This window comes from Asticcacaulis sp. P2_C5 (assembly GCF_056404555.1).
Genome location: NZ_JBFUDU010000015.1, coordinates 1 through 56,043, shown reverse-complemented (window position 1 = coordinate 56,043; position 56,043 = coordinate 1). Strand labels below are relative to the sequence as shown.

At 59.8% G+C, this 56,043-nt stretch carries 58 protein-coding genes (1 of these 58 only partly in view); 21 read left to right on the top strand and 37 right to left on the bottom strand.

What is annotated here, in order from left to right:
• The 4 genes in view from AC1DXO_RS22365 to AC1DXO_RS22350 are tightly spaced (each overlapping or abutting the next) and all read left to right on the top strand, a layout consistent with a single transcriptional unit that may run on beyond the window.
• A protein-coding gene (locus AC1DXO_RS22365) for a TolC family protein (protein WP_476980413.1) crosses the window boundary here: on the top strand, positions 1 to 469 show its 3' end. The gene continues 698 nt to the left of window position 1, outside the view; 469 of the gene's 1,167 nt are visible here — the last part of the coding sequence; its start codon lies beyond the left edge, outside the window; its stop codon occupies positions 467 to 469.
• Complete coding sequence (locus tag AC1DXO_RS22360; RefSeq protein WP_476980412.1) at positions 466 to 1,959, top strand: efflux RND transporter periplasmic adaptor subunit; 1,494 nt, start codon at positions 466 to 468, stop codon at positions 1,957 to 1,959. The genes AC1DXO_RS22365 and AC1DXO_RS22360 overlap by 4 nt, the downstream gene beginning before the upstream one ends.
• Complete coding sequence (locus tag AC1DXO_RS22355; protein WP_476980411.1) at positions 1,956 to 5,108, top strand: efflux RND transporter permease subunit; 3,153 nt, start codon at positions 1,956 to 1,958, stop codon at positions 5,106 to 5,108. Before AC1DXO_RS22360 ends, AC1DXO_RS22355 begins: the two co-directional genes overlap by 4 nt.
• On the top strand, positions 5,105 to 5,503 hold the full coding sequence (locus AC1DXO_RS22350) for a copper-binding protein (RefSeq protein ID WP_476980410.1): 399 nt from the start codon (positions 5,105 to 5,107) through the stop codon (positions 5,501 to 5,503). The genes AC1DXO_RS22355 and AC1DXO_RS22350 overlap by 4 nt, the downstream gene beginning before the upstream one ends.
• A 35-nt stretch (positions 5,504 to 5,538) precedes the next feature.
• Here AC1DXO_RS22350 and AC1DXO_RS22345 read toward each other — a convergent pair whose 3' ends face one another.
• Positions 5,539 to 6,135, bottom strand: a complete 597-nt coding sequence (locus AC1DXO_RS22345; protein WP_476980409.1) for a TetR/AcrR family transcriptional regulator — start codon at positions 6,133 to 6,135, stop codon at positions 5,539 to 5,541.
• A 157-nt stretch (positions 6,136 to 6,292) separates the two neighbouring features.
• On the opposite strand from AC1DXO_RS22345, the gene AC1DXO_RS22340 reads away from it, so the two are divergent.
• The 9 genes from AC1DXO_RS22340 to AC1DXO_RS22300 all read left to right on the top strand — a co-directional run bounded on the left by AC1DXO_RS22340 (position 6,293) and on the right by AC1DXO_RS22300 (position 16,140).
• Entirely contained in the window at positions 6,293 to 7,312 is a 1,020-nt protein-coding gene (locus AC1DXO_RS22340) for an FAD-dependent oxidoreductase (protein WP_476980408.1), read from the top strand.
• Positions 7,313 to 7,410: 98 nt separating this feature from the next.
• On the top strand, positions 7,411 to 7,686 hold the full coding sequence (locus AC1DXO_RS22335) for a metal-sensitive transcriptional regulator (RefSeq protein WP_476980407.1): 276 nt from the start codon (positions 7,411 to 7,413) through the stop codon (positions 7,684 to 7,686).
• Positions 7,687 to 7,830: 144 nt separating this feature from the next.
• Entirely contained in the window at positions 7,831 to 10,164 is a 2,334-nt protein-coding gene (locus tag AC1DXO_RS22330) for a copper-transporting P-type ATPase (RefSeq protein ID WP_476980492.1), read from the top strand.
• A 117-nt stretch (positions 10,165 to 10,281) separates the two neighbouring features.
• Complete coding sequence (locus tag AC1DXO_RS22325; RefSeq protein ID WP_476980406.1) at positions 10,282 to 10,683, top strand: hypothetical protein; 402 nt, start codon at positions 10,282 to 10,284, stop codon at positions 10,681 to 10,683.
• A gap of 106 nt (positions 10,684 to 10,789) precedes the next feature.
• On the top strand, positions 10,790 to 12,889 hold the full coding sequence (locus AC1DXO_RS22320) for a copper resistance system multicopper oxidase (protein ID WP_476980405.1): 2,100 nt from the start codon (positions 10,790 to 10,792) through the stop codon (positions 12,887 to 12,889).
• Entirely contained in the window at positions 12,879 to 13,631 is a 753-nt protein-coding gene (locus AC1DXO_RS22315; RefSeq protein WP_476980404.1) for a copper resistance protein B, read from the top strand. The genes AC1DXO_RS22320 and AC1DXO_RS22315 overlap by 11 nt, the downstream gene beginning before the upstream one ends.
• Positions 13,632 to 13,665: 34 nt before the next feature.
• Positions 13,666 to 14,031 (top strand): copper homeostasis periplasmic binding protein CopC, encoded by a 366-nt coding sequence (copC, locus tag AC1DXO_RS22310; RefSeq protein WP_476980403.1) that lies wholly within the window; start codon positions 13,666 to 13,668, stop codon positions 14,029 to 14,031.
• Between the two features lie 29 nt (positions 14,032 to 14,060).
• Positions 14,061 to 14,984 carry a copper homeostasis membrane protein CopD gene (copD, locus tag AC1DXO_RS22305; RefSeq protein WP_476980402.1) on the top strand — a complete coding sequence of 308 codons (924 nt, stop codon included), beginning with the start codon at positions 14,061 to 14,063 and terminating at the stop codon, positions 14,982 to 14,984.
• A gap of 31 nt (positions 14,985 to 15,015) precedes the next feature.
• Complete coding sequence (locus AC1DXO_RS22300) at positions 15,016 to 16,140, top strand: acyltransferase family protein (RefSeq protein WP_476980401.1); 1,125 nt, start codon at positions 15,016 to 15,018, stop codon at positions 16,138 to 16,140.
• 55 nt (positions 16,141 to 16,195) lie between these two features.
• Here the strand turns inward: AC1DXO_RS22300 and AC1DXO_RS22295 are convergent, their stop codons facing one another.
• The gene (locus AC1DXO_RS22295) at positions 16,196 to 16,720 is read right to left on the bottom strand and encodes a hypothetical protein (protein ID WP_476980400.1); all 525 of its coding nucleotides are present in this window, start codon (positions 16,718 to 16,720) and stop codon (positions 16,196 to 16,198) included.
• Positions 16,721 to 16,876: 156 nt separating this feature from the next.
• On the opposite strand from AC1DXO_RS22295, the gene AC1DXO_RS22290 reads away from it, so the two are divergent.
• On the top strand, positions 16,877 to 17,530 hold the full coding sequence (locus tag AC1DXO_RS22290) for a Crp/Fnr family transcriptional regulator (protein ID WP_476980399.1): 654 nt from the start codon (positions 16,877 to 16,879) through the stop codon (positions 17,528 to 17,530).
• A gap of 50 nt (positions 17,531 to 17,580) precedes the next feature.
• Here AC1DXO_RS22290 and AC1DXO_RS22285 read toward each other — a convergent pair whose 3' ends face one another.
• The 3 genes from AC1DXO_RS22285 to AC1DXO_RS22275 are packed head-to-tail and all read right to left on the bottom strand — an operon-like array spanning position 17,581 to position 20,722.
• Positions 17,581 to 18,723 (bottom strand): cysteine desulfurase family protein, encoded by a 1,143-nt coding sequence (locus AC1DXO_RS22285; RefSeq protein WP_476980398.1) that lies wholly within the window; start codon positions 18,721 to 18,723, stop codon positions 17,581 to 17,583.
• Positions 18,720 to 19,985 carry an MFS transporter gene (locus AC1DXO_RS22280; protein ID WP_476980397.1) on the bottom strand — a complete coding sequence of 422 codons (1,266 nt, stop codon included), beginning with the start codon at positions 19,983 to 19,985 and terminating at the stop codon, positions 18,720 to 18,722. The genes AC1DXO_RS22285 and AC1DXO_RS22280 overlap by 4 nt, the downstream gene beginning before the upstream one ends.
• Positions 19,982 to 20,722: an MBL fold metallo-hydrolase gene (locus AC1DXO_RS22275; protein WP_476980396.1), complete on the bottom strand. Its 741-nt coding sequence runs from the start codon at positions 20,720 to 20,722 to the stop codon at positions 19,982 to 19,984. Before AC1DXO_RS22275 ends, AC1DXO_RS22280 begins: the two co-directional genes overlap by 4 nt.
• A 114-nt stretch (positions 20,723 to 20,836) precedes the next feature.
• On the opposite strand from AC1DXO_RS22275, the gene AC1DXO_RS22270 reads away from it, so the two are divergent.
• From AC1DXO_RS22270 to AC1DXO_RS22255, 4 genes are all read left to right on the top strand, one after another.
• Positions 20,837 to 21,514 (top strand): ArsR/SmtB family transcription factor, encoded by a 678-nt coding sequence (locus AC1DXO_RS22270; protein ID WP_476980395.1) that lies wholly within the window; start codon positions 20,837 to 20,839, stop codon positions 21,512 to 21,514.
• A 94-nt stretch (positions 21,515 to 21,608) separates the two neighbouring features.
• On the top strand, positions 21,609 to 22,052 hold the full coding sequence (locus AC1DXO_RS22265) for a methyltransferase family protein (protein WP_476980394.1): 444 nt from the start codon (positions 21,609 to 21,611) through the stop codon (positions 22,050 to 22,052).
• 113 nt (positions 22,053 to 22,165) lie between these two features.
• Complete coding sequence (locus tag AC1DXO_RS22260; protein WP_476980393.1) at positions 22,166 to 22,432, top strand: metal-sensing transcriptional repressor; 267 nt, start codon at positions 22,166 to 22,168, stop codon at positions 22,430 to 22,432.
• 9 nt (positions 22,433 to 22,441) lie between these two features.
• Entirely contained in the window at positions 22,442 to 23,614 is a 1,173-nt protein-coding gene (locus AC1DXO_RS22255; RefSeq protein ID WP_476980392.1) for a nickel/cobalt efflux transporter, read from the top strand.
• 7 nt (positions 23,615 to 23,621) lie between these two features.
• Here the strand turns inward: AC1DXO_RS22255 and AC1DXO_RS22250 are convergent, their stop codons facing one another.
• Both AC1DXO_RS22250 and AC1DXO_RS22245 read right to left on the bottom strand, forming a co-directional pair.
• A complete protein-coding gene (locus tag AC1DXO_RS22250) occupies positions 23,622 to 23,951 on the bottom strand; it encodes a YnfA family protein (RefSeq protein ID WP_476980391.1) in 330 nt (109 codons plus the stop codon).
• 32 nt (positions 23,952 to 23,983) lie between these two features.
• Positions 23,984 to 24,256 (bottom strand): hypothetical protein, encoded by a 273-nt coding sequence (locus tag AC1DXO_RS22245; protein ID WP_476980390.1) that lies wholly within the window; start codon positions 24,254 to 24,256, stop codon positions 23,984 to 23,986.
• 92 nt (positions 24,257 to 24,348) lie between these two features.
• Between AC1DXO_RS22245 and AC1DXO_RS22240 the strand changes: the two genes are divergently transcribed.
• Positions 24,349 to 24,744, top strand: a complete 396-nt coding sequence (locus tag AC1DXO_RS22240; protein WP_476980389.1) for a MerR family transcriptional regulator — start codon at positions 24,349 to 24,351, stop codon at positions 24,742 to 24,744.
• Between the two features lie 4 nt (positions 24,745 to 24,748).
• Here the strand turns inward: AC1DXO_RS22240 and AC1DXO_RS22235 are convergent, their stop codons facing one another.
• Positions 24,749 to 25,441: a ZIP family metal transporter gene (locus AC1DXO_RS22235; RefSeq protein ID WP_476980388.1), complete on the bottom strand. Its 693-nt coding sequence runs from the start codon at positions 25,439 to 25,441 to the stop codon at positions 24,749 to 24,751.
• A gap of 25 nt (positions 25,442 to 25,466) precedes the next feature.
• On the bottom strand, positions 25,467 to 28,040 hold the full coding sequence (locus AC1DXO_RS22230; RefSeq protein ID WP_476980387.1) for a heavy metal translocating P-type ATPase: 2,574 nt from the start codon (positions 28,038 to 28,040) through the stop codon (positions 25,467 to 25,469).
• Between the two features lie 76 nt (positions 28,041 to 28,116).
• Between AC1DXO_RS22230 and cadR the strand changes: the two genes are divergently transcribed.
• Positions 28,117 to 28,548 carry a Cd(II)/Pb(II)-responsive transcriptional regulator gene (cadR, locus tag AC1DXO_RS22225; RefSeq protein ID WP_476980386.1) on the top strand — a complete coding sequence of 144 codons (432 nt, stop codon included), beginning with the start codon at positions 28,117 to 28,119 and terminating at the stop codon, positions 28,546 to 28,548.
• Between the two features lie 22 nt (positions 28,549 to 28,570).
• On the opposite strand, the gene AC1DXO_RS22220 is transcribed toward cadR, so the two are convergent.
• From AC1DXO_RS22220 to AC1DXO_RS22175, 10 genes are all read right to left on the bottom strand, one after another.
• Positions 28,571 to 28,996, bottom strand: coding sequence for a hypothetical protein (locus AC1DXO_RS22220; protein ID WP_476980385.1), 426 nt, complete (start codon positions 28,994 to 28,996; stop codon positions 28,571 to 28,573).
• Positions 28,993 to 29,319, bottom strand: coding sequence for a DUF190 domain-containing protein (locus tag AC1DXO_RS22215; RefSeq protein WP_476980384.1), 327 nt, complete (start codon positions 29,317 to 29,319; stop codon positions 28,993 to 28,995). The genes AC1DXO_RS22220 and AC1DXO_RS22215 overlap by 4 nt, the downstream gene beginning before the upstream one ends.
• Before the next feature lie 62 nt (positions 29,320 to 29,381).
• On the bottom strand, positions 29,382 to 32,624 hold the full coding sequence (locus AC1DXO_RS22210) for an efflux RND transporter permease subunit (protein ID WP_476980383.1): 3,243 nt from the start codon (positions 32,622 to 32,624) through the stop codon (positions 29,382 to 29,384).
• Between the two features lie 2 nt (positions 32,625 to 32,626).
• Positions 32,627 to 33,781 carry an efflux RND transporter periplasmic adaptor subunit gene (locus tag AC1DXO_RS22205; protein WP_476980382.1) on the bottom strand — a complete coding sequence of 385 codons (1,155 nt, stop codon included), beginning with the start codon at positions 33,779 to 33,781 and terminating at the stop codon, positions 32,627 to 32,629.
• The gene (locus tag AC1DXO_RS22200; protein WP_476980381.1) at positions 33,778 to 35,052 is read right to left on the bottom strand and encodes a TolC family protein; all 1,275 of its coding nucleotides are present in this window, start codon (positions 35,050 to 35,052) and stop codon (positions 33,778 to 33,780) included. The genes AC1DXO_RS22205 and AC1DXO_RS22200 overlap by 4 nt, the downstream gene beginning before the upstream one ends.
• A gap of 65 nt (positions 35,053 to 35,117) precedes the next feature.
• Positions 35,118 to 35,528, bottom strand: a complete 411-nt coding sequence (locus AC1DXO_RS22195) for a hypothetical protein (RefSeq protein WP_476980380.1) — start codon at positions 35,526 to 35,528, stop codon at positions 35,118 to 35,120.
• A 152-nt stretch (positions 35,529 to 35,680) separates the two neighbouring features.
• A complete protein-coding gene (locus tag AC1DXO_RS22190) occupies positions 35,681 to 35,956 on the bottom strand; it encodes a helix-turn-helix domain-containing protein (protein ID WP_476980379.1) in 276 nt (91 codons plus the stop codon).
• Between the two features lie 284 nt (positions 35,957 to 36,240).
• Positions 36,241 to 36,726, bottom strand: coding sequence for a hypothetical protein (locus tag AC1DXO_RS22185; protein WP_476980378.1), 486 nt, complete (start codon positions 36,724 to 36,726; stop codon positions 36,241 to 36,243).
• A gap of 15 nt (positions 36,727 to 36,741) precedes the next feature.
• Positions 36,742 to 37,155 carry an acyl-CoA thioesterase gene (locus AC1DXO_RS22180; RefSeq protein WP_476980377.1) on the bottom strand — a complete coding sequence of 138 codons (414 nt, stop codon included), beginning with the start codon at positions 37,153 to 37,155 and terminating at the stop codon, positions 36,742 to 36,744.
• Positions 37,156 to 37,240: 85 nt separating this feature from the next.
• Complete coding sequence (locus AC1DXO_RS22175) at positions 37,241 to 37,768, bottom strand: hypothetical protein (protein WP_476980376.1); 528 nt, start codon at positions 37,766 to 37,768, stop codon at positions 37,241 to 37,243.
• Between AC1DXO_RS22175 and AC1DXO_RS22170 the strand changes: the two genes are divergently transcribed.
• Positions 37,767 to 38,066, top strand: a complete 300-nt coding sequence (locus AC1DXO_RS22170; protein WP_476980375.1) for a hypothetical protein — start codon at positions 37,767 to 37,769, stop codon at positions 38,064 to 38,066. The two genes, AC1DXO_RS22175 and AC1DXO_RS22170, sit on opposite strands and share 2 nt — an antisense overlap.
• Here the strand turns inward: AC1DXO_RS22170 and AC1DXO_RS22165 are convergent.
• The 18 genes from AC1DXO_RS22165 to AC1DXO_RS22080 form a co-directional block, all read right to left on the bottom strand.
• The gene (locus AC1DXO_RS22165) at positions 38,063 to 40,909 is read right to left on the bottom strand and encodes a conjugal transfer protein TraG N-terminal domain-containing protein (protein ID WP_476980374.1); all 2,847 of its coding nucleotides are present in this window, start codon (positions 40,907 to 40,909) and stop codon (positions 38,063 to 38,065) included. The genes AC1DXO_RS22170 and AC1DXO_RS22165 overlap by 4 nt on opposite strands.
• Before the next feature lies 1 nt (position 40,910).
• Positions 40,911 to 42,302 carry a conjugal transfer protein TraH gene (locus AC1DXO_RS22160; protein ID WP_476980373.1) on the bottom strand — a complete coding sequence of 464 codons (1,392 nt, stop codon included), beginning with the start codon at positions 42,300 to 42,302 and terminating at the stop codon, positions 40,911 to 40,913.
• Positions 42,303 to 42,311: 9 nt separating this feature from the next.
• Positions 42,312 to 43,178: a conjugal transfer protein TraF gene (locus AC1DXO_RS22155; RefSeq protein WP_476980372.1), complete on the bottom strand. Its 867-nt coding sequence runs from the start codon at positions 43,176 to 43,178 to the stop codon at positions 42,312 to 42,314.
• A gap of 50 nt (positions 43,179 to 43,228) precedes the next feature.
• Entirely contained in the window at positions 43,229 to 45,085 is a 1,857-nt protein-coding gene (gene traN / locus AC1DXO_RS22150; protein ID WP_476980371.1) for a conjugal transfer protein TraN, read from the bottom strand.
• Complete coding sequence (gene trbC / locus AC1DXO_RS22145; RefSeq protein WP_476980370.1) at positions 45,086 to 45,808, bottom strand: type-F conjugative transfer system pilin assembly protein TrbC; 723 nt, start codon at positions 45,806 to 45,808, stop codon at positions 45,086 to 45,088.
• Complete coding sequence (traU, locus tag AC1DXO_RS22140; protein WP_476980369.1) at positions 45,798 to 46,823, bottom strand: conjugal transfer pilus assembly protein TraU; 1,026 nt, start codon at positions 46,821 to 46,823, stop codon at positions 45,798 to 45,800. Before traU ends, trbC begins: the two co-directional genes overlap by 11 nt.
• Entirely contained in the window at positions 46,820 to 47,446 is a 627-nt protein-coding gene (traW, locus tag AC1DXO_RS22135; protein WP_476980368.1) for a type-F conjugative transfer system protein TraW, read from the bottom strand. Before traW ends, traU begins: the two co-directional genes overlap by 4 nt.
• Complete coding sequence (gene lepB, locus AC1DXO_RS22130; protein WP_476980367.1) at positions 47,446 to 47,967, bottom strand: signal peptidase I; 522 nt, start codon at positions 47,965 to 47,967, stop codon at positions 47,446 to 47,448. The genes traW and lepB overlap by 1 nt, the downstream gene beginning before the upstream one ends.
• The gene (locus AC1DXO_RS22125) at positions 47,942 to 48,331 is read right to left on the bottom strand and encodes a TrbI F-type domain-containing protein (protein WP_476980366.1); all 390 of its coding nucleotides are present in this window, start codon (positions 48,329 to 48,331) and stop codon (positions 47,942 to 47,944) included. The genes lepB and AC1DXO_RS22125 overlap by 26 nt, the downstream gene beginning before the upstream one ends.
• 67 nt (positions 48,332 to 48,398) lie before the next feature.
• Entirely contained in the window at positions 48,399 to 48,698 is a 300-nt protein-coding gene (locus AC1DXO_RS22120) for a hypothetical protein (RefSeq protein ID WP_476980365.1), read from the bottom strand.
• On the bottom strand, positions 48,685 to 51,435 hold the full coding sequence (locus AC1DXO_RS22115; RefSeq protein WP_476980364.1) for a TraC family protein: 2,751 nt from the start codon (positions 51,433 to 51,435) through the stop codon (positions 48,685 to 48,687). The genes AC1DXO_RS22120 and AC1DXO_RS22115 overlap by 14 nt, the downstream gene beginning before the upstream one ends.
• Before the next feature lie 4 nt (positions 51,436 to 51,439).
• A complete protein-coding gene (locus AC1DXO_RS22110; RefSeq protein WP_476980363.1) occupies positions 51,440 to 51,922 on the bottom strand; it encodes a TraV family lipoprotein in 483 nt (160 codons plus the stop codon).
• Positions 51,919 to 52,743 carry a DsbC family protein gene (locus tag AC1DXO_RS22105; RefSeq protein ID WP_476980362.1) on the bottom strand — a complete coding sequence of 275 codons (825 nt, stop codon included), beginning with the start codon at positions 52,741 to 52,743 and terminating at the stop codon, positions 51,919 to 51,921. Before AC1DXO_RS22105 ends, AC1DXO_RS22110 begins: the two co-directional genes overlap by 4 nt.
• A complete protein-coding gene (locus tag AC1DXO_RS22100) occupies positions 52,740 to 54,041 on the bottom strand; it encodes a TraB/VirB10 family protein (RefSeq protein ID WP_476980361.1) in 1,302 nt (433 codons plus the stop codon). The genes AC1DXO_RS22105 and AC1DXO_RS22100 overlap by 4 nt, the downstream gene beginning before the upstream one ends.
• The gene (locus AC1DXO_RS22095) at positions 54,038 to 54,748 is read right to left on the bottom strand and encodes a type-F conjugative transfer system secretin TraK (RefSeq protein ID WP_476980360.1); all 711 of its coding nucleotides are present in this window, start codon (positions 54,746 to 54,748) and stop codon (positions 54,038 to 54,040) included. The genes AC1DXO_RS22100 and AC1DXO_RS22095 overlap by 4 nt, the downstream gene beginning before the upstream one ends.
• On the bottom strand, positions 54,748 to 55,344 hold the full coding sequence (locus AC1DXO_RS22090; RefSeq protein WP_476980359.1) for a TraE/TraK family type IV conjugative transfer system protein: 597 nt from the start codon (positions 55,342 to 55,344) through the stop codon (positions 54,748 to 54,750). Before AC1DXO_RS22090 ends, AC1DXO_RS22095 begins: the two co-directional genes overlap by 1 nt.
• A gap of 4 nt (positions 55,345 to 55,348) precedes the next feature.
• Positions 55,349 to 55,630, bottom strand: coding sequence for a type IV conjugative transfer system protein TraL (traL, locus tag AC1DXO_RS22085; RefSeq protein ID WP_476980358.1), 282 nt, complete (start codon positions 55,628 to 55,630; stop codon positions 55,349 to 55,351).
• A 62-nt stretch (positions 55,631 to 55,692) separates the two neighbouring features.
• The coding region (locus AC1DXO_RS22080; RefSeq protein ID WP_476980357.1) for a hypothetical protein at positions 55,693 to 56,043 on the bottom strand (351 nt) is incomplete at its 5' end.

Sequence of the window (56,043 nt, the reverse complement as noted above, 5' to 3'; positions counted from 1 at the left end):
CGTGGCCCGCGCCGAGAAAAAATCCGATTGGGGCTGGGACGTCACCTATCAACACCGCGACGGGATGTACGGTGACATGGTCTCAACGGGCGTCACTTTCAGCCTCCCACTATTTTCCAAAAGCCGCCAGGACCCGGTGATCGACGCGCGGACCCAATCGGCGACGCGGGCACGGCTCGACCAGGATGCGGCGCATCGTCAGCTTCAGGCGCAACTCGATGCCGATCTGGCCGATCACGTCATGCACCATGACCGTATGATGCGGGCGCAAATGACGCTCGTGCCTTTGGCACAAAAGAAGGCCGACCTGGAAATGGCGAGCTATGGCGCGGGAACCGCCACCTTGTCCGACGTCTTAGGCGCACAACTGGCACTCGCCGAAGCCCGTATCGATGCCTTTGCTCGGCAAGCCGACGTCGCGCGAGATGGCGTACGGCTTAATATGACCTACGGGAGTAATGACCAATGAGCAGCAATCTCACATTCTCACGTTTGCAAATTGGCGTTGCGGCGGCCGCGCTCATTCTGGTCGCAGGTGGTGCCGGTTTTGGTGTGGCACACTTAGGCAAGCCATCACCTGCCAAGTCGATGGCGTCCGACGCAAGCAAAGGCAAGGTCCTCTACTGGTACGACCCGATGGTGCCGAGCCAGCATTTCGATAAGCCCGGCAAGTCGCCCTTCATGGATATGCAGCTTGTCGCTCGCTACGCAAACGACAGCGGCGGCGATGCGCGCGGCGTCCAGATCGATCCCGCCCGGCTGCAAAGCTTAGGGATGCGATTGGCAACCGTCGAGCATGGTGATTTTGCGCAGAGTTTCACGGCCGCCGGTGCGCTCGATTTTAACGGCCGGGACGTCGCAATTGTTCAGACCCGCGCCAATGGTTTCGTCCAGAAGGTCTATGGCCGCGCGCCAGGCGATATGGTCGGCGCCGGCGCCCCGATCGCCGACATTCTCGTACCGTCATGGGGTGGTGCCCAGTCCGAATATCTCGCCGTCAAACAGACCCATGACCCGGCGCTCGAAGCGGCCGCGCGTCAACGACTGGTCCTACTGGGTATGCCATCCGGCCTGATCGATAACGTCGCGCGCACTGGCCGGATCAGCAATGTCGTTACAGTCACCACGCCGGTCGGCGGCGCTATCCAAACACTCGATGTCCGCCAGGGCATGACGGTGAGCACGGGACAGACCCTGGCCCAGGTCTCAGGCTTGTCGACCGTCTGGCTCACGGCCGCCGTTCCGGAAGTGCAAGCCGGACGCGTCAAGGTCGGGCAGCCGGTGACCGCTGACCTGACGGCCTTCCCGGGCGAGACCTTTACCGGGCGCGTTTCGGCCATCCTGCCAACGGCCCAGGCCGATAGCCGTACCCTGAGCGTCCGCGTCGAACTGACCAATTCAAGCAGAAAGCTTCGTCCCGGCATGTTCGCCAATGTTCACCTCAATGGCCAGAGTTCGCCAGCACTGTTCGTGCCCTCCGAAGCGCTCATACGGACTGGCAAACGGACCATTGTCATGCTGGCCAGCGGTAACGGCCGCTACATGCCGGCCGAAGTGCAGGTGGGGCGCGAAGATGGCGACCGCACTGAAATCGTCTCAGGCCTCAATGAAGGCGACAAAGTCGTGGCGTCCGGCCAATTCCTGATCGATTCCGAAGCCAGCCTGGCTGGCATTGATGCTCGCCCCCTCACCAGTATGTCGGCCGGATCACCGTCTTCTTCAACGCCAGCCCTCCTTCAAACGCGAGGCGTCATCGAACAACTGACGGTCAATTCCATTACCCTCAGCCATGAAGCGGTCCCGGCCATCGGATGGCCGGCCATGACGATGACGTTCAAGCTTGATCCGCCGACGCTCGCCAAGGGTCTGAAGGTCGGCGATCACGTCGCCTTCGGTTTCGTGCAGAACCCTGATGGTCCGGCAATCAAGACGGTTCAGCCGATAGCGGGGGCACAATGATCGCTGGCCTTATCCGCTGGTCTGTCCAGAATCGATTCTTCGTCATCATCGGCGCCATTGCCCTTATTGTCGCCGGCGTCTTTGCCGTCCGATCAACCCCGGTCGATGCCCTCCCCGATCTCTCGGACGTTCAGGTCATCATCCGCACGCCCTATGCCGGCCAGGCGCCGCAGATCGTCGAAAACCAGGTTACCTATCCCCTGGCCACGACCATGATGTCGGTGCCCGGCGCCAAAACGGTGCGCGGTTATTCCTTCTTCGGCGACAGCTTTGTCTATGTCCTGTTCGAGGATGGCACGGATCTTTATTGGGCGCGTTCGCGTGTTCTCGAATATCTCAACCAGGTGCAAAGCCGCATGCCGGAAGGCGCCAAGCCGTCGCTTGGCCCGGACGCCACCGGGGTGGGCTGGGTTTACGAATATGCCCTGGTCGACAAGACCGGCCAGCACGACCTGTCGCAATTGCGATCCCTGCACGACTGGTTCCTGCGCTACGAATTGAAATCCTTACCCGGCGTTGCCGAGGTCGCCAGCATCGGTGGCATGGTCAAGCAATACCAGGTCGTGCTCGACCCGGTGAAACTGGCCGGATACGGCGTTACGCATGGCCAGGTCGTCCAGGCGATTCAGGCCGCCAACTCGGAAAGTGGTGGCTCGGTTCTGGAACTGGGTGAGGCTGAATATATGGTTCGCGCCGGCGGCTACCTTAAAACCCTCGACGACTTCCGCGCCATTCCGCTGAAATCCGCTGGCGGCATCCCTGTCACATTGGGCGATGTCGCGACCATCCAGATCGGCCCGGAAATGCGCCGGGGCGTCGCGGAACTCAATGGTCAGGGCGAAGTTGCCGGCGGCGTGGTCATTCTGCGTTCTGGCAAGAACGCACGTGAGACCATAGCTGCCGTCAAGGCCAAGCTGACCGAACTGAAGAAAAGCCTCCCGCCCGGCGTCGAGATCGTCACCACCTATGACCGCTCGCAATTGATCGATCGTGCCATCGGCAATCTCACAGAAAAACTGATCGAGGAATTCCTCGTCGTCGCGGTCGTCTGCGCCCTGTTCCTCTGGCATGTGCGCTCGGCTTTGGTCGCCATTATTACCTTGCCGATCGGGGTACTCGCAGCCTTCATCGTCATGCACAGTCAGGGCGTCAACGCCAACATCATGTCGCTCGGCGGAATTGCTATCGCCATCGGCGCCATGGTCGATGCCGCCGTAGTCATGATCGAGAACGCCCATAAGAAGATCGAGCATTGGGAGCACGATCATCCGGGTGAAGTGTTGAAAGGCGATGAGCGCTGGCGCGTTATTACAGACGCGGCGGCCGAAGTCGGTCCTGCGCTCTTCTTCAGTCTTCTGATCATCACCTTCTCTTTCATCCCCATCTTCACCCTCCAGGGGCAGGAAGGTCGGCTGTTCTCGCCGCTGGCCTTCACCAAGACCTATGCCATGGCGGCGGCGGCCATCCTGTCGGTCACGCTCGTGCCGGTTCTGATGGGCTATCTTATCCGCGGGCGGATACCCAATGAGCAGGCCAATCCGGTCAACCGCTTCCTGACCGCGATTTACCGACCCATCCTAGACGCCGCCATGCGGCGCCCTAGAACCACGCTGGTTCTGGCGGCCCTGGCCTTTGCGACGACAGCCTGGCCGCTGACCCGACTCGGCGGCGAGTTCATGCCGCTGTTCGACGAAGGCGACCTGCTCTACATGCCGTCCGCCCTGCCCGGCTTATCGGCTGATAAGGCCTCGGAACTCCTTCAGCAGACCGACCGGCTTATCAAGACCGTACCGGAGGTCGACACGGTTTTCGGCAAGGCCGGCCGCGCCGAAAGCGCCACCGATCCGGCACCCATGGAAATGTTCGAGACGACCATTCGCTTCAAGCCGCGTGATCAGTGGCGGCCAGGCATGACACCCGAGAAGCTGGTGTCGGAATTGGATCGGACCGTAAAGGTGCCGGGCCTCGCCAACGTCTGGGTGCCGCCGATCCGCAACCGCATCGACATGCTGGCCACCGGCATCAAGAGCCCTATCGGCGTCAAGGTCTCGGGCAGCAATCTCGTCGAACTCGACCGGATCGCTCAAGATGTCGAGACGGTGGCCAAGACCGTTCCAGGCGTCAGTTCGGCCCTGGCTGAAAGGTTGACGGGTGGCCGCTATGTCGATGTCGATATCGACCGCACAGCGGCGGGGCGTTACGGCATGAATATCGCCGACGTCCAGTCGATCATTTCGGGTGCGGTCGGCGGCGAAAATGTCGGCGAAGTCGTCGATGGCCTGGCACGCTATCCCATCAATGTCCGTTATCCGCGCGAGGAACGGGATAGTCTGGAGGGTCTGCGCAACCTGCCCATTCTGACGCCGATGGGACAACAGATCACGCTTGGGACCGTCGCCAAAGTCGAAATCGCCGACGGGCCGCCCATGCTCAAGACCGAAAACGGTCGGCCCTCGGCCTGGGTCTATGTCGATGTACGCGATCGCGATCTGGCGTCCGTCGTCGGCGATCTGCAGAAGGCGGTGGCCAAGGACGTCAAGTTGTCGCCTGGGGTCTCCATCGCCTATTCTGGTCAGTTCGAATATCTCCAGCGTGCTGTCGAACGACTGAAACTCGTGGTGCCGGCAACCCTCGTCATCATCTTCCTGCTGCTTTACGTCACCTTCCAGCGTTTCGACGAGGCGGCATTGATCATGTTCACCCTCCCCTTCGCCCTGACCGGCGGCATCTGGACGCTCTACCTTTTGGGCTTCCACCAATCAGTCGCCACCGGCGTCGGCTTCATCGCCCTGGCCGGCGTATCAGCAGAGTTCGGCGTGGTCATGCTCATCTATCTCAAGGATGCGCTCAAGGACCGCGGCCCTGACCCATCGGCTGCGGACATTGAAACCGCCGTGATGGAAGGCGCCCTTCTCCGCGTTCGTCCTAAAGCCATGACCGTCGCCGTTATCCTGGCCGGTCTCTTGCCGATCTTGTTCGGTCACGGCGCCGGTTCAGAAGTGATGAGCAGGATCGCTGCTCCGATGATCGGCGGGATGCTGACCGCACCGCTTCTGTCCATGCTCGTCGTGCCAGCCGCCTATCTGCTGATGCGACGTCGCAAGACCAAACCCTTACCCCAACCTCTCAATCAAAGGAGTTTCCCATGAGAGCCAAACTGATCACACTATCCATCCTGGCGATGGCTGGCCTGCTTGCCGCCTGTAGCCCCAAGCCGGCAGCGACCGAATCCGCTGCCTACGCCTCCGAGGCTGCACCAACCGCGATGTCCGATATGTCGGGTATGTCCGGCATGGCCATGGATACCGACGCAGGCGCGAAAATGGGGAACGGCGTCGGCGTGATCACCGCCATCGACAAGACTGCGGGCACTCTAACGATCAAGCACGACGCCATTTCCGCCGTTGACTGGCCTGCCATGACCATGGCGTTCAAGGCCACACCGCCTGCCCTGCTCGATGGTCTTAAAGTCGGGGAAAAGATCAAGTTCGACGTAACTGTCAAAGGTTCAGACGCTGAAGTTACCGCGGTTACGCCGCAGTAGGTAGTTGGAAAGGCGGCCCCAAAGGTCGCCTTCCCTCAGCCGTCCTTAGTGAGCGCACCCTCTGTGATCATGCTCCGAAACAGCATGTCGACGTCGACAGGGTGCTGGACCGCGCCACTGTCCATCCATCCTGTCAAGACGCCCATAAAGGCGCCGACGATGAAGTGGACTTTAAGCTCACGGATCTCCGAGGCCGCCCCCATTGGCGACGCCGCCACGACCTCCGTCCGCACCAGGTCGGCGATGATCTGGCGGATACTTCCGAGGCTTATCGTCGCGCCGTCGCTGCCCAATAAAGCCCGATAGAGGGGCAAGTGGTCGCGTGCGTGCTCGAACATGGTGAGACTAAAGCCGAAGGGCCTCGCCGCTTCGTTTTGTACCCCACTAAGCGTTTCTTTCTGGCGCGCTCGTAGCGCAGTCCGAATATGCTCCAGCCCTTTACGCTTCAAGTCATCCTTGCTGGTATAATGGCTATAGAAGGTTGACCGGCCGACATTGGCTTCCTCGCAAATGTCCTGGATCGTTGTCGCGTCATACCCCTTCCGCATGATCAAGGCGATGAAGGCGTGCTGCAACAAACCGCGCGTCCGCGAGATGCGGCGGTCCATGGGTGCGTGCAGCTTGTTGGTCATTTTTCCAGGTCCCCTTCCGCCATATGCCCATTACTGATCATCTCAGCCGAAATGTTCAGCAAAAGGTTTTTGAACACGATGTCCGATATCCTACAGTCAGTCCTGTGTACTGCCGGCTAGTCGTTCCGCCAAGGGCAACGTTGAAATGGAGGCGTTGATGGATCACGAGCGTATGCGTCGCCTGCATGGCAACGCGATTATGAAACGCGCCGCCTTCGATATTGCGCTCATGGCCAAGGCCGAAATCGCTGATGGCACCATAGCCTTCACCTTCGAGAAGCCACCGGGTTTCCGATTCAAGGCCGGTCAGCATGTGCGCATGACGTTGATAGATCCGCCCGAGACCGACGCTGAAGGTAACGTCCGCTTTTATTCCTTGGCCTGCTCTCCGCAGGACCCTGACCTGGTGTTCGCCATGCGTATGCGCGACACGGCCTTCAAGCGCGTACTCGCAAACATGCTGATTGGCGAAAAGGTCAAGATCGAGATATTGCTCAACGTACCGCCGGGTGCTTTTGCCTTACATGAAGACACGAAACGGCCTGCCATTATGCTCGCTGGCGGCATTGGCATTGTTCCTGCCTATTCCATGATCAAGGATGCGACGGAACGGCAGTTGGGGCATATGATCACCCTGTTCTATGCCAACCGCCGCCGCGAGGACGCCGCTTACCTGAGTGAACTCCAGACCTTGGCGGCGACAAATCCGAACTTCATCCTTGTCGCCACTATGACCCGGCCGGAAGCCTCAAGCCAGTCCTGGCAGGGCGAGACAGGCCGGATCGACCGAGCCATGCTGGAGCGGCATTTGAAGAGAGACCAAAAATCGATCTTTTACATCGCCGGCTTGCCTGACATGGTCGCCAGCACGAAGGCCTCTCTCAAAGCCATGAATGTCGGTCGGCCCAGCATCAAAGCCGAGGAGTTTTCAGGGTTCAATGGAAAAGGATCACACGGCATGCGCCATGGCTCACTCGGAAAACCCATCGGCATTGGCTTGGTACTCATCGTCCTCGCCATAATAGCCGTTCACCTCGGTATCATTGCCGCCATTTTCCCTCATATAGGCGGGCTATTGGATTTCAGAAACCCTATCGTCTACATCGTCGGAGCCGCCATCCTCATCGTGATCGCCGTTAAACTCATGTTCGTTTTCCGCGGACGTGGCACACACTGACCGACGCCTGGAATTTCTCATTGTAAATTGATGGTCGGACCTTGCAATATACCCCTCATGGGTATATATACCCCCATAGGGTATACTTTGAGGTCAAAATGTCTGAGCATCCGTCCCACTCCGAGCAACTGCCACGCCTAAACCGTGCCGCCGGGCAACTTGAAGGCATCAAGCGCATGGTCGGCGAAGGGCAATACTGCGTCGATATCCTCACCCAGCTTCGCGCTGTGCGCAGCGCTATCAAGACCATCGAACTCGGCGTGCTCGAAACGCATATGAAGTCATGTCTCGCCAAGTCCTGCGCATGCGGCGACGAAACGACGCGAGACAAGCAACTCGCCGAAATCATGGTTCTTCTCAAGAAGTACGAATAGGAGGCGACGATGTCACACGAACAAACGACCGGCTCCAAGCCTGAAGCCGGAAAGGTATCCTGCTGTCAGCACGAGAAGGCGGGAACAGCGCCCTCGGCACAGGTTGTTGAATCGTCAGGCGCTGCCTCCATCTACACCTGCCCGATGCACCCCGAGATTAGGCACGACGGTCCGGGATCATGCCCGATCTGCCATATGACTCTGATACCTGTCCAAGGCGGCGCGCCGGATGACACCTCTAAAACAGCGATGGATTCCGCAGGGGCCGCCTCGTGCTGCCATTCTCAAGTGGAAATGCCGGCGGCTGCACAAGATGGTCATGAAGGTCATGACCATTGCCACCATGACCCCCACGCGAGCGTTGGACCGCCGCCGGTCCCAAAAGCTGGCGAAGCCGTCATCTACACCTGCCCAATGCACCCGCAAATCCGGCAACAAGGTCCCGGGTCCTGCCCCATCTGCGGCATGGCGCTTGAACCCGAAATCATAACGCTCGACGAGCCGGAAAACCACGAACTGAAGGACATGTCGCTACGGCTTTGGATAGCGACCGCCTTAAGTGTACCCGTCGCTATCCTTGCCATGGGCGCGCACTTCGGTCTGTCGAAATACGTACCGGTGACGGTATCGCTGTGGATTCAGATGATCCTGGCAACACCCGTCGCCATCGGCTGTGGCTGGCCATTTCTGGTGCGCGGCTGGGACTCGCTGAAGACGCGCCACTTCAACATGTTTACGCTGATCGCATTGGGTGTGCTGGTAGCATGGGCCTATTCCGTCGTGGCGGTGCTTGAACCCGGTTTCTTCCCACACACCATGGATATGGGGCCGGATGTCTATTTCGAGGCGGCTGCGGTCATCACCGCGCTTGTCCTAGTAGGCCAAGTGCTTGAACTGAAGGCCCGGGCCCAGACCGGCAATGCCATTCGGGCTCTTCTGAAACTGGCGCCGGCCACGGCCCACAGGCTAAACGACCAGGATGAAGAGACCATTCCCCTAGAACAGGTGAAGGTCGGCGATCTCCTGCGCGTGAGGCCCGGCGAAAAGATACCGACCGACGGCGAAGTCACCGAAGGCACCAGTCACGTCGATGAGTCCATGCTCACCGGCGAGGCTATGCCGGCCACCAAAGGACCTGGAGATAAGGTCACCGGTGCTACCGTCAACCAGTCAGGCAGCTTCGTCATGAAGGCGACGCGTGTGGGCAATGACACCTTGCTGGCACAAATCGTCGCTCGCGTCGGCCAGGCCCAGCGCTCGCGCGCCCCGATCCAGCGCGTCGCTGATATTGTGTCGGGCTATTTCGTGCCGGCCGTGATCGCCGTGTCCCTTGTGACTTTCGTCGCGTGGATGTTTTGGGGGCCTGAACCGAAACTCGGCTACGCCATCCTGAACGCCATTGCCGTTCTCATCATCGCCTGCCCCTGCGCGCTGGGTCTAGCCACCCCCATGTCGATCATGGCCGGTACGGGCCGGGCAGCAAAGGAAGGTATCCTGGTGCGTGACGCCGCTGTTTTGGAGGCGTTTGAAAGTGTCGATACCTTAGTCTTCGATAAGACGGGTACTCTGACCGAAGGACGACCCAAGCTGATCGACGTCAAGACGATCGGCGGGTTCGATGCGGACCGGTTGTTGTCTTTGGCAGCGTCCCTGGAAGCCGTCAGTGAGCATCCGATCGCCGACGCTATCGTCAAGGGCGCGAAAGAAAAGGGTATGCCTACTTTTGCCGTGACCGATTTTACGGCGCCATCAGGCAAAGGCGTGACGGGCCAGATCGACGGCGCAACCGTTGCGCTGGGCAATGGCGCGTTGATTAGCGAAGACGGCACACTGGCCGCGCTCGCCCAGCCTTACCGCGACAAAGGCCAGACGGCCATCTACGCCGCTGTCCATGGCAAGCCGGTTGGCATCATCGTCGTCGCCGATCCCGTCAAGGCATCGACGGTCGAGGCGCTGAAAGCCCTCAGGGCCGAAAATCTGCGTCTTGTCATGCTGACCGGCGACAACGCAGCGACCGCGAAGGCCGTAGCGAAGGATCTCGGGATCGATGAAGTCGAGGCCGACGTCCTGCCGGGCGCCAAGGCCGACGTCATAGAACGCCTGATCAAGGAAGGCCGCAAGGTCGCTATGGCGGGCGACGGGGTCAACGACGCCCCGGCGCTTGCCGCCGCCACCGTCGGTATCGCCATGGGCAACGGAACGGACATCGCCATGGAAAGCGCCGGCATCACCCTGATCAAGGGTGACCTCGGAGGTATCGTCCGGGCGCGCGCCTTGAGCCGGGCCGTCATGCGCAACATCAAACAAAACCTGATCTTCGCCTTCGCCTATAATCTCATCGGTGTGCCGATCGCCGCCGGTGTTCTCTATCCGGCGTTTGGGCTGCTGCTCTCGCCTATCATCGCTTCGGCCGCCATGGCGTTCAGTTCGGTTTCCGTCATTGGCAACAGCCTGCGAATCCGGAGTGTCAAATTGTGACTGACGATGTTTATCTAAACTCCCTGGCCAGCAACCCGACTTGCAAACCATACCCTAGTGGGGTATATGAGTCTTTCGACATTTCATCTTAACTAAAATCGCATTATCTGGCGCTTCATGACCAAGGTGTGGACAAGACTGCTGATGGGACTGGTGTTCGTCTTTGTGACGATCACCTCGCCCCTGCATGCCCTGTCCATGACTGCAAATGCACACCAGACGGCACAAATCACTTCCGAAGCATCCATGCCAGGCATGAGCACGGAGTGTGCAAAGGCGATGGCGGCGCAAGCCGCAAAGGACGCGCCCGCCAAAAGCAAACAGGCGGGTCATATGGGTGGTGGCTGTTGTTCGAACGGCTGCAACTGTCCCCTAAGCCATTGCCCGGCGACACCGTCGTTGCTGACCTATCTTCTTCCGGCCGTCTTCCACATCGAGACGTCTTCGCTGGATGGACAGAGCGCGCAAGCCCTGCCCTCGTATCTTGCCGATACACTAAAACGACCTCCGCGAGCCTGATCCTGAAATCATAGACGCTATGCCTGTGCCTTTGCGCGTGCATTCCCGAGCTTCCTTGCGCCTAATCGTCGCTTGAAAGCGTGTCTCCTCCCCCAGGATTATCACGATGAAACACCTGCTCTCGCTGGTGTTCGGCCTGCTAGCTTTGGCGCTCACGCCAATGCTCGCTCAAGCCGAAACCCCAAATCACGTTCAAGAATACAATCTCACCATTGCGCGCCAGATGGTCGAGGTGGCGGGCAAGCCCCGCAGCAAAATCACCATCAACGGCACCATCCCCGGCCCCGTCCTTCATTTCACCGAAGGCGATGACGCGGTCATCCATGTCACCAACACGATGAAGGAGGACACCTCCATCCATTGGCACGGGATGCTGGTGCCTGCCAGTCAGGACGGTGTGCCTGGCTTCAACGGCTTCGACGGCATCCGGCCAGGCGAGACCTTTACCTACCGCTTCCACGTCAAACAGTCCGGCACCTACTGGTATCATGCCCATTCCATGGGCCAAGAACAGGACGGCCTGTTCTCGGGCATCGTCATCGACCCGGCACCTGGATCAAAGGACGCGGCAGAGGACGTTCACGCCGACCGCGACTACACGGTCATCCTGTCCGATGAGAGTCTGGAAGATTCCAAGGCTATCCAGGCCCATTTGAAAGCCTCGTCGGACTACTATCAGTATCATCGCCGCACCGTCGGCGACTTCTTCGCCGACGTCGGCAAGATGGGCCTCGGCAAGGCGGTCAAGGCATCTGCTCAATGGGGCAAGATGAACATGATGCCCACCGACCTCGCCGACGTCGAGGGCTATACCTTTATGGTCAACGGTAAGAGTCCGGACCAGAACTGGACTGGAATTTTCAAGCCCGGCGAGACGGTGCGCCTGCGGTTCATCAACGCCGCCAGCATGACGATTTACGACGTCCGTATCCCCGGTCTCAAAATGACGGTGATTGCCGCCGACGGCCAGCCGGTCGAGCCGGTCAGTGTCGATGAGTTCCGTTTCGGCAACGCCGAAACCTACGATGTCATCGTCGAACCACAAGACGACAAGGCCTACACCATTGCCGCCGAACCGATCGACCGTACAGGGTTTGCCATCGGCACACTGGCTCCGCGCGACGGCATGAAGGGCGATATGCCCGCTCAGCGGCCGCGTTCGATTCTCACCATGTCAGATATGAATATGAGCATGATGATGATGGAAGACCCGAAAATGGATATGTCGGCCATGGACGGTCCGAGCGGTTGGGCGGATGCCCATGCGCCTCAGGGCACAAAAATCCTCAGCTACAACGACTTGATCTACCGCGATACACAAGCTGATACCCGCGAACCGACCCGCGAGATCACTGTCCACCTCGACGGCAATATGGAGCGCTATATCTGGACGATGAACGGTAAGACGTTCGACCCCAATATCGGCATTCATGTCGCCTACAACGAGCGCGTCCGCCTTACCCTTGTGAACGAAAGCATGATGGCGCACCCGATGCACCTTCACGGCATGTTCGTTCAGTTGGAAAATGGCCAGCCGATGGACAAGCTGCCTAACAAACACACCGTCATCGTACCTCCTGGCCAAACCCTGTCGGTGATCCTGACCGCCGATAATGAAGGCACCTGGGCCTTCCACTGTCACCTCATGTACCACATGCTGTCCGGCATGATGACCGATCTCGTCGTCGAAAAGCCCGGCGCCCCGCCACCCGCGGCCATGCAGATGAGCTCTGGCGATATGAAAGGTATGGCCGGAATGTCGGGCATGGACATGAGCCAGCCCAGCCCCCCTTCCGCTCCCCCCGCCAAACCCAATGACATGAGCGGGCTGCAGATGCCTGCGTCGGACGCAAAAACAGCCCAACAAAGCGGAGCCACGGGTTCGGCCATGCCGGGCATGGATATGGATGCGAAGGACCAAGGCCCGCCATCGAACCCTCCCATGGTCATGACCGCGCCGGACGCCAAGCCCACTGTGTCTACCCCTGACCCTATGAGCGGCATGGCCGGAATGGATATGACGAAGACGCCAGAGGCCAAGGCTACCGCGCCGAAGAAAAAGGTAGCGCCTGCCAAGAAGAAAGCCGCGCCGAAACCAAAAACCGCCCCGATGAAAGTGGACGGTATGAACATGAGCGGGATGAATGGCATGAATATGGGCGGCTCGTCCGCCAGCACCAGCAAGGAGGCTTCCCATGCGCATTAATTCAAAAACGCTCATCTTCATGGCGTTCGGCTTTGGCCTTCTTGCCAACGCCGCGCGGGCAGATGAACCGGCAGCCATGGACGGCATGGCCAACATGCACAAACCCGCCATCTACCACATGTTTACCCTGGAGACATATCTCTCCAGGAAGAACGGTCTCGACAGCGGCGCCTGGGATTTCGATGGCTGGGCGGGTGGCGACACAAATCGTCTTTGGCTGAAAAGCGAAGGCGAGATCAGCGATGGTAAAACCGACAAGGCCGAGCTGTGGGCGCTTTACGGTCGTCATGTCGCGACCTTCTGGGACGCACAAGTTGGGGTTAGGACGGATTTGAAGCCGGATGTTCCCGGCGGCAAAGCTCATACCTTTCTTGCTGCCGGTGTGACGGGGATGGCGCCCTACTTCTTCGATACCGAGGCCCATGTGTTCCTGCGTGACGATGGCGCCCTGAGTGGCCGTCTTCGCTACGAGAATCACTGGCTGATCACCCAGCGTCTGATCATGAAACCAAGGCTTGAGCTGAACGTGAACAGCCGGAACGACGCTGTTGAAGGGCTCGGCACCGGCCTCACCGATGCCAGCATCGGCGTACAGACCCGTTATGAAATCCGCCGTGAATTCGCGCCCTATGTCGACCTGACCTATCGGCAGAAATTCGGCAGGACGGCCGATTACGCCCGCCTGCGTGGCGAAAAACCAACGGACACCCGGCTGAGCTTCGGCATCCGGTGGATGTTCTAAATCTCAAACGACCCCAAACCCAAAGGAAACTACCATGAAAAAACTCAACCTGTTCCTCGCTTCCGCAACCATCCTGGCGGCGGCCCTCGTCGCCAACGTGGCTGACGCACATGCCAAGCTGCAAAGTGCCATCCCGGCCGCCAGCTCGACGGTGGCCTCGCCTCCCTCGATCATGCTGCATTTCAATGAAAAGCTGGCGCCGAAGCTCTCGGGCTTCGATGTCTCCATGGGCGACGGCATGAAGGTCGATGTCACGCCCGCCGTCGATTCCAGCGGCATGATGCTAACCGCGCCTGTCAAAGGCAAACTGATGGCCGGCACCTACAAGGTCTCCTGGCATGCCGTGACGACCGACGACGGTCACCGCACGACCGGCGAATTCACCTTTATTGTAAAGTAGATTTGGCACCGTAAAGTAGGACGACCAGCATGTGGGCGGCAAGTATCGCGAGATTTGTGCAATATGCCGGGGCAACCGGCCTGTTCGGCGCCGTGCTGTTCTATCTCACGCTTCTTCCGCCCATAGGTAATGCTTCGGCCCGCGCTCTGCGCTGGCCGAAGCCCCTCCTCGTTGTCAGCAGCTTGCTTCTGTTCTTAGGCGCCTTGCTGTCACTGGCAGCCCAAGCCGCCACCATGAACGGTATCGCGCTCGACAGGCTCGACGTACCGTCTGTCTCCGTCGTCCTGACCGACACCCAGTGGGGCCACGCCATAGCCGCACGCATTGCCTTGAGCTTCGTCACGCTTCTGACCGTAATAATCATAAAGCCGTCACGGCGCCTATGGCAGGTAACGTGCCTATTGGGCGCAGTTCTTCTCGCCAGTTTCGCCTGGACCGGCCACGGCTCATCGACTGAGGGAGCCGGCGGCTGGGTCCACCTGATCGCCGATATTGCGCATATGATCGCGGCAGGCGTCTGGTTGGGCGCGCTGGCAGCCTTCCTGGCCTTGCTCTGCCTACCAAAGGTTCAGGACCTGGAACAGCAAACGGCATTATTCAATGCTCTGAGGAACTTCTCAGGGACGGGCTCCGCCCTCGTCGCCGTGCTCGTGGTCTCAGGCCTGATCAATAGCTACTTCCTGATTGGGCTTAGCCATATTGGACAGATATTCCAGTCAACCTACGGCATCCTCCTCACCATCAAGGTCATCATCTTCGCCGGGATGCTGATCCTGGCCGGCCTCAACAGGTTCAGGCTTACGCCCGCCCTGGAAAAGTCCATCGCCGACACCGACACCACACTCGCGATCGCGGCCTTGAGGCGGAGCCTCATCCTGGAAACATTCGCCGGGCTCTCCGTTCTCGCACTGGTCGCCGCCTTCGGCATGATGGAACCGCCGTCAGCGCTCTAACAACTCTTCAAAAGGTCTTCGGGGGCCAGATATGACGCACGACAAGAACACTTCAATCACCAGGCCGCAAGATTTGCGGCCACTCACCAGCCTGCGATTTTTCGCGGCCATGTGGGTCGTGGCATTTCATTTTTGGCCAAACCTGCAGCCCGTTCGGCCGGACTTCGTGGCCAAGGGATATCTCGGCGTCGAACTCTTCTTCGTGTTGTCGGGTTTTATCCTCAGTCACGTCTATTTGGAGAGCTTCAAAGCCAAACGGTTCGGCTATCGTGACTTCATCTGGGCGCGCCTCGCGCGCATCTACCCGATGCACATCGCGATCATCGCGGGCCTCGGCCTGTTAATTGGCGGGTTGGCCATGGCCGGTGTTCACGCCGGTGACAAGCTCATCATATGGTCTTCCCTACCGGCGCACCTGACACTTACGCAGGCCTGGGGGCTGGCGCCGCATGGCGGCTGGAATCATCCGTCCTGGTCAATCTCCGCTGAATGGTTCGCCTACCTGACCTTTCCTGCGTTTGCGACTGCGGCGGTCGCCCTTTGGGCAAGGCCATTTTTGGCGGTGGGTCTCGCCATCGTGCTTCTTGGCGCGCTCTACACCGTGTTTCCGATGCTCGCAGGGTTTCCGCTCACGGAGGCCACCATGTTCTGGGGCGCACTTCGCATCGTGCCCTGCTTCGCGCTTGGCTGTGCCATGTGGCTCGTTTGGCGGTCAGGCAGGATTTCATCTGTACCAATAACCTTGGTGATGGCCGCAGTTGGACTAGCGGGCCTGATCACGACCGTCCTGCTTCACGGGCCAGATATGGTATCAGTCCTGTTCTGCGCCGTACTAATCCTCGGTCTGGGTCTGGCGGCCCGCGCGGGATCGTCGGTCCTTTCGCAAGGCTGGCTGGTTTATCTCGGCGAGGTCAGCTTCGCCATCTACATGATCTGCATTCCATGGCAGTTGATCTACGTCGAGGGGCTGCAAAAGGTCGCGCATATCAATCCCGACGCCATGCCAATCTGGCTTTGGGCCGTGCTGGTCGTCGGTGTCATTCCGGCGGCGATGGCGCTACATCACCTAATTGAACTGCCTGCGCGACACTATATGCGGCTGCTCAAGTTTTCAAAATACCGGCCGACAGCGCCGGCGCACACGCCGATCGATTGAGGATACTGGTTCAACCCTTTGCCTTCAGCCGTAGGCGCCTAGAATTTCCTTCATTCTACGGCATGGTCATGCCCGAATGCATGTCACCCATTTGAGCATCATGACCGTGGTCGGACACCTGAGCGTCGAACCATATGTGCAGCGATTTGACCAACGCTGGGTCTGAAGTGGCATAGCGTAACTCGCCGCCGTTCGAGATATCCCGGTAGCTGTAACGAACGAGGCCCGGTCTCGCTTCGCGGATCGCTCTTAGACCCGGCATTTCATCGCCATGAATCTCGACCACTGCGGAAAAGTCTCCCTTTCGGAAATGATCGACGATTTCGCGCAGATGCCGACGTATCAAGACCAGGTTCGTCCGGTCTTTGCTGTCCTGCACGACCACGCGTTGCACACCCCCGTCGAGAGTCTTCACAAAGAAATGGGTCGTCGCTTTGAGATCGAACGGCATGACGATTGCACCGCGTATGGCGACCTCACCTTGCCGATCAGGATCAGCCGACGCCACCGCGGCCGTCAGTGCCGTCAGCGAAATCGCGAAAACAGCGGCGAATGCCGAGGCCAACTTGCAGCGAAACATGAAATCCATCCAAAATGGGTAACCGTATTGCCACGATCATATCGTTCTACTCAAAGCTGGCGTATGATCTAAATCATAGGACGGGGGTACGTTCGGTACGTGAAACGAACAAATCACTAAGCCTTTGTAGCTGCATAACTAGCGGTGGAGTCGCGCGTGGATTGGTCAGGCATGGGAGATGCGCATACAGTTTTGGCGGCTGTGCCTAGGAGGCTGGCCGATTGTACGCGGCAACGTCGATTGAAGCGTGGGCAAGCCCTATTTCGGATTGACGATCGCCCTCAGCATATCTTCTTCGTTCTGAGCGGCGAGTTGCGGCTGATCCGAACAGCATCAAGCGGGGCGGAAATTGTCCTGCATCGATCAAGATGCGGCTTTTTTGCCGAAGCAAGCCTCGATGCCGAGACTTATCACTGCGATGGCATCGCTACGAGCGATAGCGATGTCCTCGATTTTCCTCTCAGGGGTTTTCGTGCAGCCTTGGAGGACGACAGTGGCTTTAGCCATGCATTCCGCCAACATCTGGCTCGTGAGGTGATTAAATTGCGCGCGCGATCAGAAAGGCTCTCCCTCAAGACAGCAGCCGAACGCGTTGTTCATTTCGTAGAAACAGAAGGAAGAGATGGCATCGTTGCCCTCCCGTATTCAAAAAAAGCCTGGGCTGCAGACCTGGGCCTTACCCACGAAGCCCTCTACCGAGCGTTGGGCAAAATGGAACAGGCCGGAATGATATCGATCGAGGGGAGCAACTCTGTCGAAGTGAGCATCGTAGCCGATCCTCGGAAGTCCTTTGACACCGATAATGCGTAGTGCTCCCAAACCTTCCAGCGTGCCGTCAATGACGCTAGGCTTGTTTTCCCCTATCGCAATGCCGACAAAATAACTTCGATAGCCCGATCGATATCAGCCTCTCGCGTCTCAACACCGACCGAAAAACGAATGGCGCCGGCGGCCTGCTCGGCCCCGACGCCCATCGCGCCTAAGACGCCGCTAACGTCGTCCCGATCGCTGTGACAAGCTGATCCGGCTGACGCTGCCACTTGGTCTTTCAAGCCATCCAGCACGAACCTGGCGTTCGCATTGGGAAAGGAGACGTTCAAGGTATTGGGCAGGCGCCGTAATGGATGGCCATTCAACCTTAGTCCAGGCACTGCGGCCAAAAGTCCTTCATGCAATCGATCTCGCAAGGTTCGCATATGTTTCATGCGAGGGCTCAACTCAGTCTCGGCCAACATTGCCGCTTCACCAAAGCCGACAATAAGGGGCAGGTTCTCGGTGCCGGGTCGAAGCCCGCCCTCGTGTCCCGCGCCAAAATCCATTTGCGACAACACTATCGCGGGATCGCGCACCAATGCCCCTACACCTTTGGGCGCATAGAATTTATGCCCGGCGAGCGTCAACATATCGACGCCCAAATCACGAACCTTGACCGGTATTTTGCCAATCGACTGAGCGGCATCAGTGTGAAGAATAATGCCTCGCGCTTTTGTCAGGCGCGAAATCTCTTCGATTGGCTGGATCGAGCCGGTCTCATTGTTGGCGTGCATGACCGAGACGAGCCCGGTGTCCTCGCGCAGCAGCGCTTCAAACGAATCGAGTTTTAGACATCCCATATCGTCGACCGGAGCAATCGTGAGCGCAAATCCTTCCCGCTCCAGCATCTCCGCCGGTTCCATGATCGCCGGATGCTCGACCGCACTGATAACAATATGACGGCGATGGGTTGGCAAGCGACGGATCGCCCCGATCAGGGCCATGTTGTTAGCCTCGGTCGCACCGCCGGTGAATATGACCCATGAGGAATCGACCCCCACAAGGGACGCGACTTGCTCACGTGCTCGCTCGATGGCCTCGTGGGCCATGCGGCCTTGCAGGTGGGATGAAGATGGGTTGCCGTATATGCCACGCCAATACGGCTGCATCGCATCTACGACTTCCGCCGCCGCAGGCGTCGTTGCGTTGTAGTCGAGATAGATCAGGCGCTCCAGCGCGGCGAGGGTCATACTATCTTCTGCGAAAGAGCCTTTTTGTGGGTTTCACGCATTCTGACCGCCACGACGACACCTGAAAGGAAGGTCAGCGCGGCCACGGTCCAGATGGCTGCTGCCAAACCGAAAACATCGGCGAGGACGCCCGACAGAATCGCGCCTATGGCGTAGCCCATGTCTCGCCAGAAGCGATAAACCCCGACCGTCGAGGCGCGCCATCCGGGATGAACGACATCGCCAATCGCCGCCAGCAAGGTCGGATAAACCATCGCCGTGCCGATACCGATCATAACCGCACCCAAAGCAAAGACAGCGAAGGCGTGGCCCATAACAACGAACGCAATACCGACGGCCTGAAGCCACATGCCTGAGACGATGAGGGCTTTGCGGCCGATCCTGTCAGACAGGCCGCCCGTAACAAGCTGACCCATCCCCCAAACGGCGGGGTAGGTCGCCGCCAAGATACCGATTTGCGCCAGACTCAGTCCAGCGGCGGCGAAAACCAGGGGGAACAGACCCCACGCCATGCCGTCATTCAGATTATTGACCAGACCCGCCTGGGTAATCGAGGAAAGTGTGCGGTCGTTCAGCGTCGTTTGCCAGAAGATTTTAGATTGTGAGGGCGGCGCATCCTGGACATCCTGCCTGACCTCCAGTTGGGCGAAGGCCAAGGTCTCGCGGACGAGCAACGCAGACAGACCTAATCCAGCAATGACGAAGGCGATGCCGACGTAGAAAGGCTGGGGTCGCAGTCCATATCGCGCGGCTATCCAACCTGTACCTAGTGCGGAGAGGCCAACGGCCAGGTAGCCGGCAAACTCATTGATCCCCATCGCCAAGCCGCGCTGTTTCGGACCGGCCAGGTCGATCTTCATGATCACGGTCGTTGACCATGTCAGCCCCTGGCTAACACCAAGGAACAGGTTGGCCATCAAAATCCAACCCCAAGACGGCGCCCACATCAGCAGGAACGGCACCGGGACGGCGGTAAGCCACCCAGCGACCAGGACGATCTTGCGGCCATAGCGATCCGAAAGGCGTCCCGCGAGGTAGTTGGTCAGGGCTTTTGAGATGCCGAACACGACAATGAAGGACAGGACTGCCGAATGGGCGGCCAGTTTGAAGACACTCTCGGCCAATGCCGGCAGGATGCTTCGCTCCATCCCGACCATGGCGCCGACAAACCCATTGATCAGAACAAGAAGCGCAAACTGCGGCCAGTTTGCGCCAAGACCGAGAGCGATCGGCGTGCCGGATATCGCCTTTGGACGGTTCACGCGCCGACAAGACCCAAGTTGAGCGAAACGAGCTTGTCCATGTCAGCCGGGCGCGGCGGAATTTGCGCGGTCAGCGCCGTGACGAAAGCTTGCTTGTCCAAGGATAGTAGCGGATTGAATCGCGCCTCGAACCCGATCGTTGACGACGGCTTGCCGGACAGATCAGCTCCGCACGGGCTGCCGGATTGGTGACCGGGAAAGATTTCCAGATGATCCGGCAAGGTCAGCAAACGGTCATGCAGGCTTTGCCAGAGCGCCTCGGCCATTTCCATTTCCCGGCCAGCAAGGTCAGGACGGCCTACCGAGCCTACGAACATTGTATCTCCGGTCAGGACGAACCAAGGCTCCTCACCTCTTCGCAAGTCGGTGACAATGAGACAAAGGCTATCGGCCGAATGGCCGGGCGTGTGCATCACCTTGACTTGAACATTGCCGACTGAAATGACGTCGCTGTCCTTTAAGGGCGCGAAGGAAAAGCCAGTCTTTCCCTGATTGCTTTCGTGCAGGGCGTATTCCGAGCCCAAGAGCTTGGCCAGCGCCAATCCTCCGGAGCGATGATCGGCATGGATATGGGTATCGATCACATGGATTATCGCGACGCCCAGCTTTTGGCTCTGCTCGACATACCAGTCTTCGTCGCCAGCCAGTACGTCAACGGCAATCGCCTTGCCTTTGCCGGCACACCCCAAGAAATATGATAAGGAGGCGTCCGCATTTACACGTTGTCTAAAAAACATGGCGTCTCCGATGGCGTGAATGCGAGAGGTAAGACGAAACTGCCTTCCCTAACATTCCAAGATATGTTAGATTGTTTTATAGTTCCAACGTGATTATCAGTCAAGGCAATCTCATTGCAGTCATCAGCTGAAGACTTTTCATTCGCTCACACGCAGAACCGCCAGGTCAAGGACATGCTCTACGGCCAAGTGGCCATGATCGGCAAAGCCGTCGCGAGCCCCAAGCGTCTGGAATTGATAGAGTTGCTCTGCCAGGCGCCAATGACAGTAGAGGTTCTGGCGCGCGAGGCGCAGATCAGCGTGAAGCTGGCCAGCGCTCACCTGAAGGATCTGAAGTCGGCCAGACTCGTGAATGGGGAACGAAACGGCAAATATGTCGTTTATCGGCTTGCCAGCGAAGACGTCGCCCGTTTTTGGGTGACACTAAGGGTGCTTGCCGAAGCAAGACTTACTGAACTGAAAGGCGTCCTGGAAAGGTTTGCCGGCGCAAGCCACGAATGGGAAGGCGCCTCTCGCGATGATCTACTGGAGCGCGCGGCCGCTGGTGACATTGTCGTCATCGATGTCCGGCCGGAGCTTGAATTCCAAGCGGCACACCTGCCGTTCGCGCGATCGTTGCCACTGGCGGAGCTTGAGAATCGCCTGAATGAGCTGCCGCGGGACCGGCCTATCGTCGCCTATTGCCGCGGCCCGTTCTGCCTTATGGCGAAAGATGCGGTCCACCTGCTTCGAGCCAAAGGATTTGATGCTGTGAAGCTCGGCGACGGCGTTGCGGAATGGGCCGCCGCCTAAGACCCTGAAGAGGTTCCGCTCGATATCGATAAACGCTTTGGATGGATGTAACCGTTCCCAGGGCGAGTGCGTATTAAGGCGAGGGAGAGCCGGAATGAAGATTTTGCCACCTCATCTATTTTATGGGGCGATCGTAGTGATCGTCGCCCTAAACCTGTTTATTCCCAGTTTTAAGCCGGTGTCGACGCCTTGGAATTGGTTCATTGGCCCGGTGCCATTTCTTTTCGGGCTCGGCCTCAACCTGCCGTCCGCCCGCTTGTTCGGAACGGTCAAGACCAATCTCATTCCATATAATGATCCCAATGTGCTCGTGACCTCTGGGTGGTTCCATTACACGCGCAATCCCATGTACCTGGGTTTCGTGATGATGCTTTTCGGTGTTGCGATCGGTTTTGGCGGCCTTTACGGGTACTTCGTACCCATCGTCTTCGCCGTCTTCATGGATCGCACGTTTATCCGGTTTGAAGAAAAGGCGATGTCACGCGTTTTTGGCGCCGCGTATGACGAGTACCGCCGAAAAGTCAGAAGGTGGATTTGACCGCGCCCGAAATGGCTGCCAGCGAATTCGAAGACTCTCGACCTCTCCCGCCGCTTTCACTGAGTTTCAACTCTAATCTTGCTTTGTACTATCCTCCCCCCTAGGATAGCGCCATGAGCATACATTCCTCTCATCCAGACATTATCAAACGTCTAAAGCGTGCCCATGGGCACCTGAAGTCCGTCATATCCATGATGGAAGACGAGAAGGCCTGCCTCGATATCGCTCAACAGCTTCAGGCCGTTGAGAGCGCGATCACCAATGCGAAAAAGGCGTTTATTCGCGATCACATAGATCATTGCCTTGAACACACGATGGAGGATGGCGCCACATCCGAGGATGCCATCCGCGAGTTCAAGGAAATCACCAAATACCTATAGGAATAACCGATGCCGTCATTACCCGAATTGCTCCAGCAAGGAGCTGGCCACGCCTGGCTGTTCATTCCGACCGCGATCCTTTTGGGCGCGCTGCACGGTCTTGAGCCGGGTCACTCGAAAACAATGATGGCCGCCTTCATTATCGCGGTACGCGGAACGATTGGACAAGCGGTCATGCTTGGCCTTTCGGCAACGGTCTCGCATACCGCCATCGTCTGGATCGTCGCCCTGGGTGGTCAATACTTTGGGCGGCAGTGGGGGACAGAAGCGACCGAACCCTATTTCCAGATCGCATCGGCGGTTCTCATTATCGGTGTAGCACTTTGGATGCTCTGGCAGACCTGGAAAGAAAACAAGGCCAGCAAAGGCTCGGATCATCACCATCACGACGACGAAGTCCGGCAGATCAATACCGGACATGGTATCCTTGCCCTTGAAGTCTTCGAAGTAGGCGTCCCCCCGCGTTGGCGCATCCGCTTCGAGTCGGGCGAAAAATTCGCGGCGAAAGATGTCAGCGTCGCGACGACGCGCCACGACGGATCGACGCAAGTGTTCGACTTCAAGCAGAAGGGCGAATTCCTGGAGAGCCTCGAAGAAATCCCGGAGCCCCATGAATTCAAGGTGCGCCTGTCTCTGAGCCACGGTCATCACGCGCACGACTACGATGTCGAATTCAACGAGCACGACCACGGGCATGACCACGGCTCAGTTGCCGCAAGTGCGGACGACGCCCATGCGCGCGCCCATGCTAGTGATATCGAAAAGCGCTTCGGCGGCCAGAAAACGGTAACGACCGGTCAAATCATCATGTTCGGCCTGACGGGCGGACTGATCCCCTGCCCGGCCGCCATCACCGTACTCATCTTGTGCCTTCAACTGAAGCAAATCAGCTTAGGCATTGTCCTCGTCCTGTGTTTCAGCATCGGCCTCGCCATTACCATGGTGACGGCAGGCGTGGCGGCGGCCATCAGCATAAAGCACATCTCCAACCGCTGGACGGGCTTTTCGGCCTTCGCTAAGCGCGCGCCTTATTTCTCAAGCGCCCTGATCATCGCGATCGGGCTGTATATGGCTTATCAAGGGTTCACGGCTTTGAACAAGCCACATCCCGTCAAGGATCAATCCGTTGCGGTAGCTGGGACAGGCGGTCGATATTCCGCGCCAGTCCGGATCGGCGCCTAAGGGCCGACTAAGCCTGTGCACGAGCACCAAATAGGATGACACCCGAACCGATCAGGCAAATCACCAATCCCGCCATATCCCATCGGTCGGGCCGTTGGTGCTCGACCAGCCACAGCCAAATCAGGGACGAGGCGATGTAGATGGCGCCATAGGCGGCGTAGGTGCGGCCAGCCGCCGGTGAATCGACCAGCGTCAGAAGGTAAGCAAACAGGATGAGCGAGACAATACCGGGCGCAATCCAGAACGGCGACTTATGCAGCTTCAGCCAGGCCCAGAATGAAAAACATCCGGCTATTTCCGCAACAGCGGCAAGGCAATAAATCAAGAGCGTCTTCATATCTGTCCTTTGCCGCGCCGCGTCAGCCAAGTCTATTTGCAACCACAGGCGCCTTCGGAGGGGCAACTGCCTTTGCCGCAGCCCACCTTTGGCTTCCGTTTCACGATGGCCCTCACTACGAAATAGACAAGGGTGAAAGCCAGAAGTGCGAAGCTAAGCCCGCAAATGAGGCTGTCGAGACTTAAGCGGCCTTGAAAGAGACTCAAGCCGAATACCGAAACCCCAGCTACTGCAGGTATCAAAAGCGGCACGGTGCAGCAGGCTGCGCATGCCAATATAATGCCGATGATCGTTTTCTTGATCATTTTGTTCTCCATCTATCGAAGCCGTTGGGACTTGATATGTGAGGCGTACATCCTCAAGTAACTTGAGGTTCAAGGACTATTTGGAGCGCAAGATGATTTCGATCGGAGAGTTGGCGAGGCGCGCCCAATGTACCGTGCCGACGGTTCGCTACTACGAGTCCGTTGGTCTCCTGCAAACCCCTCAGAGGCGCGAGAGCGGCCACAGGGCCTACGACCGAAAGGACTTGGGACGCCTTATCCTCATCCGGCGCTGCCGCGACCTCGACATGCCGCTGGATAAGATCAAAGAATTGCTGGCGATGGAAGCGAGCGGCAAGCCATGTCAGGAAACCGTTGATTTCTTCACGGCTCAGCGCCAAGCCATAAAGGCGCGCATTAAGGCTCTTGAGGACCTGGATTTCACCCTGTCTCTCTACGTTGATCGTTGCCAATCCGGCTGCATGCAGAGCGGCCTGCCCTGCGAGGTCTATAACGACATGGCCCAGTAAACGATCAGGCGATCAACTCTTCCAAAACCATCAGGATTAGGAAGCCTGCGAAAAACATCGCCGTCACCCAGGGCCTGTCGGGCGTCTCATGGGCTTCGACGAGCAATTCCTCAGTGACGAGATAGAGCAAGGCGACCAGCCCGAAGGCGAAAAAGCCAGTCAGGATGGGACTAGGCAGGGTGGCGATCGGCGTCGCCAGCAACGTGCCGATTGGTAGCAATAAGACGAGCGCTCCAGTGATACCGACAATCTTTATGCGAGAGCGGACCGTTTCGCTGAGTTCGTTGGCGACCGTCAGACCCAAGAACAAGACCTCCAGGGTCAGCGCAATCGTCAGAAGGATGCCAACCTTCGCGCCCGCCGCAAAGGCAATCCCGAGTACCAGGCCGTCGATCAACACATCGACGCCGACCATGGTCAGTAGCCCGACCGGCCCCTTCACAATGGATTCAAGCTGCTTAACCAGCAGCATGACAAGGACACCAATCGCGCCGCCTATGGCTGTGGCCCAAGGCGAGCCGCCGTGCATCACACTTGGCAGGATTTCACCTGCCGCTGCCGCGAATACGACGCCGGCAGCGAAATGCTGTACCGCACTGACGATGGTCGGGCCGGGCTTGGCATTGACGGCGACACCCGCACCGAGGACCGCCGCTCCGACCGGCACAAGCGTATAGATCCAGGTCGAAGCCATCATTGCGATTCCTTTTCTTGGTTAGGCTTCAGGATTGGCTGGGCTTTGGCAGGTCGACACGTCTCAGCAAACGCAAGCCGTTGCCCACGACGATGATGCTCGCGCCAACGTCCGCGAAAACCGCCATCCACATGGTTCCGTAGCCGATCAGGGTCAGGACCAGGAAGACCGCCTTAAGACCTAGCGCGAAGGTAATGTTCTGGATCAGCACGGCCCGCGTCTTGCGCGATAGCCGGACGAAAACACCGATCTTGCGCAAATCATCATCCATCAGCGCGACGTCCGCGGTCTCGATCGCAGTATCGGTTCCCATGGCGCCCATGGCAAATCCGACATCGGCTTGCGCCAAGGCAGGCGCATCATTGATGCCGTCGCCGACCATGCCGACCTTGCCGTCCTTTGCGTACTTTTTGACAGCCTCAAGCTTGTCTTCCGGGAGCTGGTCGCCCAGCCCCTCGTCGATACCGACTTCCTTGGCGATGGCCTTCGCGGTGTGCGTATTGTCTCCTGTCAGCATCACCGTCTTGATGCCGAGGCTATGCAGTTCCGCGATGGCACGCCGGCTCGACTCCTTGACGGTATCGGCCACGGCAAAGGTTGCCAGGACCGCCGTTTCATCGGACAGCACGATCGCTGTCTTGCCGGATGTCTCCAGCCGGGTTAGGCGGGCCTCAATGTCCGGCGTGCAAATCCCGCGCTCATGGATCAGGCGGTGATTGCCGAGATAATAGGTTTTCCCCGCGATCTTCCCCTTTACACCGCGGCCGGGCAGCGCTTCGAAATCATCAACCTCGGGAATTGCCACACCGTCATGTTCCGCAGCGACCGCAACGGACCTTGATACCGGGTGATCGGACCGGCTGGCCAAGCCAGCAGCGAGTTCACGGTGATGCTGGCTGTCACCTGCGTCGATCGATTCAAAGTCCGTTTGCACGGGCTTGCCATGGGTAATCGTGCCAGTCTTGTCGAGCAGGAGCCACTTCAGCTTGCGGCCCTCTTCCAGATAGACACCGCCCTTGACCAATATGCCGTTCTTCGCCGCAGTCGCCAGACCGCTGACGATCGTAACGGGTGTCGATATGACAAGCGCGCAAGGACAAGCGATGACGAGAAGGACAAGCGCCTTGTAGATCCACGCCAACCAGTCGCCGCCCATCAACAGAGGCGGAAGGATAGCAACGGCCAAGGCAATGGCGAAAACGATGGGCGTATAGACCTTGGCGAATTGATCGACGAACCGCTGCGTAGGGGCCTTTGCCCCCTGAGCGCTTTCCACCGCTTTGATGATCTTGGCCAGGGTCGTCTCCCCGGATGCAGCCGTCACCTTATAGTCGAACGCGCCCGATTCATTGATGGTGCCGGCGAAGACCTGGTCCCCCTCCGCCTTATCCACCGGCAAACTTTCGCCGGTGATCGGCGCCTGATTGATCGTCGTGCGCCCGCTGACAATCTGTCCATCCAGACCGATCCGTTCGCCTGGCTTGACCCGAACGAGAGCACCAAGCACGACCGACTTAACATCGACGTCCTGCCAGCTCTTGTCTGCCTGTTGAACGGTGATCGTATCCGCCGTCAGCGACATCAATCCTGCAATGGCGTTGCGGGCACGGTCAAGAGACTTGGCCTCGATCAATTCCGAAATGGCAAACAGGACCATGACCATGGCCGCTTCCGGCCACTGGCGGATAATCAACGCGCCTGTCACCGCGATACTCATCAGCGCATTGATATTGAGGTTCCGGTTCGCAATCGCGATCCAGCCCTTCTTGTAAGTCGTCCAGCCACCAAGCAGAACAGCGGCAATTGCCAATGCCGCAGCCAAGGCTTCCGGCATCTCCATCCAGTCGGCGATCTCAGACGAGACAGCGAGGACACCGGCAAGCGCTAAAGGCCACCAGGCCTTCTTAGGCTCTGGGGTCAGGTCGCTCGCGTGCGCGGATTGGTCTGCGCCCTGGACTTCAGGCGTGAACCCAAGCCCGCGGATGCCGGTCAAAATGGCGTCGAGGGCTTCCGGCTCGTGCACCACAGTGAGCACACGCTGCATCAGGTTGAATTCAAGACGCTTTACAGACTTCATGCCGCCGATTTTATTCTGGATCAGGGCTTCTTCGGTTGGGCAGTCCATTTGCATGATGCGGATGAAGGAAACCGTCCCCTCCCCCGTCTTGACGGACGTGCTCAACGGCGCAAGCGCGTTCGCGGCCGCATGCGAATCGCAACAGGCGTCCTCATGACTATGACCGTGGCTATGACCGTGATCGTGGTGATGTTTATGATCATGTTGATCCTGCGAGTGGCCACTATGATCGTCCGCTTCGTGAACTTCATCTTTAGGGTGCTCACGGCCATGGTCGTGACTATGATCGCCATCGACGCCTATGGCTTCCGGCGTCCGCGAAATCACCTTGGCAACCTTGCCTGTCGCAGGCGCCAGGCCCAGATCATGATCACAGCAGCCGCCAGAATGTGCTTTATCGGCTTCGTCGTGCCCCTTTAGATCATGGCCGTGTTCCTTGTGCCCGTGGGCCGTGTGGTCATGCGCGACGTCATCGTGTAGGTGGTCAGGTGACGCTGCGCTCTTGGGCTTCGGGTCGTCGATCATAATGGACTCCAATCCTTATTGCTGCTATTGGACACCTTGAAGTAACTTTAAGGTCAAGCATAAACCGGAGATTTTGATGAAAATCGGCGAGCTGGCGATGTCGGCTAATTGCACAACGGAAACCATCCGGTTTTATGAGAAGGCGGGCCTGCTTCCGAAGGCGGACCGCACCCATGGGAACTACCGCGATTACGGGAGCGAACACCTGAAAAGGCTTCGCTTTATCCGCAATTGCCGCGCGCTCGACATGACCCACGAGGAAATCCGCGCCCTCCTGTCGACGATGGATGGACCGTCGGACGGATGTGACTCGGTCGTGACCCTGCTGGACGATCATATCGGCCACGTCGAAGTACGGATCAAAGAGCTGCAACTGCTCCAGGAGCAGTTGGTGGACCTTCGCCAAAAGTGCCGGACGGAGGCGTCCGGCGAAACCTGCGGCATCCTGGTCGGGCTGGAGACGATGAAACCCGAAGCCACAGGCGACCGGCACACGCACCTTGGGTGAACATGACAGCCTTGGCATGACGTTAGACCCCTTCGTCCATGGGCTGGCTGGTCATTTTCGAGCAGATTTCACGGATGCGCCGCACATGGTCTGCTGCTTTAGGGCCATAGCGCCTGGTCTTTTCAGCGATCAGGCCTCGGCAGTCTGAAGCATAGGCCACCTTGTCAAGGTCGGTGGCCGTCCGCATCGCCCCGCAAAGCCTGAGCATCTGCCTGACCTCGGGGCCTGGGTTGTTCCGCATTTGGCTGCGCCGCCGCTCGCCAGCGCTTTTATATTCCGCGGAATTATGGGTGGGCCATTCCGCCTCGCGATAGCAGGCATAGGCGAGCAAGGTTCGTGCTTCCTTATCCGACTTACCCACCAATCGCTGATCGAGGGATTGCTCCGGTGCAGAGGCGCAACTCACGAGGAAGCTCGCAAGACTTACGATAACTACCAGGCGCTTCATTTTGGCCCCTCATCTGATTTCAGCACTTCCACCGCCTCAAGCGTAATCAGCCCGACGCCTGGAATGTCGTCGATCGAGGCAACGAATTCACGCAGTCGCGTCTCTTCGTCGACGATTTCGATGACGAGCGACTGGTCGTCTTCCAGGATGTGACGGCGCCTCAAATGTGCTTTCCGGCCAAAGCCAACAAGGGCTTGCAAGACTGTGGCGCCCGCTAGCTTGGCATCGCGGGCACGGGTGGCGATGACGGCAAAGACCTTGTTGTCGCCGAAATACGCACTTTCACTGGTGTAGATTCTAAGGAGCTTCATGGTCTGGCTCATGGCCTTACCTTTCAAAATGGAGGGACCACATCCCGGTTTGTCCGCCGGGATGTGGCTTTCAGTTACTCGGCGGGACTTTCAACTGCTGGCATCGCCTGCCGGCGCTTGTTCATGCGCTCGCCCAGTCCCAATACGACCTGCGTAATCGCAGGCAGGACAAGCAGGGTGAGCGCCGTGGCCGTGACCAGGCCGCCGATAACGACGACAGCCAAGGGCTTTTGCACCTCGGCGCCAGTTCCGGTGCCGAGCGCCATGGGGATGAAGCCGATAGCCGGGACGAGACCGGTCATGATAACCGGGCGAACCCGCTCGATCATGCCTTCGGTGATGGCCTTGCTGAGTTCCATCCCGGCTTCGATCCGCTGCCGAATGCTGGTCATGACGACCAGACCGTTCAGCACGGCAACGCCGGACAGGCAGATGAAACCGACCGCCGCCGAAACCGAAAAGGCGATCCCGGTCATGGCGAGCGTAAAGACTCCACCGGCCAGCGCCAGAGGCACCGCGGTGAAGACGGAAATCGCCCGTCCGAATCCGCCCAGGGCCATGAACAAGAGTCCGAAGATGGCGAGGAAGCAGATCGGCACGACAATCGCCAGACGATCCGAGGCTGCCTTCAGGTTCTGGAACTGACCGCCCCACTCCAGGAATGAGCCGGTTGGCAGAGCGACAGCCTCGACCTTAGGCAAGGCTTCGGTCACGAACGAGCCAACATCCCGGCCGCGCACATTGGCCTGAATGACTATCCGGCGCTTCCCGTTCTCGCGTGAGATCTGGTTTAGACCTTCTGTAAAGCGGAATTGCGCCACCTGAGACAGCGGGACTGACCCTCTGGCGTGCCCCCCTTCTTCGGGTAACATGACGGGGAGCGCCTTGAAGGCGTCCAGATCGTTGCGCGTGCTTTGCGGCACACGCACGACGATGTCGAACCGGCGGTCACCCTCGAAAACGAGCCCCGCTTCGCGTCCACCCATGGCCGCCGACACCGTATCGGCGACCTCTTCTACCGTCAGGCCGTAACGCGCAATAGCCGAGCGGTCGAACTGAACGTCAAGCGTCGGCGAACCGGCCGTCTGTTCGGCCTTAACATCGGCCGCGCCTGGGATGGACTGAAGAACGCTGACGATTCTGGCGGCCGAGGCCCCCATCGTGTCGAGATCGTCGCCATAAAGCTTGATGGCGACATCTCCCCGAACCCCAGCGATCAGTTCGTTGAAGCGAAGCTGGATCGGCTGGCTCATCTCATAGGATTGACCAATAAGACGGTTTGTACGGTCTTCGATGCGCCGGACGACATCGGCTTTGGTCTTGACGCCCTTCGGCCAATCCTTTTTCTCCTTCAGAATGACGAAACCGTCGGAGATATTCGGCGGCATGGGATCGGTCGCCACCTCCGCCGTCCCCGTCTTCGAGAACATCAGCTCGACTTCCGGCAGACTGGATACAGCCCTTTCCACGCCCTTTTGCATGGTCAGGGATTCTTCCAGCGAGGTCGAAGGAATACGGCTCGTCGACAAAGCGATATTCTTTTCGTCGAGTTGCGGGATAAACTCCTGGCCCAGCAGCGTGAAGACAAAGCCGGACAACACGAAAATGCCGATGCCGCCGGCGATGAATGGCCACGGCTTAGCGACGGCCTGGTGCAGGACCGGCTCATAAGCCGCCTTGATCTTGCGGATGATCCAGACTTCCTTTTCGGTGACCTTGCCACGGATCAAAAGCGCGACCATGGCGGGCACGAAGGTGATCGACAGGATGAAAGCCGCCGCCAGAGCCAGGATCAGGGTAATGGCCATGGGCGAGAAGGTCTTGCCCTCGACACCGGTGAAGGTGAGTAAGGGGGCAAACACCAGGAAGATGATGGCCTGACCGTAGACGGTCGGCTTGATCATTTCCTGGGTGGCAAGGGTCGTTTCCTCCAGACGCTCCCGCAAGGACAGGATTCGCCCTTGATGATGCTGGCGCTCGGCCAGCCTGCGCAGGCAGTTTTCGATAATGATGACAGCCCCATCGACGATGAGGCCGAAATCCAGCGCGCCAAGGCTCATCAGATTGCCCGACACCTTCATGCCGTTCATGCCGATCGCCATCATAAGGAAGGAGAACGGAATGATCAGAACGGCGATAATCGCCGCGCGGACATTGCCGAGCAGCAGAAACAGAGCCGCTGCGACAAGGATCGCGCCTTCGAACAGGTTCTTTTGAACCGTCTCGACGGTCGCGCTGACGAGTTTGGAGCGATCAAGCGTGGGAGTGACCTTGAGACCCGGCGGCAGGGATTTCTTTATGCCCTCGAGCTTGTCGCCGACGGCCTTGGCAACCGTTCGGCTATTTTCACCGATCAGCATCAAGGTTGTGCCGATGACCACTTCATGGCCGTTCATACTGGCGGCCCCGGTACGCAACTCGCCGCCCAAACGGACAGTGGCCACATCTTTCAGCGCCACAGGCAAACCGCCCCGCGTGGCGATGATGGCCTGATTGATCTCGTCGAGGGACCGGATGCGGGCATCGGCCCTCACCAGGTAAGCTTCGCCGGAGCGGTTGAGGAAGTTGGCTCCGACCGACAGATTGGCCGCTTCCAGCGCCTTCGCGAGTTCCGTGAAGGAAACGCCGTAGGCGCTCAGCTTCACCGGGTCCGGCTCGACGATATATTGCTTCTCGAAGCCGCCGATGGAATCGACGCCGGCGACGCCTTTGACGGTGCGAAGCTGGGGCGAAATGATCCAGGTTTGCACGGTGCGCAGATAGGCGGCACGCGAGACCTCGTCGGTCAGATGATCGCCTTCCGGCGTCAGAAAGCTGCCGTCGGATTGCCACCCGGGCTGACCATCGACGACCTTGGCGCCCTTGCCGTTGGGGTTGGCATAGTCGATGGCATACATATAGACCTCGCCAAGCCCGGTCGTGACCGGACCGATCTGCGGCTGGGTGCCTTCAGGCAGGCTGTCTCTCGCTTGGGCGATGCGTTCGCTGACCTGCTGGCGGGCAAAATAGAGGTCGGTGCCCTCACTGAAGATCGCGCTGACCTGGGAGAAGCCGTTGCGCGACAGGGATCGCGTCGTCTCCAGACCAGGAATGCCAGACAAGGCCGTCTCAATCGGGAAGGTAACCCGCTTTTCAATTTCAACAGGCGACAGGCCAGTGTCGATCGTGTTGATCTGGACCTGCTTGTTGGTGATGTCCGGCACGGCGTCGATCGGCAGTTTGGTCAGCTGCCAGGCGCCGAACGCGCCAATGAGCAGCACGATCAGGAGGACAGCCCAGCGTGCGCGCACGCTAAGCGCCATTAGGTTTCCTATCATGGCTATTCCTCCTCGCCTGCGCCCTTGCCCAGCTCGGCCTTCAGATAGAAGGCGTTACGCGTGGCGATGGACTGACCGGAGGTGAGACCGGCGGTAACTTCGGCTCGGCCGGCGCTGCGTTGGCCGACAGTTACCGGGGTAGCCTTGAAACCATCCTTGGTTCTGACGAAAACGACATCGCGGCCGTTTACTGACTGTACCGCCTCATCCGGCACGACGATCGCTGTCGATTGGCTTGTGACCGCCGGGAAAAGTCGTGCCCGCACAGAAAGTCCAGGCTGAACCCCGCCGCCGCCAACAACATCGAGCACGGCCGTTGCGGCTCGCGTTTCAGCGTTGAGCGAGGGCGTGACTGAGCGTACCCGGGCTTCAAGCGTTCGGCCGTCCGGCATGTCGATAACCGCGCGGTCGCCGGCCGCCACCCGCGGCATATCCGATGCCCCGATCGCCGCCTCGATCTGAACCAGGTTTGGATCCGAGACTCGGAATAGCTCGGTCTCGGGCTGAACAAAGGCGCCAAGGCTGGCCGTGCTCGACGTGACCTGTCCGGATATTGGGCTGGCAACGATGACACCGTGCCCGTCGGAGGTAATCCGTGCCGCCGAAGCCGCCGACTGGGTGCGTGACACCTCGGCTTGCGCTGCCGCGGCATCCGCCTGAGCCCGCTCGTAATCGACTCGCGCCGAAACGCCCTGGTCCATCAGGGTTTTCTCCCGGGTCAGGTTGGCTTGAGCTACACGGGCACGGGCTAGCGCCGTCGTGCGGTCCGCCGCGATCTGGCCGGCATCCCGGCTTTCAATCAGGGCCAGGGCTTCGCCGGCCTTCACCGGATCGCCCAGACGTTTGTAGATACGCGATATCGACCCTGCGGCTCTGGCGGTCAGCGCCGCCTGGCCATTGGGTGTTGCCACCACCTGCGCCTGCGTGATGATTTCCGAGGACAGTCCACCGGCACTAATCGTGTCCACGGCGATATTGGCAGACGTGATCGCGTCTTGTGACAGCTTCAAGTCGTCAGTTGCTTTTTCTTCGACAGCGGCCGGTGCCGACGAAGCCGGCTTGTCGGCGGTGCAGCGCGCCAACCCAAAACCGCCCGCGCCGACAAGGACCAGCGCAGCAGCGGCAGCGCCATAACGATATGCTTTATTCAATTTCATGACTTGTCTCCCGAACCCTGCGGGTCTCCGAATGGGGTAACGCCGCGCAGCCGAGCGAGTTCGGCTTCAGCATTGAGACGATCTTCTCTGGCCTTGAGCGTTAGATTGCGAGCATCGGTGAGGGTGCGGCGAGCGTTCAGCACTTCGCTCAACGGCAGTTTGCCAGCTTCGTAACCGATGCGGGTAAGCCTGTAGGCTTCCTGGGCGGTTTGTTCGCTATCGTGAGCGGATTTGACGCGCGTGAAAGCTGCCTGAAGGCGGGCAGTTGCCGACTGGATATCCGCCTGGGCGTCCAGGCGGGCTATGTTGACCCGCTGGTCGGCCGCCGCCAGTTCGGATTGTACCGAGCTGATATTGCCGCGATTACGATCAAAGATCGGAAAGGGCACGGATACCCCACCTACGAGGGCGCGGGAATCGTCGGCCGCCAGGCGCCGGACGCCAAGCGAGACGGTAACATCCGGGGCCGAGCGGGTCTGCTCAACGCGAACACGCTTGGCCACTTCATTGCGCTCGGCCTGCGCCACTAGATAGGCAGGGCTGTTCAAAGGATCGCCCGGCGCAATCGGCTCGCCACGGTCGGCGTGTGCGAGAAGGCTATCGGTAATCGAGGTGAACGGAACAGGCGAATCCACCATGGCCGTGAGCCTAGCGAAGGCGCTGCTTCGATTGGCCTGGGCTTCATCGACATCGGCTCGGGCGGCTTCCACCCCTGACCTGGCCTGCACGGATCGCAGATCCGCTTCCTTACCGGCCTTGACCATCGCGTCGGCAACGCGCGCATCGTCTTCCGCCAGGGCCAGCGAGTCCTTCGCGAGTTGGAACCGTATATCCGCAGCTTCCGCGGCAGCATAGGCTTGCGCCAGATCAAACGCGAAATCGCTCTGCGCCTGAGCGGCCTTGGCTCGGGCCACATCGAGGCCGGCGCGACCGGCTTCGACGCGCGCGCCGCGCTTACCGCCCAGTTCGATGGTCTGCTCGATCGCAGCCGTCGTCTCGGCACTTCGGCCGCCGGAGTAAGGTCCACTACCGCCAAAATTCTCGACGGTCACATTGACCGTTGGGTTGGGAACCGCCCGGGCCTGACGCGCCAGGCCTTCGGCTTGTCCAATAGTCGCTTGTGCCTCTTTCAGGCGAGGAGCAGCCTGTGCCTGTCGGAGCAACGCGGAAAACGCGGGCGCCGGGTCGGCCAGCGCGAACGTGGGAGCGAGCACAATCGCGCTCGCGCCAAGGAGCAGCGCCCTGAGCGCAACTCCGGTATGGGATGTCATGATAAAATAACCTCGAAAATGAAACCAAAAGCGCCCGCGACGGAGCGCCACGTCGAGCGTGTTGATTAGATTTTCGGAGGCTGGTCGGCCTGGGAGGGATCGATGCCCTGCATCCGGGCGACGGACGCCGGACCGAACGACGAGACATAGGTCACACCTGGACCGGCACTTTCGGCGTCAAATGCGACAGTTCCAGAAGGTGTTTCTGAATAATGGTGGTGGTGGTTCATTTCGAGGAGGTCATTCCCCTCCCCGCCGTCGTCATGCACTTTGCCCGCTACGCAATCCTTGTCGCCGGGCTCACAATTGCAGACCCAGCCCCCATCGGGCAGCTGGGTGTCACCGCAGGCCATATGTGCAAAGACAGCAACGTTGGCTTGAGCCGTAGTCGCCCCCATACCGAGCGTAAGGGCAATGGACAGCAAGGCTGCCCATGTCCAAAGCCGCGACAAGAAGGTTTTCGACACCAGTTTCAAAAATTCGATCCAAGGCGTGCTGGACACAAGGGCCCAAGTTCAGCGAAATAGGTTACGATCAGGTGTCTCGTGTTGAACCTTGAAGTAGGTACAGAGTCAAGGCCGCTTTCGTCCACCGCTATGGTGCCCGTCCATCGGTGGAGAACAAGGACCTATAGGGCAGCCCAGTCGTCCAGACCCTTACCCGGCGCGTAACCTTCGAAAAAGAAGCGCACTGGTACATCTAGGATCACGCTTAATTCAAAGATCATCGCAGCACCGATTCGGCGACGGCCCGCTTCCATGTCGCGATAATCTTGAAGTCCAACCCCGGCACGATAGGCAACATTGTCTTCGGAAAGCCGAAGCAAGGTCCGGCGGCCGCGAACGCGCGCGGCAACATACATGTCCACTGATCGTAATTGCGAATGCGGGTCCAAGTCCGGCACGGCTAACTCCGGCTCCTGCGGTTCGCCCCCGCATTGAGCCTCGAATGATCCTGGAGATCGGGGAGTTAGAAAGCCGAGTATCACCACGGCCCCTGTGGCCTTTAGCCGAGGGCCTGTTGCATACGCCACAGGCTCCCCGACCATATAGGTCAAAGGAGACTTGTGCCGGAATGGCCGGCAGCAACCAGTGATACATTGGGCTTTCTACGACCCAGGGCCGCGCGTACGGCCCCAGGATCGATATAAGGGAAATCCGTCGGAAATTACATAGATTTTTCGGAACGTCAGGCCTTGGCTCGCCAGTCTTCGATCAGCCGGCCGCCTTTTTCATTCTTGCTCGCGGACAGGGCGTGAAGGGCAGAGCCCATAACCATGCCATAATAGCCCATCGCGTCCAGCGAGAGCTGGGCGAGACCTTGGGAATGAATGAAGTTTGTAAGGCCCCAGTATCCACGCAGGAACGAAGCCAGGTTCTTGTCCGGAACCTGACGCCAGCCTTTAAGGCCGACGGCATGATGGCAGTAGTCCTCAAACGACCATTGTAACGACCATTCGAAATCACGATCGAGTCGGTCACCGGTCGCGGCATCGTAAAGGCCTTCCAGCGTCTTGCAGGGGTCGTCGTACTGGTAAAAGTAAAACCTTCCAACAGACGAGAAGACGCTCGGGAACATGCCCCGAACCACACCGAAATAGTCCTCGATGGCCGCAAGCGTGTTTAACCGCCCCGTCGCCGTAAAGGGTGTCGGTTCCTCCCGATCAGGTATCATTACCCCTATCCTCCCCTATCCTGATATGATCGGCGCCTCGCCGCCCAAATCCTTCCTGAGACTGTCGAAAAAGTCGCCCCGAGTGACGCGGCTATTCTTCAGGCAAATAACATCGGTTGACGCTACGGCACATTGGATTTCATCCGCCGCACGAAGGATGACCTGATGGAAGCGAAGTTTCGCGCCGTGGCGGTCTGCAGACAGCCGAATGAGGACTTCGTCACCGGACCGCAATGATGCCGTGAAGTCGAGCGTCATGCGGGACACCATCAGGTGCAAGCCTTGGTCGACCAGCTGCCCGTATGCGAAGCCGTGCGCTTTCAGGAAGAAGCTGCGCGCATGCTCAAGGTAATTCACGTAGACCGCATGGTTGACGACGCCCTGACTGTCGACCTCATACTCACGGACCTGAAACCTGACTTCGAGCATTCACCGTTCTCCAAAAGGCCCTGAGTGCCAATCCTCGCCGAAGGCGTCAACCCTGGAGCCCTATGGAACACTTGCATCAGTGAAATTACGCCGCGGCCAAGGTTCTTGGCTTCATGACCATGGTGGGATTCTTCAGCTCGAAATCGTCAGGCAACGAGATGACCAGAGCGTCGTTTTCGATGGCGGCTTCACATTTGCGCGAATACTTGCCGGTCGAGACAAGCTGCCGAACCGAAATTTCGGCGCCCCTGGCCTTCTTGTCGTGAATGTCCCAGCCGGCACTGGCAGGCACGAGGCGGACCCGCTTCTTTCCAGGCGCCATGCTGACCTGGATTTTCACACGCTTTTCCTTCCACTTGAGCTTGTCGAGAAGCTTCGGATCAAGCCTGATCTGCAAGGCCGTGACGCGGGTCACGACCTTAACGCTGAGATCAAGTTCATCGTTCGGAACTAGGTCATTCCAGTCCATATTAATCCATCCTTTCATTTTGATGGTTGGCGTGGCTACAGAGCCACAAGTTTCTGATTCAACGAGTGTTTTAACTATCAGGCCCTTGTGATATTCGCCTGTTTGGGCTACGAACAAACCGTGATCGTCCGGGAGGTTGTCCATGGGAAACAAGTCTTCAAAAACCAGGGGAACTGAAGTTCTTCCCGGTGTGATTCTTACGCCTGAGGCCCAGTCCATTCTCAATCGACAGCTGAGCCGCAAGATTGTTTGGGGATACAAGGGGACGAGGTTTTTCTTGATGGCGCTGGCGCTGTTGCCTTTATTGGTCTCAGCTGTTTTCGCATTTGTCGCTATCCGTTCCGGCGTTTTATCCTTTCGGTCTGTTCTTGTAGGGCTTGTTTTAATTGGCGGACCGCTTGCCATCTCAGCCTGGCTTTTCAGCCGCGCCCGTCGGTATTAGTTGTCACTCTTCTTCCCCGTTAATCCGTCCCAGGTCTTCTTTGCCGCGTGGACAACCTTCCCACCCGTCTGTACGGTTTGATCTGTGATGTTAATGTGCTCTCGGACTTGCTGATCGCCGAGGTCTTGCTCGGCTTGCGCTACGCCGGTTTGAACCTTGTCTGACGTGTCCTGCGCCAAGGCATTTCGACTATCGAACGCCGCAGCCTGCCGGCTGCCGGCCAGCGAGGGCACTGGAACCCCCTGCCAATCCGAGTTCGGCGGCTGCGCGGCGGCGGATTTTCTTCTTCCGCTGCGCGGCTTGGCTTGTGCTGGCGCGGCGGACTGCGGACGTAGCGGAGCATCGGTTGAAGCGATATCCGTCGCCCTGGCAGCGTCCGCCAAGCTTCCCTTGACTGGGGCAGCATTCTCTACCGTAGGCGCGGCGAAATATTTGGCCGCCAGGCTTTCGGCCTGCAGGCCATTGTATTCCTGGGCGAGCGCCATGCCTTGCTTAAGATCCTGAGGGTTGGCGCCGACCCAGAGCCGACGTGCGTCCGAGACGGTCAGTCCCTTGCCCTGGATCATCCAGTTGAAGAAGGCTGTGCCTTCGTTGCCTGAGACATTTTCGCTTCCATTGCGCACATTGCTGGCATCCTCGGACAATCGTGTGCCAGTCGCACGGAGCTTCGTCGCCGTGTCGGTTATCGACTGAAGCGACGAGAAGCTCGTGGAGTCGACATGGCGGGCGCCCCGGTCGGTTGAATGCGACCGGTCGTAAGCCGATCGCGCCGCGTCCGTGCTGACCCGGTTATGGGTATCACTGATGTCCGTTGAGAGGGACTGGGACAGCGAAAACCCGCGCTCGTTGGACTTGGACTGGGTCGCTGTAGTGGACGCGTCCTTTGACGCCTCGCCTTTCACACCCGCCTTCGCCGAAGCGAAGCCGACATCTCCGCCGGCTTCGGCTTGCGCATAGGCCGTCACACCGGCACGTGTTGCCTCGGCATCGGCTTCGGATTTACTCAGGCCGTGCGACGTCTGGTAATAGCGCGAGAGTTGCTCGAGATCGCTGATGACGCGTCCGGTCGATGCCTGTTCTTCGCTCGACATACCGGACAAATTGACCGTGCCATCGCTCCAGCCGCGGAAAACCTCGTCCATGATCGATTTAGACCGTGTTCGTCCGACGCTCACCGCATCGGTCAGCGACTGACTGTCATCCAAATAGCTCTGCGAAGAGCGCGACAGAATCTGGCTGAAGCCTTCCTGCCTGGCAAGGTCGAGTGCTCCCGAACTCAAGGCGGCGTTCGCCACGGTCAGGCCGTTAGAAAAGCGGCTCAAGGTGACGCCATCGCCGCCGACGACCGTCGCCCGCGACGAGTCTTCATACCGGCTGGTCACATGCTGGTTGGCGTTGACATTGTCCCAGCTATGATTGTCGATGGCGGTATTGCCGAGGCTCCAGTTGCCGGAGGTCAGCGAGGAGGATGCGCTTTCCGCGCCGGACCGGAAATTGCCAAGAAGCGCTTCGCCCTGCGCTCCGACCGCCATCGCGCCCTTGGTCAGGAGACCGGCGAGAACCGGGATCATGAGCATCATCGATCCGGCCAGCGTGCAAACGTCCTGGTTTGCCTGGCTGGCCGCGTCGAGCGTCAATGCGTTGAAGACGTGTGTGTTGCCGGCGCCGAATGTGGCTTCGGACATGTGGCTGTAGGCGTTGGACATCATGACCTTATGGAGGATCACGTACATGGGTCCCCAAAGCTGGAGGTAGACGAAACCGGCCAGATAGCCCTTGACCATTTCCACGCCGATCTTTGGCAACAGGAAAAGCGGGAAGATGACGGGGAAGATTCCGATGAAGAGAAGCTCGATCACGATCTTCAGGTTGACGACCGCCTTTTCCGCTATGACGCCCAGGAGCTTCTGCGTGTTGTGGGTCTGGAGCTCGGCCATGGTCGCGCCCAACACACCGGTCGAGTCCCCCATATAGCCCTTCAGGCTGTCGTTGAGCATATTACGAGCGACCGCCTGCTTTACGATCGTAAGGGCGTTTTGGCTGGAACCAATAGCGGTCGAGGCCACGTTCGAAACATTGGCTTCCTCGGCCACCATGCCGGCTTCCACGGCATCCGGGTCGATCGAGGCCACAAGGTATTTCTGAACGCTTGGCAGGTCACCCTTGAAATCCGTATCCACGGCTGTTGCGAAATCGGTGCAGGCCTTAAGCGAGGTCGAGCCGTCCGTATTGGTGTAGCTGCCCATGCGGGCCGGATTCGCCGTGGCAATCAGCGTCTGCCACATGTCGGCCGACCGGCTCAAAGTGTCGATCGGCACGGTGTTGTCCTCGATATCGTAGAGCGCGCAGTCCTGGAGGTACGCCCGCATGTTGAGCGCCGTGCGCTGGTCGGACGGCCGAAGCGCGTCGATCTTGGCAAACATCTTCGCCCCGAAGATCATCCCATGGGAGGAATAGGCGCTGTCAGCGGGATCACCGAAGGCCGTCTCGGTCAATTTGATGATGCGGTCGCCGACCTGGCTGACCAGCGATGCCGAGACGCCGACACCGAGCGGCACATTCGCGACGGAGGGATAGACTGCGGCCGGGTTCAGCCTGTCTTCCACCTGGACCGTGACTTTGGGCACCCACAAGATGCCGTAGAGAATGACCGCGAACATGTACCAACGAAGTATGGCGCCGATGTTGAAGTCCGTCACCGCTTTGACGATCGCCATCACTACGCCCAGAACCAGGACGAGACGGATCAACGAATCCATCGCGTTGGCACCGGACATCAGCGCCACCGCGTTGAAGATGTCGTGGTAGAGCGAGCCCGAACCGTAAGTCCTGAATTCCCACATATCAGCCCGCCGTCTTCGAACTGGTGTAAAGGATCGACTGTGCCAGACGCGAGGTCGTATCGGCCGCGATATCTTCCTCGAACATGCGCGTCCGCGCGATCAATTGCTGTACGGCCGTGATCCGGTTTTCAATAAGTTGCTGACGTTGATCCAACCGGGCGATGATCTCGTGCATATTGGCGCGCCACGCCGTCGTCGTGTCAGCGTCTGTGCCGATGACGTTGTCCGAGGCCGCCGCGACCGCGTGCAGGTTGGCCTCCATCCAGCCGATCAGGATGTCGGTGGCGATGGCGTCGGCATACTTGTCCATCTCGGCCGCGGCGAGGTCTTTGTTCGCCGCCACCTGGACCGAGGCAATTTTGTAAAGTGGGATCGTGGCGAGGCCGAGAAAGTCGACTTCCTGTGAACTCAACGCCTGCTTTGCAATGATCTTGCCGACGATCGAGTCGATCAGTGTCGTGACTTTTTTCTTGAGACCTGAAACGTTGACGGTTTCGCCGTAGGCAACGACCGACAGGCATGGGTCGTCGTTACAATGGTGGATCTTGAGCGTGCCACCGTCGAGCAGGGTCGAAATCATTCCGTCACTGTCGGCGTCGGCTTCCAGGGTCTGGATGTTGGGCGAGCCGTCCTTCGACGTGACGATGGTCGTCCCGGTCAAGGTCATGATCGTTTCGGCAAGTTGTCGGTCCCCTGAAAACAGGGGATGCTTCATCACCGCTTCCCACGCGACATTGCGATTATAGGCCTGCTGCTGTCGCACGTCGTCCGAGGCGCTGTTGATGGTCGATTCCGCCTCTCCCCCAAAGCCGCACGCAGCCCGGGCCGCCGCTTCATCCGTATATCGGCCCTGCTGAAGGCCGATTTCCATGCATGACTTGAGCGCGCCCGACGGCAGGGCGTTGACGGCGCCATTGACGAGCTGCTGCGCCGCTTCGCATGAGTTGATGGCGCCGAGATTGGCCTTCTGGACGATGTTGAACATCTGCTCGATTTCGTTGCCGAGCAGTTCGGACAGGCTCTTGACCGCCATCTGGAACAGCAGACCCACCGCGTTCTGCCCAATGGCCTTGAACGTCGCCACGATCTGGTCGGTATTGATGATCGAGAAGCTGCCGCCGTAGATATCGATGCCGCCACAACCAGCTTTTACCGACGGCAGGGAGACCGAGCTGATCTGGGTGTTGTATTGTGGAGCGCGGTAGGAATAGTTGCCGAGCGTGTAATAGCCGGCCTCCTGGCCCTTGTAGGCCGAAGGCCCCGCGCCGTTGGAGCTCGACAGACTGTCATTCCAGAAACTGTCCATGCTGCCGTCAACGCCGGCGGCAGCGGAACTGACGCCGCCAAGGACGAGGGACAGCGAGGTTATGACGAGGAGGATGGTTTTCAGCATGATGACACCTCAGAAGTCCTGACCCGGCTGGGTCGCCAGGGTGATGAACAAACGGTCGGCCAGTTCGTCGACGGAAAGAATGCCGGCCCCCAGATAGGTCAGGCAGCCCTTCGGGTTTTCACACGGGCGTAAAGTGAAGACCTTGCCGTCCGAGACGGTCACGGTCGTGGGACGGGCGCGGCCCGCTGCGTCGAGGCTTGGTTTCTGGAAGATCATGTAGGCCGGCGTTACAGGTTGGGTTATGCCCCACGCCTTGAGCTGGCCACGGTCCACCACGAAGTCCGCGAATTCCGGATTTGGCGCGCCGTCGGTGGAGATCGGCTTGATCTTTACGCCGAAGCGCTGACCGAACGCCCGCACGATTGGGCTCGCCGCGCGACAAGGCGCGCAGGAGCCGCGATAGATGTAGAAGATGCCGATCTGGTCATAGATCCCCCGAAAGAAGAGGTCGCGATCGGTATTGCGCGTGTCGACCCACTCGGTCTTTGCCACGTCACCGATCGGCCGCTGGAGCGTGTAATCGAGATTGGGATCGGACCAGACCATTCGGCGGGCGACGTCGGCGAAGGTTCCGGATTTGGCCATGGTCTGCTGCTCGAACGCATAGTACCGGCGGACGTTTTCGTCAGTCGGGTTCCACACGGCAATCAAACGAGCCCGCTCCATATCGGCCTTGAATTTCTCTGCGGCCGCCATGTCCTGGTCGTCGGCTCGCGCCGCTCCCGCCGGCATTTGCTCAGGAGCCTGCGTCTCCGGCGCGGTCTCGTCGTCATGGCAGTAGAACCATGTGCCGAGGTTCCGGTCACAATAGCTGTTGGCATGACCAGTATCAGGGGCCTGCGCCGCAGTTTGGATAGTTGATTGCTGGGCTGCCACGGGCCCGGGCGCCGCCAGGACGACTATGGCAAGCATTGGACAAAGGCATTTCATTTGACGGCCCTTTGCGCGCTGTTCATGGAATTGATAGACGCCGTGATGGCCGCGACCGTCGAATTCGGATCGTTATTAGCGAGCTGGCCGAGCTTTTCGGAGTAGAAGTCGGAGAAATCGACGTTCGTCAGGTCGATCGCCTGGAATTCCGCGATGCTGAAGCCCCCGCACTGCGGCCCCTTGGCGTCACCCCAGGTCTTGCCCAACTGGTCGTGTCCCGCCTCTTCGACGATGCGAGCAAGCACCGAACCGTAGCAGCAATAGGCCATCTTCTTTTCGAGGCAGCCAAACAGGCTCTTGTTCGAGCAATAGGTGCCGATGTAGTGGCAGGCCTTCTGCGACTGCTCGGTAGCGAGTTTCTTCTCATCGGCATTGCAACGTGTCAGGTTCAGGTCGTTCAAAACGCCGGAATCCTTGCAGCAGTTGGACAGGCCTCCGATCGACTTGCCGCACTTCAGGCCTTCGCCTGAGAAAATGGTCAATCCGCCGCTGGTCCCGTAGCTGTCCGATGCGCCCTTGAGAGCGTTGAGCGCCGACAGCGCCGCAGGAAGATCGTTCTGGGGGTCATCGGAAGCGGTTATGATCGCGGTGCCGTTGACCCAGCTTGCATCACACATCGCCTGGCCGGCATTCGCTTCACTCGTCGTCGTGGTGCAGGCGTAGACGTAGTCATAGGTCTGGCACGGTGAACTGCCGTCGTAATTCGGGTCGATGCAGGTTCGGCTTTTCAGCGTGCAGCCGGCTGGCGCTTCACAGTCTGACGTGGTTCCAGCGACTCTGTCGCAAGCGTAGCTTAGATTCGTCCGAAGACACGTGTCCGGCGCCAAACCCAGCGCCGCCATGATCTCAGGCTGATCGCTGGCATGCTCGACGCAGGCCTCAGTGGTCGCCGTGCACGCCGCGTTGCCCGCATAGGCGTCACAAGCAGTCGTATTGAGGCCATTGTCACGGTAACCGGCATCCGAACAGCTATAGGTGACGGTGGCATGGGTGCAGATGCCGCTCGTGGTGTCCAGCCAGCTATCGCAGGTCTCTCCCGATCGGGTGCAGGCGGTGTCGGCTGCAATCGGCGTACAGGTGTTGGCGCGGTGGCCGAGATAGCTGACATCGGCGACACTCGTGTAGGCGGTCTTGCAATACTCAATATATTGCGTGCCCGAGACCTGCTTCGGTGGCGCGCAATCACTCGGTATCTTGTCGATCAGAAAACCGCACCCGTGGCCTCGGTCAAGGCCGCCCTGCCCGGAATAGAGCGTACAAGTGTGTGCTTCCGTATAATCGGAAATGTTAGCGAACGACGCCATGGCCTCGTAATAGCCATCGGTCACACACGTCTTCGTGGCCGGCGCGTTCGTGATGTCGCGATAGGTCTGGCATGTATTCGAGACACTTGTGACCTGGTTTCCTGAATTGCAGGTGTAGAGGGTGGTCTCGGAGCTTCCGACCCCCGCAGTGCGGCACAAGGTCGACGTCACACCGACCGAATCCCCGGCCACGGCGGCTGGATCGTTGGCAACGCCCAGCGCCCCCTTGACCCAGGCAGCATTCGCATCAACCGGATTCGCGGCGACGAAGCTGTTGACATTGGAAATCGTGCCGGCCACGGGGTTGGAAGCGGATGCCACACCGCCCTCCCCTCGTAGCGCCGCGATATCCTCGCCCGACTTCGCCTGCAGGTCGGAAGCCGCGCCGCCATATCCAGGGAGCGTACCTGCAAGATCGTTGGTTTGGGTGGCAGCATTGGCCTTATTGAGCGCCGCCTGAAAGTCGCTTAGCGCTGGCGGGGTCTGGGCCGGCGCATTCGAAGCCAAGGCGATGGACAAGGCTGCAAGCAGAAGGAGGGACTTTCGCATCTAGTCCTCCAGCCGTTCAAGCGCTTGTCGGGCGACGCCGGGCGACGCCTCGCCGCGCGACGCCAGGAGCTTCAAGGATTGCTCCAGGCTGATATTGCCACGGACAACGTCGAAGGGGACTTCAGGGCGCTCACACTCAAGCCCGTTCTCGCAAGGCTGCACGGGCTCTTGCGCCACGATCACGGCGGGGACGCGGTCGATATGGAACTGCTGGAAAACACGTGGATCGATGACCAGGCCGGCCTCCTCGCCCTCGACGAACACCGCCTTGAGGGCGGATCGGGTCTTGGCAAAGCTGTTGTCGACCAGGCCACGAATGACCAGGGTCGCACCCGCCCTATTCGCATCACGCGCAAGTTCGCGGAGGGACGCCTGAGGCATCGAAAGGCTGACCGCGATATAGACGACGCCTTCATCGCGATTTCCAGCCGCGTCGTCCCCATAAGGATCGATCCGGTAGTCGGCGGAAAGATAGCTCATGCCCTGGCGCAGGCGCTCGCGATTGCCGGCGCTCAGACTCGCCGCGTCGGCCTGATAGGCTTTTGCCTTGGCCAAGGCGCCGTCCGCATCAACGCCGGTAAGCGTCTTCTTCAAGTCCGAAGCGCGGGCCAGGGCCTGATCGACCAGGTCCTCGATACCGGAGGTCTGCATCGTCTGGGCAAGTGCGAGGGTGGCGACAGCCGCCGCGGCAACGCCTAAGGGGGTGACAATCCTATAACGCACAGCAGTTCCTCTTCCGCCAGATCAGGAAGCCAATATCCTCGCCCTTGACCGGGTAGACCTTGAGCGCTTCGTAAGGCACGGTGCTCTTACCGATGGCATTGCAGGCGAGGGGGCCCTTGTGGGCGACGGGATAGACCTCCTGGTAGCGGTACTGGAGCTTGTCCATGATCGGTTCGGGAATGGGTGCGCACAGGCTTGCCGATCCGCGCGTGCCCATGGCCAGCAGTTCGCGATGCATCTTGGCATTGAAGCGTTCAGCCACTTGCAGGGCACCGGGAAGCGGTCCGTATTCGCCCGTAACCTGCCCTGTCATCGGATAAAGGGATCCCTGGCAGCCCGCGCACCAGAACATCTGCTGGATAGGCCGACCGGTCGTTGTTGCAGCGACGCAGTCAGCCGAGCACGCCAGCTGGGCGACCGGATTGGCGAACAAGAACACCTCCGGATTTATGATCGCCGCCAGGTCGTCATTGTTCCAGAGCGGATCGAATTCGGTGATGTAGGCGACGTCGAACCCGCCCTGTTCCATGCAGGCGAAGTCGGTCAGGATCTCAAGCCACGCCAGCAAGGGGTAGACGTAATAATGGACGTGATAAGCCGTCCGGTCGCCCCGGCCGTCACTGTTCTGAACGCTCGTTTTCTGGCCATAGCCTATGCCCGGCGATATCGAGATGCCACCCAGATTGACGAAGCAGAACGGTTTCTGCGTAACGTCCATGAGCCGGTAAGGCTCCCAATAGCCGACTTCGAGGCCAACCCGCGGCACCGGCGACCCGCAAAAGCAGATCGGTGACGCTGGATTGGGTGCATCGGCGCGTGTTCCACGAAACAGCGGTACGCCTCCCACCGACAACGGGAACATGCAGTCCCAGCAAGGGCCGGTGATCGGATTGAGAAAACGGCCGGTACAATGGCGCGTCAGGTTGATGTCGCTGTTGGCTTCGGCCGGTACAATGCCAGCCAGGAAGAGGCAGGCTGTAAGCAGGCAGATCAGCGAGACATGGAGACGGATCATGGTGTCACCTCGCTGATACGCAAGCGATTGCCTGCGCGTTCGACAACCGCTGGGACCTGGGTGATACCGAACCTGCGGGTCAAAAGGCCTTCCTGGTCGTAATAGAAGGTCAAGTGCTGCCCCTTCATGAGCTCGACCGGCGCGCCACTGGTGAGGATCAGCATCACCCGATCGGCGCCAAGAGCCTTCGATTTCGCCGCGGCGAAACGAACTTCCTTCGCATCGGCGCCATCGAGAAAGACGAGCACCCTGCGGTAGGTCGGCATCTGGTCGAGCGGATTGATACGCTCGCCGGCGTGGGCGAAGATACGTCCCTGCGTGTCCGCCAGGTCCCGCTCCACGGTCATCGATGGATCGAACAGCCACGCTCTAGGTTTCACAGTGCGGACTATTCCCGCCACTGGCGGGGGATTTTCGATGTGGTGTTCCGAGGTCTCGGCAAAACGACGGTTCATCGCGCCGATCTGCCCCTTGTCCTCCGCCGCCTTCAACTTGGCGCCGAGGTATTTCAGAAGGTCGACCTCGGAAATGTCGAAGGTTGCGCCATAGGTGCCAAGGTCGCTGGCCTGGGCGGATAGTGCCGCGCCGGCCGCAAAAATGAGGGGAAGGATGAACTTTTTCATCACATCACCGGATAGGCACGGCCGACCAGGCGGCTCGCGTCGATGAGACCGATGAGACGATAGCGGGAATCCAGCGAATCCCGGCTTGGCGTCACCATGAAGAAGCGGTCGGCGGGGATGACGCCGGGTGAGGACGGCACGGCTGGGCGCCCTTCCTTGTCGGCCGGCTTCGCATCGCCGACATAGTGGCCGTTGATGAAGAAGCTGCGATCCTTGACGGTGACGATATCGCCGGGCACGCCGACGACGTGCTTCGTGAAACGGAATCCGGGCGGATAATAGGGATTGGGCGGTGCCACGAATGCGAAATAGTCGCCGCGCGCGGGCGACTTCGCGCTTTTGTCGACAATGAAGGCCCAGTTGGGCAGGCTGTCGGTCTCGTTCAGCGACAGTTGATAGCGCTCGCCGATGGCAGTGCCCAGCCGGCACAGGAGTGCCGTTGCCACCAATGCCCAAAGGACGAGCCCGGCGCGCTTCAGGCGCGCCCGGGTCAGCTCACTGACCGGCGAGGACGGGAACATGTCCAGCCTCCGTATTACCAAGGAGACCTGCCTTCAGGGCCTGGTCAACCGCGGCGGCCACCTGGGGCGTCAGATCGACGCTGTCGCCGGTCAGGACGCACTCACGCGCAAACACCACCATCCCCTTGTGACGGGCGGTGTCACCGATCATCCTTTCGGTCGTTGCCATGAAGATGCCTGTCTTCAGCTTGATCATTTCCGGCGTGTTGGCGGGGTCGCTGGCGAACTGCTGGCCGTAGATGCGGCTCAGTTGCGTGAGCGACACGGTCGCCGTCACGGGAGGCTTGTCGATCTCGACCTTCCAGAAAAGTCCGCCCAAGGCGAACAGGTTGATTACCAGCAGGGCGACGGCAATCTCCGCCATCGAAAGCCGCTTGGGAAGCCACGGCGGTAGTTTGGGCTGCGTGGGTTTGTTCGAAGGTGCACCTGCCTCAGTCATGATCAAGGTCCCGGTTTCTGCGCGCGATGATGACGACGACAAGATTGAGCCCAAAGCCAATGACCAGGACCAAATTGACCGGCAGGCGGGCCATGGGCGAGGCCTGCTGGTAGTGGTCGAGAAAGCGCGACACTTCGTGCAGCCAGGAATCCACCCTCAGCCCGAAGACGAACAAGGTCTGCACGACGCAGACCGAGAAGGTCACCGCCAAGCTTTCTAGAAAATGCGGAATATCAAGGCGCGGGAGCCAGAGCGGCGCCCGTGCCGCAACAGCGGTGTCAGGAGCTTGCATGTTTCAGGCCTCCTTCTTCGTATTGGCGTTGGATGAAACGGCGCCGATCCCGGTCGCTCATAGCGAGCCAGTCCTCGACGAGCTTTTTGATAGGTGCAAAACCGAGGAGCATGCGCGCATAGGCCATGTCCTTTTCGGAATAGGTCGGTGCGTCGTCTCCGTTGAACGCAACGCGGCGAACGGCGTCGCGCACCTCCAGACCCTCGTGGACAAGCGCCTGAACAGCCGCCAGCGTTTCCGGTTTCGTCGAATAAAGTGTCAGGGAGAACGGATCGAGCGCCAGCCGGCCGAGGGCCTTGAAGCCTGGCCCTCGAATGAAGGCTTCGGAATACTCACCCTGGGACGTACGCAGGGAGCGCATGACACGCAGGTCGTCGGCCGATGCTTGCAATATGCCCTCACGCTCAAAGGCATTGATGGCCTCTTCCTTCAGTCGCAGCGTTACGTTCCAGTCGGAATTGTTGATGCAGGCGCGTCCGCCGGCCGTCTGCTGATAGTCGGCCAGCGACTGTGTGCCGGTTATCAGCGCCCCGCCCTCCTTGCGGCAGCGTCGCGCAAAGCCCTCGATGTATGGGCCGGCCGCGCCATCCCCCAGCAATTGCCAGGCCTCGTCGATGATCAACGCCTTCTTGCGAAACCGGCCGCCAAGCTTCATGCGCTGCCGGATCAGGATAAGAAGGCCCAGGATCACGACCGCGCGGAGTTCCTTCTTCCCCTCGATCGGAGACAACTCGAAGACGGTGAAAGGGTTGTCGATGCTGAGCGTGCAGCGACCATTGTAGAGCGAGAAATAAGAGCCGCCCTGGATATATTCGGACATGGACAGCTTCAGGTTCGCACCCATGGCGCCCTGCGAGGCGGCGAGGTAATCCGCCACGTCGGCCATGCCGGCCTCGCTGCCTTTGGTATCCCATACGGCGTTGACCGCGAGGGAGATGGCGCCGATCTCTTCCTTGGAGACGTCGGTGGCGCTTCCGCGGGCCATCTGGAGGACCAAGGCGCGGATCGCCTCGCGGCATTCATCCCGATATTCCTCGTCGGCCTCGGCCAAGTCATGGTCGAACATCGAGAACGGATTGAGGCACAGCCCGGAATTGAGGGTGAACTCGACAAATTGTCCGCCCTGGATACGGCAGGTGTTTTCAAAGGATCGCCCGTCATCCAGCGCGATGACATCGCAACCCGCTCCCCGGAGGCCACCAGCCATGTCCTGCATGAAGACGGACTTTCCAGAACCGGAACTACCGATGACCGCGACGTTGTGGTTGCCGCCGCCAGCGCCATCCGCCGCATTGGCGAACGGGCTCCAGAAGAACGGCTGACCGCGCCGTCCGAGCAGGAGCATATGCGCCAGGTCGGTGCCTGTTGTTTCGCCCTGCATTGGCGCCATGAGCGCCATGCAGTTGGTCGGCATCGTCCGCAGCCGGCGCATTGTCGCGAAATCCTGCGAGAGGCCCTGCCCCATCGTCAGTGGCAGGCAGGCGACCAGGCTCTGTAGATGGAGCACGTCGGTTCGCTCGAGGCCGAAGCCGGAATTTGCCCAGATCGATTTCAGGTAACGTTCCGCGCGCTCCCCATCGTTCAGCGGCGTGACCGAGGCAACCAGCAGCGCCATGTCGCAGAGCTTGGCACCCTTGGCGACTTCGACATTCGCCTGTTCCCAATCCGCGGCGGCCAGGGCGACCGTCGGAAAGAATTTGCCGGTGGGCCCCGACGCCTGCTGGGCGCTGCGCATGGCCTTGAGTTCGGTGTGGGACTTGGTGCGTTCATAGCTCCACGGGGTGAAGTAAAGCACGGTGAGGTTCGACCCGACCGGCTGGAGCTGGGCATTGAAGAAGTCGCCGATTAGCGAGGCGACCACACCCTGATGGCAGGTCTCCGGGAACCGCTCGGCCGCGAAGGTGCGGATCTCGAACCGCTCGGTCGTGGCACTGGTACCTGTCTCACGCGCTTCAAGGAAAGTGTCGCCGGCGTACCACGATTGCGTGGTCAGGCGCTCCCTGTAGACCGTAAAGCTGGTGTCACGCGCGACGACCTGATCGGCAAGGCCCCGTTCGGGATCATAGGGCACCGTGCCGAGCCCGAGGCCGCTTGTCGGATTCATCACCGCACGCGCCACGTTGAGCAATGTGCCGGGTTTGACGATAGAGATGGCTGCGCCGAGGCTCTTGAACGTGCCCTCGATCGTCTGATGGAGTTCGCGCAAGGCCTTGCCCGCTTCGCCCGAGGCGCTGCCGGTGAGTTCAAACGCCAGGAAGATCCGATAGTCCCGGACAAACATGGGCGCGCTGCGGGACAATGACGACCATACCCCGCTCTTCAGATGGGCGCGCCTGTGCTGGGCAAGCTCCGGATAGATGCCGCCGCCCGCAGCACGCTCTTGCGCCCAACGGTCGAGCATCCAGCCGACCTTCGGCGAAGCCCAGTTGATGATTTGGACGTGGATACCATCGGGCAGGCTGTCGTTGAAAATCTGGGCGACGATCTCGTGCCGCTGTTCGGTCAGGGCGCCGAGAGGGGTCATTTCGAGGACCAGGCCAACCGTATCTACCTGCTGGTAGAGTTGGTGAACCTCGTCCCATGCCCGCCAAGGTAAAAGCGCGGATAGGGAGGGTGCAACGGCGCGTTCCAGCGCGCTCGTAGGTTCTGGCAGATCGTCCCAGAAGAGGCGTCTCGCAAGGCGCTGGGCCCCTGCCCTCACCTGCTCGACGGCCGGCTTGAAATCAAATGGCGGCATGGCGTCACTTGCCTCCGCCTGCTTGCGAGGAAGATGACGTCGACGCTTCAGCCGCCGGGACAGGTGACGGGCCGTTCAGCGATGCCCCCGGCTTTGGGGAGGCTGCGATCGCGACCGGCGGCGCAATCCACCATTCGGCCCTACGCATGACCGCGAAAACTTCGGATCGGTCATGATAATCGCCCTGCGCATCCACGTAGGGAGCCACCAGAATCCGCATGGTCTGGTCCGCTTCGCGACGCGGACCATCCTGGCGTGTGACCGAGGTCGGCCGGTTCTGGTCCCACCAGTTGGCAAGCTCTCCGCCAAAGATGGATGCCCTTGGCTTCGGTCGGGCCGCCGCGGCGGGCGCCCGGTCGATCTGGGAAATCGACGCGCACGTCTGGTTGCCTGCCGCGCGGCACGACCAGGAATGGGTCGTTGTGTTGCCGGTGATGCAGCCGGTCAGCAAGAGAGGCATGGCGAGAATAAGGAGACGGCGGATCATGACGATTTTTCCACGAAATCTTTGAGGGCGGACGGGGCCAGGAACCCGGCGTTGACTGCGCCGTCGGCCCGGATGATGGTCGGCGTTCCCGATATCCCGTGCTGGCGCGCGAAAGACGTGTTCTGGTCGACGGCCGTGGAAGCGTTCGGGCACGCAGCAGTCGGACCAGCGGAGCCGGTGTAGCTGGCCAACGAGGCCGCCTGGCGATCCTTCGCGCAGAGCACCGACCGAGCGCGCGAGACACTGTCCGCGCCCAAGATGGCTATCGGGTACTCCGTCACTTCGAAACGTTTGTCTCCGATCAGCGAGGTGAAGAACATACGGCAATAGCCGCAGTTGAAGTCCGAGAAGACCTTGACCTTCAGAGGGGCGCCTGGATTGTGAACGATGGCGTTGGCGGCAGGCAGATCGACACTCAGATGCTGTATGGGCCCTTCAGACGCGGTCACCGGGTTGGCGCCCGCGAGGGTTCCGACGGCGCCGTTCAGGGCGGCGAGCTGGCGAAGGCGCTCATCGGTCAGATCCACCTTGCGCTTCAGGTCGAGAAGCGAGCCTACGACGACAAACCGGCCATCGCGGGTCGCATAGAAGAGGTTCTTGCCCGCCGTGACCTCGCACAGGCCAGAGACAACGGTGCTGCAACTCACGGCGCCGATGGGTGTGCGTGGAAACTGTGCCTGCAGCGTCTTCTGCAGGCCGCCGGTATCGGCCATGAGGCACCAGGTTCCCGCGCCTGCCGCGACCATAAGAACGGCGGTAATAGCTGTAAGCATCAGGCCACGCGGTTTTGAAGATGACATGGACAACGATGTCGGGATCATTGGGCAGCTCCCTTGTTGGTGAAGCGGAAGCCCGCGAGGAAGACCAGTTCCACGTCCATGCCCGTCGGCATCTCGATGACCGGTTGGTATTGTTCGGCGCGCTTGATGTAGTAGTCGGCGAGCATGGCCGACGCGTTGCTGACGCCTGTGCCGAGTGTCGACTGGGCAATCTGCGACCCGGTCAATGGCGCCGTTGCCAGCCCGGCAACGCCATTGGTGCTGGTAATGCCTTCGAGATTGCGCTGGGTGTTGGTGCTCATCGCCTGACCCAGCCCTTGCAGGGTGCCGGCGACAAAAGCCTTGTTCGCGAAATTCCCCTCGCGGGACACGACCCTTCCCCGCACCCCAGACTTGCCCATGAATGTCACGTAGCCTTCGACTTTGGCGACAAGGTAATGGGTGGCGTCGACAGGACAGGTGATCTGCTGAAGCTTGATGTAGACCTTCTCGGAAGACAGCTCGGCGAAGGCAGCGCCGTTGACCAGGCAACCATCGAGATTGCTCATCTGAAACTTGCCGTCGCTGCCGACGCCAGTCGCCTGACCCTCGATCCGGAACAGGACGGGCTTGGGATCGGCCGTCGCCGCCATGCCGGTTTGCATGTCCACGCCGACGAGGACCCTGGCCGGCACGTAGCTATTGGGAGCGACATATTGGGAACTGTCGAGGACTGACACCTTTTCAACGGCAATGCCGTCTTGTTTGTCCGGCGCATGGGCGCCTGCATCCGCAGAGGAGGCCGCAAGATCGACGACCCGGATCGAGCGGTGCGCTGGCGCCGGCACAGCCTGCCCGCCCAGGATCGGTGACGCCGCGCCCTGGGCTCGGGGAATGGGCGCGGCGCCGCCTGTCGCACGGTAGTCCTGCCCCGCCTGGTCCGAGAGAGGTTCCGTGCGCGTCCGAACAACAACCGGGGCCCTTACGTCGGACCGCGCCGCGACTTGCTGGCCGAGATCGGCATTCTGGGTCGCCAGTTGGGCGTTCTGTTGTTGAGCCGATTGGAGTTCCTGCTGCAAGTCCGCCATCTGGCCGCGAAGTTTGGTGTTTTCGGCCTCGGGACTTATGGTGGCTGGGGCGGCCGCATCGGCCGTCGCCAAAGTCCGCTGTTCAAGTGCCTTCTGCTGGCCGGCAACGGTCGCCGCCGGCTTCTTGAAATTCATGGCGTAGAAGACACCGCCCCCAACGATGGCGGCGCCGCCGATCAGCAGAAGCCAACGCATGTTCTGGCGCCGACGCGCCTGGAGATTGGGATTGCCGATATCATCGACGGATTCGGGCAATGGATCGGCGATACTCATTGCGCCTCCTCCTCGATGTAGACACGCGCCGTTTCGCCTGCTTCCAGAAGTTCGTTGGCGACTCCGGCCGCGATCACGTGGCGGACGAGAAACTGCTCCGCCGGCAAGGCGTGCGGGACGGTATCGCGGTTGGTGATCGACAGGACGATGCCGCGCAAGCCGGCCGCGTGGTAATAGCCAAGCGCGCGGACGCTCAGGTGGTTGACCTCGCTAGGCTTTTCGGTTGCGGGCTCGTAGGTTACGCCATCGGTGACCTGGTCGTTGAACATCAGCTTCATGAACGCCGTGACGGTCTCGCTGTAACCGTTGGAGCGAAGCATCGGCGCCGCGCGTGGTGCGGACTTGGTTTCCGGAACGAGTTCAATCGTCCTGGCCGGGCCGTCGCCCGGATGAAGCAGCACCTGCGCCGTATCGCCGCCGTCGGTCGTGACGAATATGCTGAAGGTCCGGCCAGTCGTATCGCCGTCAAAGCCCAGGAAGACATCGCCTGTGGCTGCGTCGTTCTGGATCAGGACCTGCGGGCCATTTGGATCGTCAAGCGAACGCACCGAAGTTATCTTTGCGCCCTGCACCAGGAGGCGCGACATCTGCGTTGCCGATACGTCAACCGACGCAGTGCCGCCCTTCACACTGACCGGGTCCGCGAATGCGGGCATGGCGGCAAGAACAGCAGCCACGGTCACGCCCAGAAGACAGATTGATTTCATTACAGGTCTCCAGGAGAGAGGGGTTTGACTTTCGACCCGCGCGCATCCTTGGGGTCGATCTCTGCGATCGATGCCAGCCGCAACAGGGTTCCGGTCTTGGTCCAGTGGAAGGCGTAGATCTTGGGCTGGTCGTCGAGGACCTGTTCGCCCTGGACGATCAACAGCCGCCCGCGAACCTCGGAATAAAGACCTGCCGTGTCCTCGAAGAAGTCTTCGGGAAAGAAGGTCTGCGAGGTGTGCTGTTGTTCGGCCCGCGCACTGTCCTTTTCGAGCGCCGTCTTGACCGCCTCAAAATGCATGGGGTCCATCAGGCGCTGTGCCCGCCGTTCAAGGTATCCCGCGGTTTCAGGCGTCTTGTTCAGAAAGAGCCAGGCGGCATCGCGGGTCATGTCTTCGAGGTAGTCCGCATCCACCCGGCCGTTGGCATTGATCGCGGCTTCCGCCGGCAGTGTCGGGACCAGAACGATCCGGCTGCCATTCATGACTGTGAAGGCAAGAAGGAGATTGGACGCGACGGAAACGGCAAGCAGCAGGCTGAGCGCAACACTGCGCTGGGCAAACAACTGGCTCGATTTTTGGGCGGTCTGGAGATCCATCACCCTACCCCGCCAACAGTCGAGCATCGGACGCCGGCGTCGCCTTCAGTCCAAAGGTCTGCGATGGCAAGAGCCAGTAAGCGGCCCAAAGCACACGATTGAGATTGCCGCCCTTTTTGATCCGGCGCAGCGCCCAGAAGCAGGCGCCGCCGGCTATCAGCCCGACCAGGAAATTGGCCGCCAGGGTAAGCACGATCAGGGGGGTAACGACCACGACCAGTTCGTCCGGCGTGAAGATGAAATAGCGCTCAGGCTCGTTCAAATGTTGAGGAATACGCGTGTTCATGGAGAGACCAGGCTTTGAAGCCTCGCCCATCATTCCCGTGACGGACGAAGACAGGGAGGGGATCAGAAGGTCGCCGACGCCAAGGCCGAGACGATGCCAGGGCCGGTGGCCGCGGTCAGGCCGATGCCGGCAGCCGAGGCGATCAGACGCCAGTCGAACTTGAGGACCATGCCGACCAGGGCGGAGCCGATGCCGGCGACAGCAGCGAGTTTGCCGAGCGACCCAGTCGACCAATTGGTCAGCGTCGTGGTGGCCGCATTGAACGTCGTGTCCGTACCGGCCATTGCGCCGGTGACGAATGCGATGAGCAGCAGAACCGCAGCCGCAATCATCAGGATTTCGAGCAACACGGTATCCTTGAGCAGACGATGCCGCGCATCGTCCACCCTATACATGAGGGAATTCATGTCTTT

Bases quoted from the DNA above. Each gene is read 5' to 3' on its own strand.
- AC1DXO_RS22325 (WP_476980406.1), top strand. From the start codon at position 10,282: ATGACCAAGGTGTGGACAAGACTGCTGATGGGACTGGTGTTCGTCTTT.
- AC1DXO_RS22120 (WP_476980365.1), bottom strand. From the start codon at position 48,698: ATGCAAGCTCCTGACACCGCTGTTGCGGCACGGGCGCCGCTCTGGCTC.
- AC1DXO_RS22345 (WP_476980409.1), bottom strand. From the start codon at position 6,135: ATGACCAACAAGCTGCACGCACCCATGGACCGCCGCATCTCGCGGACG.
- AC1DXO_RS22230 (WP_476980387.1), bottom strand. From the start codon at position 28,040: ATGATCGACGACCCGAAGCCCAAGAGCGCAGCGTCACCTGACCACCTA.
- AC1DXO_RS22285 (WP_476980398.1), bottom strand. From the start codon at position 18,723: ATGACCCTCGCCGCGCTGGAGCGCCTGATCTATCTCGACTACAACGCA.
- AC1DXO_RS22125 (WP_476980366.1), bottom strand. From the start codon at position 48,331: ATGGCGGAGATTGCCGTCGCCCTGCTGGTAATCAACCTGTTCGCCTTG.
- AC1DXO_RS22265 (WP_476980394.1), top strand. From the start codon at position 21,609: ATGAAGATTTTGCCACCTCATCTATTTTATGGGGCGATCGTAGTGATC.
- AC1DXO_RS22245 (WP_476980390.1), bottom strand. From the start codon at position 24,256: ATGATCAAGAAAACGATCATCGGCATTATATTGGCATGCGCAGCCTGC.
- AC1DXO_RS22240 (WP_476980389.1), top strand. From the start codon at position 24,349: ATGATTTCGATCGGAGAGTTGGCGAGGCGCGCCCAATGTACCGTGCCG.
- traL (WP_476980358.1), bottom strand. From the start codon at position 55,630: ATGAACACGCGTATTCCTCAACATTTGAACGAGCCTGAGCGCTATTTC.
- AC1DXO_RS22170 (WP_476980375.1), top strand. From the start codon at position 37,767: ATGGGAAACAAGTCTTCAAAAACCAGGGGAACTGAAGTTCTTCCCGGT.
- AC1DXO_RS22185 (WP_476980378.1), bottom strand. From the start codon at position 36,726: ATGATACCTGATCGGGAGGAACCGACACCCTTTACGGCGACGGGGCGG.
- AC1DXO_RS22200 (WP_476980381.1), bottom strand. From the start codon at position 35,052: ATGACATCCCATACCGGAGTTGCGCTCAGGGCGCTGCTCCTTGGCGCG.
- AC1DXO_RS22100 (WP_476980361.1), bottom strand. From the start codon at position 54,041: ATGAGTATCGCCGATCCATTGCCCGAATCCGTCGATGATATCGGCAAT.
- AC1DXO_RS22180 (WP_476980377.1), bottom strand. From the start codon at position 37,155: ATGCTCGAAGTCAGGTTTCAGGTCCGTGAGTATGAGGTCGACAGTCAG.
- AC1DXO_RS22330 (WP_476980492.1), top strand. From the start codon at position 7,831: ATGCACCCCGAGATTAGGCACGACGGTCCGGGATCATGCCCGATCTGC.
- AC1DXO_RS22165 (WP_476980374.1), bottom strand. From the start codon at position 40,909: ATGTGGGAATTCAGGACTTACGGTTCGGGCTCGCTCTACCACGACATC.
- AC1DXO_RS22115 (WP_476980364.1), bottom strand. From the start codon at position 51,435: ATGCCGCCATTTGATTTCAAGCCGGCCGTCGAGCAGGTGAGGGCAGGG.
- copD (WP_476980402.1), top strand. From the start codon at position 14,061: ATGTGGGCGGCAAGTATCGCGAGATTTGTGCAATATGCCGGGGCAACC.
- AC1DXO_RS22215 (WP_476980384.1), bottom strand. From the start codon at position 29,319: ATGAGCCAGACCATGAAGCTCCTTAGAATCTACACCAGTGAAAGTGCG.
- AC1DXO_RS22315 (WP_476980404.1), top strand. From the start codon at position 12,879: ATGCGCATTAATTCAAAAACGCTCATCTTCATGGCGTTCGGCTTTGGC.
- traW (WP_476980368.1), bottom strand. From the start codon at position 47,446: ATGAAAAAGTTCATCCTTCCCCTCATTTTTGCGGCCGGCGCGGCACTA.
- AC1DXO_RS22160 (WP_476980373.1), bottom strand. From the start codon at position 42,302: ATGCTGAAAACCATCCTCCTCGTCATAACCTCGCTGTCCCTCGTCCTT.
- AC1DXO_RS22205 (WP_476980382.1), bottom strand. From the start codon at position 33,781: ATGAAATTGAATAAAGCATATCGTTATGGCGCTGCCGCTGCTGCGCTG.
- AC1DXO_RS22340 (WP_476980408.1), top strand. From the start codon at position 6,293: ATGGATCACGAGCGTATGCGTCGCCTGCATGGCAACGCGATTATGAAA.
- AC1DXO_RS22175 (WP_476980376.1), bottom strand. From the start codon at position 37,768: ATGGACAACCTCCCGGACGATCACGGTTTGTTCGTAGCCCAAACAGGC.
- AC1DXO_RS22295 (WP_476980400.1), bottom strand. From the start codon at position 16,720: ATGTTTCGCTGCAAGTTGGCCTCGGCATTCGCCGCTGTTTTCGCGATT.
- AC1DXO_RS22250 (WP_476980391.1), bottom strand. From the start codon at position 23,951: ATGAAGACGCTCTTGATTTATTGCCTTGCCGCTGTTGCGGAAATAGCC.
- AC1DXO_RS22110 (WP_476980363.1), bottom strand. From the start codon at position 51,922: ATGATCCGCCGTCTCCTTATTCTCGCCATGCCTCTCTTGCTGACCGGC.
- AC1DXO_RS22300 (WP_476980401.1), top strand. From the start codon at position 15,016: ATGACGCACGACAAGAACACTTCAATCACCAGGCCGCAAGATTTGCGG.
- traN (WP_476980371.1), bottom strand. From the start codon at position 45,085: ATGCGAAAGTCCCTCCTTCTGCTTGCAGCCTTGTCCATCGCCTTGGCT.
- AC1DXO_RS22220 (WP_476980385.1), bottom strand. From the start codon at position 28,996: ATGAAGCGCCTGGTAGTTATCGTAAGTCTTGCGAGCTTCCTCGTGAGT.
- AC1DXO_RS22350 (WP_476980410.1), top strand. From the start codon at position 5,105: ATGAGAGCCAAACTGATCACACTATCCATCCTGGCGATGGCTGGCCTG.
- AC1DXO_RS22260 (WP_476980393.1), top strand. From the start codon at position 22,166: ATGAGCATACATTCCTCTCATCCAGACATTATCAAACGTCTAAAGCGT.
- AC1DXO_RS22255 (WP_476980392.1), top strand. From the start codon at position 22,442: ATGCCGTCATTACCCGAATTGCTCCAGCAAGGAGCTGGCCACGCCTGG.
- AC1DXO_RS22210 (WP_476980383.1), bottom strand. From the start codon at position 32,624: ATGATAGGAAACCTAATGGCGCTTAGCGTGCGCGCACGCTGGGCTGTC.
- AC1DXO_RS22235 (WP_476980388.1), bottom strand. From the start codon at position 25,441: ATGATGGCTTCGACCTGGATCTATACGCTTGTGCCGGTCGGAGCGGCG.
- lepB (WP_476980367.1), bottom strand. From the start codon at position 47,967: ATGTTCCCGTCCTCGCCGGTCAGTGAGCTGACCCGGGCGCGCCTGAAG.
- AC1DXO_RS22360 (WP_476980412.1), top strand. From the start codon at position 466: ATGAGCAGCAATCTCACATTCTCACGTTTGCAAATTGGCGTTGCGGCG.
- AC1DXO_RS22105 (WP_476980362.1), bottom strand. From the start codon at position 52,743: ATGATCCCGACATCGTTGTCCATGTCATCTTCAAAACCGCGTGGCCTG.
- AC1DXO_RS22275 (WP_476980396.1), bottom strand. From the start codon at position 20,722: ATGTTTTTTAGACAACGTGTAAATGCGGACGCCTCCTTATCATATTTC.
- AC1DXO_RS22320 (WP_476980405.1), top strand. From the start codon at position 10,790: ATGAAACACCTGCTCTCGCTGGTGTTCGGCCTGCTAGCTTTGGCGCTC.
- traU (WP_476980369.1), bottom strand. From the start codon at position 46,823: ATGATCCGTCTCCATGTCTCGCTGATCTGCCTGCTTACAGCCTGCCTC.
- copC (WP_476980403.1), top strand. From the start codon at position 13,666: ATGAAAAAACTCAACCTGTTCCTCGCTTCCGCAACCATCCTGGCGGCG.
- cadR (WP_476980386.1), top strand. From the start codon at position 28,117: ATGAAAATCGGCGAGCTGGCGATGTCGGCTAATTGCACAACGGAAACC.
- AC1DXO_RS22335 (WP_476980407.1), top strand. From the start codon at position 7,411: ATGTCTGAGCATCCGTCCCACTCCGAGCAACTGCCACGCCTAAACCGT.
- AC1DXO_RS22355 (WP_476980411.1), top strand. From the start codon at position 1,956: ATGATCGCTGGCCTTATCCGCTGGTCTGTCCAGAATCGATTCTTCGTC.
- AC1DXO_RS22090 (WP_476980359.1), bottom strand. From the start codon at position 55,344: ATGGATCTCCAGACCGCCCAAAAATCGAGCCAGTTGTTTGCCCAGCGC.
- AC1DXO_RS22095 (WP_476980360.1), bottom strand. From the start codon at position 54,748: ATGAAATCAATCTGTCTTCTGGGCGTGACCGTGGCTGCTGTTCTTGCC.